The sequence below is a fragment of the Oscillospiraceae bacterium genome (assembly GCA_034925865.1).
GTDB lineage: Bacteria > Bacillota > Clostridia > Oscillospirales > SIG627 > SIG704.
Genome location: JAYFRN010000018.1, coordinates 1 through 48637 on the forward strand (window position 1 = coordinate 1; position 48637 = coordinate 48637).

The window sequence follows — 48637 nt, forward strand, 5'->3', positions numbered from 1 at the left end:
ATCCATTAGTGAACTACGGTCACTTTCATTGAGTTCGATTACATATTTGACTGACGGCATGCAATATCCTCCCATCATGTGATGAGAATATTGTATCATAGATTTTGCCTTTATACAAGTTTTAGATGTTACGAAGTACTAATATACATTATCTAAAATGCTTCGCAAGATTATTCAGAGCCTGTAATGAAATATTTGAAAAATCCTTTTATTTTTTTTGATTGTATGATATAATATAATATCTATGTCAAACGGGTTATGATTCAGCTGATTCCGTGTAAATTTTTAAATTTTCATATTTACCATAAACACGAAGGATCTGCCTGAGTACATTGCTATGTGTTGTTGCATATGAATATATCATTATAAGAGGATATAAGCTTTATGTAACATCAGAAACTCATGACGCTTGCTTTAATGATGAAATCAAAACCTTGAATTATAAGCGCGAGGCAATATAAGCTATGAATACCTCCGAAAATAAAATTTTTATCAATTATATAAATGTTTCGCCGGATTCCTGGGCGGAACGAGCGGTATGCTCGGCCGCGATATCGGCTCACGAAGGCTTGCGGCTTTCGGCGACCGCCGTTTTGCTCTGCGATCGCTCTGAGGTTTGCCGGGAAACCGTAGTATTTGATTGTTCATCCTCGGTTTGTGTTGCCGTATTCAACCTTTCAGACAAGAAAAGGACAATCGTTCCGCAACATGCCGATGATTCCGGAGTCCGCGGCAACATAGGCATATACGAAAAAGCCCCTAAATATTCCATCCGATTGACAGTTTATTCGCCGACCGGTGAAACGGCGGCATATACAGAAAAAAGTATTTATCTTCCGGAAAAGCTGTATTGTGATTTTCCGTTGAAGTCCGATAAAAGCGTAAACATATCCGAAATTTCAGAAGATGACAGGCTCAGCGTTCTGTTATTTTCTCCGTCCAGATTTGCCACAGACGCCGGAAGAATTAAATCGCATTCGCTCCGTCCTCTCGGCATGGATACGGATATTGACTTTATTAGTGTCTCCGGAAAACAGCTTAAAATAGACATTCCTTATGTGCTGGACGGCTTTTTTGCCGTATATGCGGGAATTGTCAACGACGGCAGCTATACCGGAAAAAAACAGAAGATATCGCATATCAAGAGCGGAAAGCCCGTACATGTTATGTTCATTCCGGATAAAAACAGCCGTGAATGCATAACCGAGGTTGCCGTATGTTCTGAGCATTTTGATTCGGAACAGGTTGGCCGGATCATATCGCCGATGCCGATATCGTATATACGAATCAGGCCGCTCAGTTATGAAGAACAGCTTGCGGCTTACGCGGAAAACGACACGGAACACAGGATCATCTGCTGCTCACGCGGAAGCGAGGATAAAAAGCTTGTCTGTATTAACCAGCCTCCAATTTTGCAGAACGGAAATTACGCGGTGCGCAAATCAGACGGCTCGTCCACCGGTGTTCCGAGCCTTTATTATGCCGACACGAGGGACCGTATCATTTACGAGGTTGCGCGACATGCAAAGAGCTTCGGGATTAAAACCGTGCTTGTCGATTTTTCTGCTTTTCCGGTTATGCTGGGATATGAAACGGCTTCGGTGCTTCTTAAAAAATTCGATGTGGATATCGCCGGCAAAGAAGCTCTTACGCCTGAAGAAGCCGACGCTTTAGAAAAGCTGAAATTCCAGATAGTAAATTCATTCATGAGAAAGCTGCGCGATTCTGTCGGGAAAAAGCGGCTTGCCGTACGTTTCGATGCCTCCCGTACCGGAGAGATGGGATTCGATATTCCGTACTGGATCAGAAATTCATTCGCGGATATAATAATTCCGGATGTTCCGCCGGAGCTTGCAGAGGAGGCGCTTTCGGCTTACGGCGCTTATATCAAAGGCACACGCGTCCGGCTGTTCGGATATGCCGATTGCGACAAGCTCGGTAACGATCCTGATCAGCTCACCGGATATTTTGACACGCTTTACCTTTCCGGATGTGAGGGCGTTTTCGTATCCGGCTCCGGCGCATCTTCGCTGCCCGGTTTTCTTTCAAACAAAACCGAGGTAACAAAACGCGCCCGGCTTTGGATTCGACCGCATAGAACCATTTGCGATTTGGTTCCTTTAAAACAAGAAAATAAAGAAAGTAAATAAAGAAAGTAAATAATATAAATGCCAGGCATATATATTGAAACCTACGGCTGTCAGCAAAACGAGGCCGATAGTGAAAAAATTCTCGGCATGGCTGAGAAGATTGGTTATACCGAAGTCGATACAAAGGAAGAGGCCGACCTGATCGTCGTAAACACCTGCGCCGTCCGTGAGCATGCGGAGCTGAAGGCGTTGTCAAATACCGGCCAGCTCAAGCATATAAAAGAGAAAAATCCCGATTTGATTATCGCAGTTTGCGGCTGCATGATCCAGCAGGAGCACCGCAAGGAGGATATAAAGAATAAATATCCCTATGTCGATTTCATTTTCGGAACAAATATGACCGATCGCTTTCCAGATCTACTCGCGGAAGTTAAAAAAAGCCGAAGAAGACGCTTTTTTCTTGAAAACTATTCGGAAAATTCCGGAGCTATAACAGAAGGGATACCGGTAAAGCGGAAAAGCACGTTCAAAGCATGGGTCAGCATAATGTACGGCTGTAATAATTTTTGCAGCTATTGCATTGTACCATATGTACGCGGAAGGGAACGCAGCCGCTCGCCGGAGAGAGTTATTTCTGAAGTGAAAGGGCTTATCGAAAGCGGTTATAGAGATATCACGCTGCTCGGACAGAACGTGAATTCCTACGGAAATGATTTTACCACCGATAAAATCACGTTTGCCGAGCTTTTAAGGCGGATTTCGTCGATTCCCGGCGATTATCAGTTGAGATTTATGACTTCAAATCCCAAAGATGCGACACGTGAGCTTATCGATGTGATGGGATCGTCGGAACACATCGCACCGCATTTTCATCTTCCGCTGCAATCCGGCTCGGATCGTGTGCTTGCCGGGATGAACCGGCGTTATACCAGGGCTCAGTTTTTAACACTGACCGAATATATGCATGAAAAAATACCCGGGCTTTCAATTACCACCGATATAATCGTGGGTTTTCCGGGAGAGACGGAAGAAGATTTTCTCGATACGCTTGATATGCTTGAAAGAATAAGGTTTGACGGTGTGTTTTCGTTTGTATACTCAAGACGAAAAGGAACGCCCGCGTCCGAAATGACAAATCAGATACCGGATGAGATAAAAAAAGAACGCATGGCACGTCTTTTAAAGCTTCAGACGGAGATCCAATCTGATATCAATTCAAAGCTCGTCGGGAAAACGCTCAGATCCCTTGTAGACGGCGTCAGCAAATCATCTCCGGAGCGGCTTTCGGCGCGCAGCTTGTCGGGAAAGCTTATCCATTTCTCCAACACCGCGGAAGCGGAAAAACTCATCGGCAGCTTTGCCGATATAAAAATAACCTCCGCTGAAGCTATAATGCTTTTCGGAGAGCTTGTATGATAAAAAGAAAGGTAAATAAAACAATGGAAATACTTGAACTCGCGTCACAGCTCGGTCTGCTTATTGCCGACAACGAGCTTGTGAAAAATTATGTCGAAGCCAAGAAAGAATACGATACCGATTCGGAGCTTCTGAAGAGCATACGCGAATACAGCGTTCAGAAAACCGCGCTGGATAATGTTCTCAAGGACGAAAATCATGATGAACAGCTTGTAAATGCTATTCAAAAGCGCATTTCGGCGCTTTATAAGGAAGCTTCCGAAAACGAAACGTTAAAAGAATATAACGATGCCGAGCAGAAGTTAAATGATCTGCTTTCACAGGTTAACAATACGATACAGTCCGCGATCTTTTCCCGCTATCCGGAAATGTCCTCCGGCTGCGGCGGTAATTGTTCGTCCTGCGGCGGATGCCATTGAATTATTAACACGAAAAAAGATATTACCATTTAACGAGAAAAGGTTTTGGTAAACGGCTTTTTTCTCTTGTATAACAATGATTTTTAATGCCATTTTCAATACCGGAAAAAAATAAAAGTAAGGGTGAATAATCCATGTCTCCGATGATGCAGCATTATCTCGAAATAAAGAAGCAATATTCGGATTATATCGTTTTTTACCGTCTCGGAGATTTTTACGAGATGTTTTTCGAGGACGCGAAGATTGTTTCAAAGGAGCTGGAGCTTGTTCTGACCGGGCGTGACTGCGGTGAAGATGAACGAGCCCCTATGTGCGGAATTCCGTATCACGCGTGTGATGTGTATATCGGACGGCTTGTCGAAAAAGGATATAAGGTCGTCGTCTGCGAACAGATGGAAACTCCTGCTCAGGCGCAGGGCAATATCGTCCGCCGTGATATCGTGCGGATTGTTACGCCCGGAACGCTTACAGACGGAAAGCTGCTTGATGAAAGCAAAAACAACTATCTGTGCGCGCTAAACATATACGGTCTGACCGCCGCGTGTGCCTTCTGCGATATTTCACGCGCGATGATAGAACTTACGACGGTTAATGGTTCTGATGAAGACGAGCTGTTTCAATCGATAATAAACGAGCTTTCGCTGTTCAAGCCGTCTGAAGTAATAATAAACGCTCCCGGCGAACGCGTTGCAAGGCTTACGGATTTTCTCAGCCAAAATGAAAAATGCTCGATTACCGCATCTGCCGGCGAATATTTTATTCCCGACCAGGCACTTATTAAAAATCAATTTCCGGATGAGTGTTTTCCTGAAGGCTTTTCGATATCCGGGACTGACGGAGGGGCATGTGCTGCGATAATCAGATATATTTCCGAAACCCAGAAAACCTCCGTGCCGGAAATTACCGAAATATGCGCTTACGGCTCTGAGAGCTTCATGTCTATAGACGCTTCGACAAGAAGAAATCTTGAGCTGTGTGAAACGCTTCGGACTAAGGAGCGGCGCGGATCGCTTTTATGGGTGCTTGATAAGACAAAGACGTCGCCCGGCGCAAGGCTTATGAGAAAATTCATTGAGCAGCCGCTTGTCAACTGCCGTGCCGTTCAGCTCAGACAGGGAGCCGTTGCCGAATTCTTTTCGCATACGATTCTTCGCGACGATGTCCGCGCGGCGCTTTCCGGCGCTCAGGATCTTGAGCGTCTCTTTACGAAGGTGCAATACGGAACCTCAAACGCACGTGACCTTATCGCGATAAAGCAGACGCTTTCAATATTTCCGAAGCTTGAGGCTCTTTTGTGCGATACCTCCGCCTCAGAGCTTTCCTCAATGTACAACTCATTGAGGACGGAACTGGGAGAAAAGCTCGGCGCGCTTTACGACTTCATTGACAGAGCGATAACAGACGATCCTCCGTTTTTGGTCAGAGAAGGCGGCTTGATAAAAAAGGGTTTCAATTCCGATGTCGACGAGCTTCGTTCGATGGTTACCGAGAGCCGCGAATATCTCTCACAGATTGAATCTCAGGAGAAAGAACTTACAGGAATCAAAGGCCTGAAAATCGGATATACAAAGGTTTTCGGATATTATATCGAGATCACAAAATCAAATATCCCGCTCGTCCCCGACAGATACATAAGAAAACAGACTCTGACCAATTGCGAGCGCTTCATCACCCGGGAACTCAAAGATATGGAGTCGCGCATTCTCGGCGCAAACGATAAATCGATCGGGCTTGAATACGAGCTTTACCTTTCCGCCGTTGAAAATGTTAAGTCATACGCCGACGCCATTTTTTCAGCCGCGGGAATTCTCGCGAAAACGGATGTATATGCCGCTCTCGCCGAGGTCGCGCTGAAAAATAATTATGTGTGTCCCGAAGTGGATTATTCTGACTTGATTGAATTGAAAAACAGCCGTCATCCCGTCGTCGAAAAATTTACAAATGATTATTTCGTTCCAAACGATGTCAGCCTAGACTGCGGAAGAAACCGCACGATGATAATAACCGGTCCGAATATGGCCGGAAAATCTACATATATGCGCCAGGTGGCGCTTATTGTTCTCATGGCTCAGATCGGCTCGTTCGTGCCTGCGGAAGAAGCCCGCATAGGAATATGCGACAGGCTGTTCACACGCATCGGCGCGAGCGACGACCTTTCATCGGGCAGTTCGACCTTTATGGTCGAAATGAACGAGGTCGCATATATTCTCAAACACGCGACTAAAAAGAGCCTCATTATATATGACGAAATAGGCAGAGGCACATCGACCTATGACGGCATGAGCATCGCCCGCGCCGTTCTCGAATATACGACCGGGAAAAAGCTCGGGGCAAAAACGATGTTTGCGACGCATTATCATGAGCTTTCAGAGCTTGAAAATTCGATAGACGGCGTGAAGAATTATAATATTGCGGCAAAAAAACGCGGCGATTCCGTCACCTTTCTGCGTAAAATAGTCCGAGGAAGCGCCGATGACAGCTATGGCATCGAGGTTGCGCAGCTTGCCGGAGTGCCCGCCGAGGTTATCAGACGGGCCAGACAGATATTAAAAAAGCTTGAGGAAGAAAACGCGAATACTCCGGTTCAAAAAACGGAGGCGGTCATTCCGGAAATATCGCTTTTTGACAGTGCGAAAAACATTCTTGCCGAAGAATTGAAATCAATCGACGTGAATACACTCACTCCGATTGAGGCAATGGGAAAGCTTTATGAGCTGACCAAAAAAGCAAAGGAATTATAACAAAGCCTGATGCTTTTCCTGTTATCCATTAATAAAAAGGATTAAAATCATGAGTCTTGTCCAATCTATTAATGTTCTCGACTCCTATACGGCGAATCTTATCGCGGCCGGCGAAGTTGTAGACCGCCCAGCGGGAGTCATAAAAGAGCTGTTGGAAAATTCAATAGATGCCGGCGCGGCGCGCATTTCCGTCGAGATTAAAAACGGGGGAATCGCCTTCATGCGCGTTACGGATGACGGGTGCGGGATGTCGCGCGCGGACGCGGAGCTTTCCATAAGGCGTCACGCGACGAGCAAGATAAAAAATCCTTCGGATTTATTCGATATAAGAACCTTCGGCTTCAGAGGCGAGGCGCTTGCCGCCATATCGTCCGTATCAAGATTCAGGCTTGTCACAAAGCGGCGTGAAGATGATTTCGGAACGGAACTGATTGCGGAAGGCGAGAGGGTGATCTCTGTGAATGAGGCGGGCTGCGCCGACGGAACATCGATCACCGCGGAGGACCTTTTTTTTAATCAACCGGCGCGCTTAAAATTTTTAAAACGAACCGCGACCGAAAACGCCGCCGTTATGGCATGCGTTCAGAGAATCGCAATATCATATCCTGAAATATCGTTTAAATATGTCTGCGACGGAATCGAGCGAATGCACACCTTCGGAAACGGCAGCCTTTACGACGCCATGTATTCAGCCTTCGGAAAAGAGCTTGCGTCCGGCTTGATTCCCGCCGAAAAGAAGGTCACGTCAATCGGCGTGAGCGGGCTTATAACAATGCCGGAGTATGCCAGAGCAAACCGCTCCATGCAGATGTTTTATATAAACCGCCGCCTTATAAAAAGCAGAACGATGCTCGCCGCCCTTGAGGAAGCTTATAAAAGCTATATAAAAAGCGATCGGTTTCCGTCATGCGCCTTGTTTTTGAATATGGATTTTGACAAAGTTGATGTCAATGTGCATCCGGCAAAAACAGAGGTCAGGTTTTCGGACGAGCGAAGCGTATACGAAGCCGTTTATCTTACGGTAAAGGACGCGCTTTTCGCAATGACTAACGCTTTGTATACGTCAGAATACAGCGGAAATAATATTTCAGGCACCGAAAAAGTAGTTGAAAATATAAATTTCTCCTCGGTATCGGAAGCTCTGCCAGGCGGAAAAGCAGGACAGGAACGTGAATCAGGACAATCTGCTGATAAAGAGACAGACGACGAGCTTTACAGAATAAGCATTCCGAAGGCTTACGGCCGCCCGGAAACGCCGATTAATTTTAAATCCGCAGAGGAAAAATCCGAAACCACACCTTTATGCACACATATAGTCGTACCCTCAGGCGACAGTAAAACGGAAAGCATATATTCCGGACGGCAGATGACCTCATATTTTGAAAATAAACCGGGACCTCTTCCGCTTTCTTCCGGTACTGCGCCGGAAAATAATAAAACAGTTTATAAATATCAGAATTTATCCGGAACAGACGAAGATATTATGGTTTCCTCCTCGCCGTCAGGCGTCGAGCTTTTCGCTTCCGCCTCGAAAAAGGAGCCGGCAGAATCCTCCCGCTTGCCTTTATCGGAAAACTTGGATGATGAAGACGTACCGCGGGAAGGCGGCAGGATCATAGGCGTTGCTTTCAATACATATATATCATACGAATCCGGAGATTCAATATTTCTCATAGACAAGCATGCCGCCCACGAGCGCATATTATATGAAAGGCTTAAAAAGCAAGTATCGATGCACAGCTCTGGCGCGCAGCAGCTTGTCGCTCCGGTTATAATACATCTTGAGCCACGCGAAGCGCAGGCTCTTTCAGAAAGCCTTCCTGAGCTGGCGGAATGCGGTTTTACTCTTGAGCCTTTCGGAGAGGCGGAGTTTGCTCTTCGCGAGCTGCCGGCGGAGCTTACGGGCTTGGGTGAGGAGAAAATAGTCGGTGTTATTCAGAAAGCCGCGTCAGATCTACTTATCGGAGGAAAGGCGGACAGCGCCCGCGCGCGCATAGCCGATCGGATGCTTTATTCTATGGCATGCAAAGCCGCCGTAAAAGGCGGAATTCCCGATTCGAATGCGGACTACGAATGGATTGTTTCAGAAATTATATCTAATCCCGGTATAGTGGTTTGCCCTCACGGACGTCCCGTAGCAATTAAAATAACTAAGAAACAACTGGAAAAGCTGTTTTTCAGAACATAATAGTATTATTAATGCAGCAGCGTCAATACACACAAATGAAAACGGTATATCTTCTGATGTATCAAGATGAAGAAAGGCAAGTATCAGATGGCAAAAGCAGTATGGAGCCCCGCAACTATTCTCGCGCCTGTTCCGGTTGTATTCGTTGGATGCGGCACGCTCGAGCATCCCAATGTACTGACAGTCGCGTGGACCGGAATCGTAAATTCAAATCCGGCTATGACATATGTATCGATTCGTCCGCAGAGGTATTCTCATAATATAATAGAAAGCACAGGGGAATTTACAATAAACCTTGCTACAAGCTCAATGTGTCGCGCGCTCGATTCCTGCGGCGTATATACCGGCGCGAAAGCCGACAAGTTCAGGCTTTTCGGACTTAATCCCGAAAAAGGTGCCAAGGTTGCGGCTCCTTTGATTAAGCAGTCACCCATATCGCTTGAATGCCGGGTGACCAAAATCATACCGCTCGGCACACACGATATGTTTCTCGCGGAAATAGCCGCAGTCGACGTAGATGAAACGCTTATCGATGAAAACGGAAAGCTTTGCATGTCAAAAGCAAAGCTTGTCGCGTATTCCCACGGCGACTACCTTGAACTGGGCAGGAAAATAGGATCGTTCGGCTTTTCCGTAAAGAAAAAGCTAATGAGACCGTAAAAACAATATTATTTTTTCGCCGCAAGGCGGGAAGGTGTGATCAAATGAAAAAAAAGCTTAAAGTCGGGTTTATCGGTGTCGGAAACAGAGGACAGAGCCTTATGTCCAATCTGGGCTTTGTCGAAAACACAGTCGTAACGGCTGTATGTGATCTTTGTGAAAGCAGAGTCGCCGAATGCGTGAAGCAATGCACTGAAAAATACGGTGTTGAATGCTCCGGATTTACCGATTACCGCGAGCTTATCGACAAGGCGGATATCGACGCAGTCATTATCGCGTCGACATGGTTAACTCATATTCCGACGGCTGTATACGCTATGAAAAAAGGTATATATGTCGGAATGGAGGTTGGGCCTGCCGGTTCTGTCGATGAATGCAGGCGACTTGTTCATGCACACGAAGAAACCGGAACTCACCTGTTCCTTCTCGAAAACTGCTGCTGGGGCAGATATGAGATGTTTGTGCTCAATCTGATCAGAAAGGGTATGCTCGGTGAGCTCATTTATCTTGCCGGAGCGTATCAGCATGACTGCCGTGAGCTTCTTTACAAGGAATACAGCGGAGAAAGACCCTTTGCCGAAAGATATCTGCATAAAATAAGAAATATGGAGGGATATCCGACGCATGAGCTTGCTCCTCTGGCAAAATATATAGGCGTCAATGCCGGAAACAGATTCATGACACTGTCGGCTTCTTCCACAAAGGCCAGAGGCTTTCAGAAATACTATAAAGAAACAACCGGCAAGGATTTTGAAGGAATATATAGACAAGGCGATGTAGTAAATACGTTGATAACCTGCGCATGCGGTGAGACGATAACGCTTACATACGACACGTCGCTTCCTCGCCCATATTCAAGAGGACTGAGAGTTCAAGGAACGAACGGACTTTGGATGGAGGACAATCATTCTGTCTATATTGAAGGCAGAAGCCCTAAGGACGCGTGGGAAAAAGATGATGATTATCTCACTGAATTTGATCATCCGCTGTGGAAGAAGAGCCTTGAGGAAGGCGTAAAGGGTGGCCACGGAGGAATGGATTATCTCATGCTTGAGGCGTTCTGTTATTACGCACGTAATAATATGCGCCCGCCTCTCGATGTATATGACGCCGCCTCATATATTTCGATTTCATGCCTTGTCGAGCAATCGCTTTCGTTGGGAGGAACCGCGATATCGATCCCGGATTTCACCGACGGAAAATGGGTTATCAAGCGTGCTGCCGACGAAAATGATTACGATGTAAATGTATAAGTGTTAAACGGCATTTAAATAATGTCTATTGAAGTTTTGGCAGTAGAAAAGCCAGCTAAAACCTGCAGTATTCATTGATTGCCGTCTGTTTTTTAATTGATCGGGAGTCGACCAATTTTGAGGTGCAAGGTTTTTGAGCTTAATAGCTTAAAAACCTTGCACCTGAACAATCATTGTTTACATCTTTTCCGTACTTTACTGTCGTATGTGTTTTATAATTGTTCAGCAGACATTAAATAAGCCTTGCATATGAGGTAATTATTCAATGCCGCGTTAATAATATTTTACCCTGCAATGAAATGAAAGGATATAAATAAAAATGAAACAACCTGTCATATGTGATAAGGATAGGGAGGCTTTCTCCGGGCTCTATCCGGAAATGAGCCCCGGACAGATTGAACAGCTGATACTCGGCGAACAGGAGGGAGTGGCTTTTTCGGAATATGCTTTTCCTTCTCTGTCGCCTGATGAAATGGCATCGCGCCGCGAAGCGCTTTCAGACCGTAAAAAAAAGCTGACGGCAATTTTTGAATGCCGCACCTTTTCCGCGCCTCAAGATCCGATTGACGTCTTTTTTAACCCGTGTGAGCTTTTGCTTGAATACCTGTTAAACGAAAAGCTCAAGGGGGTATCTTACAGAGATATAACAAGATGGGCTTCACAGAACGGTTTTCTTCAGGGACGCATGACTCGCGTCATTGGGGAAGTGACGGCCGGAAGACCGATAAAAAACGGTATAGGCCTTACGGAAAAAATTCTGCCTGAAAAGTATACCGCTCTCTCTTGCTGTATTAAAGCGGTTCAGACTGATATGAATGTAGAACTTTATCCCGGTATAGAAGCAAAGGCCGATATCTATAAAACCTTTGGCAAAATGGGACAGGATAAAATTAAGAATGTTTCTTTGTCCGCCGATACGGCTTTTATTGTCCGCGACAAGCTTTGCGGATATGCGGAGAGCTATTATTCGGTCGCCATATTGACGTCCGGCTTGTGGTTCGCGCTATCCGTCGTTCCGAATACAGGAGCCATCAAAGGGGAGGCGGCGGTAATACTGACCTTTGCCGATAAAGATGCAATATATACCGACGAAGCCAAAAAGTATTTTAATTGTTCATGCCTGTCAGCGGGACTGAAGGGATAAATAATTATTAAGCCCGGCCGAGCTTGCCTGACTTCTTAAACACGCATACAAGAAAGGCTTATTTGATATGAACGGAGGCGCCGAAAAGAAAAGAATCGGCAATACAACGCTGATTACTAATTCCGTCATGAGCTTTGTTCTCTTGATCGGGATTTTGATTATATGGAAGTATATATTGCCGGGCAGGTTTTCTTTTAAGCCGGATATTACCGCAGAGGTCGGAGAAACATGCGCTAAGGTCGATTTTATCGATGTGGGGCAGGGTGACGCGGCTCTTGTTTCCACTGACGACGGAAAATACATATTGATCGACTGCGGTCCGGAGGAAAATCGTTCCTCGCTGCTTGCGTTTCTGCGTATTAACGGAATTAAAAAGCTTGATATGCTGATCCTGACGCATCCTCATTCGGATCACATCGGTTCAGCCGCGAGAATTGTGAAGGAGTTTGTTCCTGACAAAATTCTGATAACAAGCCGTACCGAAAAGACACCCGAATACGAAGAGCTTATCGACGCGTTCAATTCGACCGAGGGAATTTCGGTTGAAACGGCTGTAACAGGCAGAGAATATATCGTCGGAAGCGCAGTTATAAGAATATTATACTCGCGTGCTGCTTATGATCAAAACAGAGAAGACGCGAATAACGACAGTATTGTGACTAAAATCACTCTTTCCGGTAAAAGCTTTTTATTTATGGCAGACGCTGAAACAGAGACTGAAAAAGAGATATGCGGTATGTTTCCGGCTTCTGAACTGAAAGCCGACGTTATAAAAATCGGACATCACGGTTCCGACTCATCCACCTCAGAACAGCTTATTGACATTGTGTCACCGGAATTCGCCGTGATTTCTGTCGGTGAAGACAATGGCTTCGGTCATCCCTCTGAAAGTGTGACAGAACGTCTTAAGGAACGCGGTATAAAAATATACCGCACGGATATAAGCGGGACGGTAAGATTTAAATTTACCAATGATGCTTTGGCCACTTATATTACCAGGGTAGCAGATAAATAATGTTTATTTTAAGCCGCTTGTGAAAGCGGCTTTTTAAATCCACAGGATTATAAATGCTTTGTTCACGGCTTGCATTGTGATTACCGGGAAAGAAAATTAAGAACTATATGCATTGAGATTGAGTTATGAAAATAATCCCACGAAAATTCGTGAAGAGGCGATATTATAAAAGCGAAAAGCCGTATACCAAAAGCTATTCTCTCATAAAGCGTGTTATTTGACTTGCCCTTATAATATGTTTGGGCAAAATCACATAAAAATCATCATCGAATTATGTCGTATTTATACGATACGGGGATTTACAATTTTAGAGTAATATGTTAAAATATTATTAATTATGAATTAACGGAGGTCTTTATGAGCATTATTCAGAAAATCTTCCCAGGCTCCGCTGAATATCCGAAGAACTCAATCGGCAAAAACATAACGCTCGGATTTCAGCATGCGTTTGCTATGTCCTGTGCGACGATCCTAGTTCCTCTTCTTACCGGATTGGACGTTGGGGTCGCACTGCTTGCGGCAGGCATAGGAACATTGATTTTTCATCTTTGCACCGGCGGTAAAATGCCTACCTTTCTCGGCAGTTCATTCGCATTTATCGGCGCTCTCTGCGGTATAATCGGAAACGATGCTTTTGGCGCCACACATGACGAACAAGTTGCTGCCGCAATGGGTGGCATTATTGCAGCCGGTTCTGTTTATCTTGTGATTGCATTGATTGTAAAGCTCTTCGGCAGCGCATTTATCGACAAGCTCTTTCCTCCTGTTGTACGCGGCGTCGGCATCGCAATCATCGGACTCAACCTTGCCGGTGTTGCAATAAACAATATCCAGTCAAATAACGGATTTGAAATGTTCACAGGCGGATATTACTGGAGCTGGGGTATAGCTCTTTTCACATGTATGCTTGCCATTATTCTTTCCAGCTACGGCAAGGGAATGGTAAAAATGAGCTCGATCGTAATCGCGCTCGCCTCCGGATATATTCTTACGTTTATCCTTGTTAAAACAGGGATTGCTCCCGCGGGACTCATGACCTTCGGAGCGGCCGCCACTGATACTTCGGCTGCCACCGGCATATACAGACAGTGGTTCGAGCTTCCGCATATTATATTCCCCTCATTTAATATTAAATCTATAGGCTTGATCGCTCCGATTGCAATAGTCACAATGGTCGAGCATGTCGGCGACGTTTATGCAAACGGCGCTGTCGTTGGCAAAAACTTCGTCAAGGATCCCGGACTTCACAGAACTCTGCTTGGTGATGGACTTGCCACAATGGCGGCCGGCTTCATCGGCGGCCCCGCAAATACGACCTATTCCGAAAACACGGCGGTTCTTGCCGCCACGGGAAATTATAACCCCGCTTCCATAAGAATTGCAGCAATTATCGCAATTCTTGCGGCTTTCTTCGGAAAAGTAATCGGAGCTATCGAAACTGTTCCTAATTGCGTTCTCGGCGGCGCATGCATCGTTCTTTATGGAATGATCGCCTCCGTCGGCCTGCGTACTCTCGTTGAAAATCATGTTGATTTCACAAAGAACCGTAATCTCTGCATCGCTGCTGTTATGCTTGTACTTGCAATCGGAGGAGCGACCATCGGCGGTTCTGACTTCAGCTTTTCCGGCATCGGTCTTGGAATCATCAGCGGAATAATACTCAACATTTGTCTTCCTGAGAAAAAAGCTGATTCCGGTCTTATTGCGCACAGTGTAAATAAAGATGAAATAATCAGCGAAAAGAAATGATCTCCTTATAATAAATCAGAATGTTTATTATCACGCGGCAATTACATATTACAGTCTTATAACTTATGCGCGTTCGTCGTCAGATCTGATTGGATCTGACGACGAACTTTTTGCGTTCAAAAAGCATCATATTATAGTTTACGCAAATTAATCCGGAAAATTTTATATTTTCTATATATAAATCAGATTGCTTCGCATAAAAATGCCCTTTTTTGCTAAAACTATGCACGAACCAATTATTATTAAACGGCATTTAAATAAACCTTGTTTTATAAAGGCGAAAAGCCCATATGCTAGAGCCTTTTCTCTCTTTAAGCTGTAATTATTTAATGCCGAGTTAATAAACATAAATTCAAATTAAGGATGGTCAGCATATGAAAGCAACAGGAATTGTACGAAGAATAGACGATCTCGGAAGAATAGTAATACCAAAGGAAATAAGAAGAACGCTCAGACTTCGGGACGGTGACGCTCTGGAGATCTTTACAGAAAAAAACGGAGAAGTAATTTTTAAAAAATACTCGCCCGTAGCAGAAATGTTCGAATTCGCGACGAGCTATTGTGACGCGTTGTTTAAGGGCGCGGGGTGCGCAGTCTGTGTATTTGACAGGGACGGAGTAATCGCAAGCGCCGGTATTCCAAAAAAAGATATCACGGACGCAAAGCTGCCTCCCAGAGCAGAGGAGCTGTTCGAATTAAGAAAGCAATATGTCAGAAAAAGCGGCGACGAACCGATAACCGTTGGCATGGGCGGAATGTGTATATCCGTTCTTTCTCCGATTTCTTCCGAAGGGGAGATTGTCGGAGCCATAGCGGCACTAAACGACGGGCGCACCGACTCTGAAGAAGCTATGAAGCTGCTTATTGCCACCGCAGCCGTTTTTTTGGGCAAACAGCTCAGTTGAGATTTTATAACTCTTGCGGTCATTGTATACACAACAACATAGGAAGAAAAGCCCATATACCATAACCCTTTCTTTTGTTAAAGTGCAATTATTTAATTGGCCCATTAATAATAAAAGATTTAATCGCGGACAGCTTTGAAAATAAATGCTGTCCGCGATTTTCTGTGCTAAAAACCTCAAATTGATGACGGATAATTTACAAATGCATAATATCAGAAAATTCGCGGAATTGTAACAAATTCGCTTGCCTTATGGTGTAAAATAGAATATAATTATCTATTATCAAGCATTTACGAAAGGGAACTGAAATGATAAAGGAAAACATCGAATTTCTCAAGCAGAAGGATCCGGATGTAGGCAGAGCCATAGAAAAAGAGTATAGGCGCCAGAGCCGCAATATTGAGCTTATTGCGAGCGAGAATATCGTTTCCGAAGCTGTTTTGGCTGCGGCGGGAACAGTTTTGACTAATAAATATGCCGAAGGATATCCCGGAAAAAGATATTATGGCGGATGCGAGGAAGTCGACGTAGTTGAAAATATAGCTATAGAAAGAGCCAAAAGGCTTTTCGGAGCGGAGCATGCCAATGTACAGCCGCACAGCGGGGCACAGGCTAATCTGGCAGTATATTTTGCCCTTCTCAAACCGGGCGATACCGTTTTGGGAATGAGCCTTGCGCACGGCGGTCATCTTACCCACGGCAGCCCTGTCAATCTCTCCGGGACTTATTATAATTTTGTTTCTTACGGTCTTAATGACGTTTCTCAAACGATTGATTACGACGAGCTTGAAAAGCTCGCAGAAATAAACAAACCCAAGCTGATCGTCGCGGGCGCGAGCGCATATCCGCGTAAGATTGATTTTGCGAGAATTTCCGAAATTGCGAAAAAAGTCGGAGCATATTTTATGGTCGACATGGCGCATATCGCGGGGCTTGTCGCCGCTGGGCTGCATGATAATCCCGTAAAATATGCCGATGTCGTCACAACAACCACTCATAAAACCTTGAGAGGTCCACGTGGCGGAATGATACTTTGCCGCGAAGAGCTTGCAAAACAAATTAACAAGGCAATATTCCCGGGCACACAGGGCGGTCCGCTCATGCATATTATCGCCGCAAAGGCGGTTTGCTTCGGCGAAGCGCTTAGGCCTGAATTCAAGATATATCAGCAGAACATAGTCGAAAACGCTGATGTTCTCGCGAAAAGCCTTATTTCAGAGGGCTTTGATCTTGTTTCCGGAGGAACGGACAATCATCTCATGCTCGTCGATCTGAGGAATATGAATATCACGGGTAAAGAGCTTGAACACCGCCTTGATGAGGTTTATATCACCGTAAATAAAAACGCCGTTCCGAACGATCCGCAAAGCCCGTTTATCACAAGCGGCATCCGCATCGGAACTCCGGCCGTTACTTCACGTGGATTCGGTAAAGCGGAAATGAAGCTTATTGCGCGCTTTATAAAAGAAACCGCATCGGATTTTGAGGCAAAGGCTCCGTCTGTACGCGATGAGGTCAGCGCTCTCTGTGAACGGTTCCCGATTTACGAATAATGATAATCGATTTTCATACTCACGCATTTCCCGAAAGAATTGCGATGAAAGCCATGGAAAAGCTTTCGCAAACTTCAAAAATTCCGTATTATGGCGACGGGACACTTTCCGCCACGCTTTCCAATCTTGATAAAAGCGGTGCCGATAAAGCTGTGATCCTGCCTATCGCGACGCGTCCGGATAATCTCCGGACGCTAAATGATTATGCCGCCGCACACGATGGGCGTATAAGCGGAAATCCGGAATATGCGCGTTTTATTCAATTTGGAACAGTCCATCCGGACACACCCGACGTACTTGAGGAGCTTTGCCGGATTAAATCGCTTGGCCTTCCCGGAGTAAAGCTGCATCCCGACTATCAAGGCTTTTTCATAAATGAAGAAAAATTATACCCTATATATGAAAAAATCTCACAGCTCGGACTCATATGTATTTTTCATGCCGGATTTGATCCGGTTTCACCGGATTTGATTCATGCCGATCCCAGGGAAAGCGCAAAAGTGCTTGAACGCTTTCCCGAAATGAAGGTTGTTCTGGCTCATATGGGCGGAATGTATCAGTTTGAGCTTGTTGATCAATACCTTGCAGGAAAATTTAAAAATCTCTGGTTAGATACGGCGATAATCTCGGGAAATATCGAAAAAGAGCTTTTAATGCGGATTATAAAAAAGCAAGGTGCCGGCCGCATATTGTTTGCAAGCGATTTTCCTTGGCATGAGACTGCGAATGAGCTTAGCTTTATCCGTTCGCTGCCTCTTGAAGACGGAGAGAAAGAATTGATTCTTGGTAAAAACGCAATGGAACTATTAGGGCTTTAAATTTGCAGGCAGTCTAATATCCGAAGGCGCTGCGATTAACATAAAAAGGCATGGTCGAAAATGAAAAACATTCCTCTTGCCGAAAGAATACGGCCCGAAACGCTCGACGATGTCGTCGGACAGAGCCATATAATCGGAAAGAACGCCCCGCTCACAAAGCTGCTCGATTCCGGAAGACTTGTCAATATGATTTTCTACGGTCCTTCCGGGACAGGGAAGACGACGGTCGCGAATATTATAGCCAAACAGGCCGGCGTCACATTTTATAAACTGAATGCGACAAGTGCCGGGAGCGGAGACATACGCGATGTGCTTCACGAAACCGAAACGCTGTTCGGCACGGGCGGTATTTTACTGTATCTTGATGAAATACAGTATCTGAACAAAAAACAACAACAGACTCTTCTTGAATATATTGAAGACGGGCGAGTCACGCTGATTGCCTCAACCACGGAAAATCCTTATTTTGCGGTATACAAGGCGATTCTTTCGAGATGCACCGTATTCGAATTTAAACAAGTCCCACCATCCGAGACAAAAAAGGCGCTGCTTCGCGGATTTGAAAAGCTTTGCCGTGAATTTGATCAAAGCGATAAAAATGAAAAAGATAAAATAATCGATCCTTCCGCGCTTGATTATATCGTTTCCGCGTCCGGAGGAGATATCAGAAGTGCGCTGAATGCGCTTGAGTTGTCTTTTTATGCGTCCGGAGATGTGATAACAGAAGAAACGGCCCGTTCACTTACGAACAAAGCTTATTCTTCATACGATCCAACAGGTGACGACAAATACGAGCTTGTCAGCGCTTTGCAAAAATCGATACGCGGAAGCGACGAAAACGCCGCGGTGTTTTATCTTGCGCGTCTGCTCCAATCCGGCGATCTTCTCAGCCCCTGCAGACGGCTTTTGGCCATAGCGTCTGAGGATATCGGTCTCGCGTTTCCTATGGCTGCCGCGATCACAAAGGCATGTGTGGACAGTGCGCTTTATCTCGGCTTGCCGGAGGCATCTCTACCGTTGTCAGAAGCGGCGGTTATGCTTGCCACGGCTCCAAAATCCAACAGCGCGTATATGGCATATGCCGCGGCATCTAAGGATATCGCCGAAGGACGCGGAAAGGATATGCCCGCTTATTTAAAGAACAATCATATGTTCGGAGAAAGCGAATTCAAGGGCGAATACAAATACCCGCACGATTACAAGGACAGGTATGTGGAGCAGCAATATCTGCCCAATGATTTAAAAGACAGAATTTATTATGAGTTTGCCTCCAATAAAACCGAACAAGCCGCCAAGGAATATTGGGACAGGATAAAAGGTAAAAAGTAACGAGGTATTAGATATGAAAACACAGATATGGGGACATCGAGGATCAAGCGGATATGCTCCAGAGAACACTATCGAGGCGTTTGAACTCGCTTTTAAAATGAACAGCGACGGGATCGAGCTGGATACACATATGACAAGAGACGGCTATATCGTCGTGTCTCATGATGAAAATACTCTTCGCTGCTGCGGATCAGACGCGATTATATCTGGTATGACTCTTGCCGAATTACGTGAGCTGAAAGCGTGCGGAGGCTTTGCCAATCAATATCCAAACGTGAAAATCCCGCTTCTCTCCGAGGTGCTGGAGCTTATGAAAAATAATTCTGATAAATATCTTAATATTGAACTGAAGGCAACAAGCTGGGAATTTCTCGAAAAAACCGCGGAAATATGCGCGGAATCCGGGCTTTTACACCGAATTATATTTTCAAGCTTTACGCGAACTGATTTGATTGGTGTAAAAACGATTCTGCCAACCGCAAAAACCGCGCTTTTATTCTGCGACGATTCTGATGCGATAAATTTCTGTGTCAAGAGCGGATGCTTCGCAGTGCATCCCGCGTATTTTTGGTGTACGCCGCAAAACATTTCCGCCGCTCATATGAACGGGCTTTTTGTCCATCCGTGGACAGTCAATACACCGGAAATGCTTAAAAAAATGTATTCGGCCGGAGCCGACGCCGTTATTACCAACTATCCGGACATGGCTGTTCAGCTCAGAAATGAATTTTAACAAGAATAAAATACATAAGGAGAAGCAAATATGGTCAGATCATTTTTCAGCGATTTTAAAAAATTCATATCAAGAGGAAGCGTTATTGATCTCGCCGTTGCCGTCATCATAGGCGCCGCGTTCAACAAAATCATAAGTTCCTTTGTCGCGGATGTCCTTATGCCGCTGCTCGGAATTATAACCGGAAAGGTAAGCCTGTCGGCATTGAAATGGGTGATCATTGAGGGGGCGGGAGAGAATCCCGGAGTTATTGTAAGCTACGGACAGTTTCTTCAGAATATCGTTGATTTTTTGATTATTGCGTTTGTTGTATTCGTCATCGTCAGATCCTTCAATGTTGTTAAAGACAAGCTTGATGAGGAAGAAAAAAAGAAAACAGCTGCCGCGGACAAGAAAAAAGCGGATGAAGAAAAAGCAGCCGCTTTGAAAAAAGCGGAAGAAGAAACCCGTCACATCGTGGAAGATCAACACGCGAGGCAGGAAGAATATCATGCGATTATAGAAATACGTGACCTTCTCAGAGAAATTAAAGGAAATAAATAAAGTCAAATGTATAAAAGTAATTCAGGATGCGGCAATGCCGTTTCAAAAAGTAAAATGAAAAGAGCCTTTGCCGCCGCAGGTATTGTCCCCGGCGACACTCTTTTAATGCATGGCGCTCTTTCGGCAATCGGTTACGCCGAAAACGGCGCCGACGATGTTATAGACGCGCTCATGGAGCTTATCGGAACAGAGGGCACCTTGGCTGTCGTCGCAATGAGCGGAAATCAACCGTTTGACGCTGCCACCTCTCCTTCCTCCGTCGGAATACTCACGGAAACTTTACGCCTGCGTCCGGGTGCGTATCGCAGCCTGCGCCCGGTTCATTCGATTGCCGCGATCGGAAAGCGTGCGAAAGAGCTTACCGAAGATCATGACAAGGCCCAGACAAATTGCGGCGAAGGCACTCCGTACACAAAACTGCGTGATATGCACGGCAAAATAATTCTACTCGGCGTAGATATGAACAGGAATACGACACTGCATTCAGTCGAGGATATATGTGACTGTTCATACCTTGAGGAGAGAACAATGCTGATGCCGACCTATTATCCGGATTATGAAGGTAAAACGATCACCGTTAGAAAATTCCCGCCCGGTCATCGCGATTTTCTGAAGCTCGTTCCTGTTTTACGGCGTGCCGGCGCTGTTAAAGAGACTGTGGTCGGAAAAGCGTGTGTAAAGGTGATTGATGCCGCGATGATGTTTGACATAGCCGTTAAGGCGGTTTCCGAAGACGAAATGTTTTTTATGTGTGATAATCCCGCTTGCCAATACTGCTCCGCGGCAAGAAAGGCGGCAAAAAATGTATAAATATTCGCTCCGTTCTCCCGTTGCCGGCAATTATCCGGAAAAAAGCTCGTTCGAAGGAAGCTTTGATATAAAAAACCTCGAAATAGACGATCCGTTTTTCGGAACACCGCTTTCAGAAGCTTCAAACGATGTTATAGAGGATGCCCGAAAAGCCCTTGTCTCGTCGAAATCACGTATTGTTTTATATACCGTGAGAATGCCGCATGCTGATATCAAGGCATACGAACGGTTTTTCCGTGCCGCTCACCTTTTAAATATCGAGAATATAAAGCTTTGCCTCTGCACCTTCGGAAAAAAGCCGGAAATGAGAGATTTAAAGGAAATTATTAATCTTGCAGACATTTTCGGCATGGGACTCTTATTTGAGCCTCGTGCGAAGTATCCTGTCTTTACCGACGCGCTTTACATGGAGCTGCGGACATATGCTCCCGGTACGGTCGGTCTGATATTCAATCCCGCCGAATATGTCGCCATGGGAAAAATGCCGTTTTTACAGGTATTGTATAAATCAAAATTCAAGCATGATATTCGGTTTTTGAGAATAAATGACGCTTTGTCAGGAGGCGAACCCACACAAATTGAATGCGGGAACGCGGAAATCAAAGAATGTGCTTCAGCTCTGATCGCGAGGGGATACAGAGGATATTTTTCTTTCCGTGAATATGCTCCGGATATTTCTCTTTCTTCCGTGATCGGCGCATTTGATAAAATGATGTCGGAAATGTAATGAATAAATATTCTCAATGCTTGTCCTTGCCGAAAGAGGCCGGAAATCCGTCAAAAAAAGCGGAGCTTGCCTGTTCGGTTAAAGACGCTCTTTTTGAAATGTATCCCGGGGCCTCCTGCGCGCTGGATTATGCGCCGGGCGACGATAACGATGCGTTCAGGCTGCTTATCATGGCGCGTCTTTCCGCGCAGTGTACCGATAAACGTGTAAACGAGGTTTCAAAGCAGCTTTTTAAATCCTACCCCACGCCATACGCGATGGCGGATGCCGATATAAATGAACTTGAGCGTATTGTATATCCATGCGGCGTATACAAGGTGAAATCCAGAAATATTCTTGATATGTCACGCATTATATGCGAAAAATACGGCGGTAAAGTTCCGGATGACGAAAAAGAACTTCTCGCTCTCCCCGGTGTCGGACAAAAGATAACCAATCTTATGATGGGCGATGTATTCGGAAAGCCTGCGATTGTCGCCGACACTCATTGCATACGAATATCGAACAAGCTCGGTCTTTGCTCGTCAGCTGATCCGGACAAGATTACCGCCGAGCTTACAAAGCTCATTGACTACAAGGATCGTGCCGCGTTTTGCCACGCGGCAGTGCTCTTCGGGAGAGAATTTTGTACGGCGCGTTCTCCGCGCTGCGAGCTTTGCCCGCTGGCAAAGAAGCTCAACGAAAGGTTTACGGTAAATTAAAATGAAAAAGCTGCTCATTATTGACGGAAACAGCATAATGAACCGCGCCTTTTACGGAATAAAACCGCTCACGACGAGCGATGGGCTTTATACTAACGCGGTATACGGATTTGTAAACATAATAAAAAAACACCTTGATTCAATAAATCCTAATTATGCGGCGTGCGCTTTTGATCTCAGAGAAAAGACCTTTCGTCATGAAATGTATACCGAATACAAGGCTACCCGAAAGGGTATGCCCGAAGAACTTGCGATGCAGGTTGAATATGTCCGCGCCGCCGCTGCCGCTTTGGGGCTTAATATTCTCACAAAGGCCGGATATGAGGCCGACGATATTCTCGGAACGGCTGCCGATGTATGCGAGCGCGAACAAAGCGATATAATGGCATATATCGTGACCGGAGACAGAGACTCGCTTCAGCTTGTTTCAGATAAAGTTACCATAATTCTCGCCACAACATCGTCGGACGAAAAATATACGCCCGAGGACATAAAAGCCCGTTATGGAATTGAATCGAAACAGCTTATTGACGTCAAGGCGTTAATGGGCGACACATCGGACAATATACCCGGTGTAAAAGGAATAGGCGAAAAGACCGCGTTGAAGCTGATCGGTGAATGCGGCAGCCTTGATTCGGTTTACGGCAATTTAGAAACAGTTCAGGTATCCCAATCGGTAAAAGCGAAGCTGTCCGACGGCAAAGAAAGCGCGTATATGAGCCGAAAGCTCGCCGAGATATGCAGGTGTGTGCCTGGCTTTCCGCCGCTTGACGAGTTAAAACGAAAGGATATCGACCGTCCAGAGCTCAAAAAGCTGTTCACAAAGCTCGAATTTTTCAAGCTTATAAAAACCTTTTCGCTTGAGGATATTTCTGAAAATACATTTACATCCGGTCCGGATTCCGTATTGCCGGCGGAACGCCAGATATCGCTTGATGATAATAATTTATGCCAACCCGCTCCCGCGGAAATCACTATAGCGGAAGCCATAAGTGCAGAAAGCTTAAGGGCCTTACGCGAAAAATCAGATATAATATACCTTTTTTATGATTCTGCAGAAACAGAATCAATGCCTTATTTGTCCGTCGGAGGCAGGATTTACAGAATAGAAAGCAAAGACATTTTAAAAGAACTCATAAATCTTGAGCCTGTCGTATTATCATATAAGGATTACTGCCATTATTACGCCGGGAAAATCGATTCCGATATTTCAAAGCTAAGTGTTAAATTCGATCTATCGCTTGCGCAGTATATAATTAATCCGGCCGATAACGCCGCAACTCCGCAAAAGCTCGCTTTCATTTATCTGGGACGCACAATCCCGAAGGCCGCCGAACACGACGCTTTTCTGATGCTCTCAATTATGGAGCCGCTGTATACGGCGCTTTCAAAGAAGCTTTCCGAATCCGGTGCGCAGAAACTGTATTTTGATATAGAGCTTCCGCTGTCGCGTGTGCTCGCGAAGGCGGAGCTTGTCGGATTCAAGGTAAATTCGGACGGATTAAAGGAATATGGACGGATATTGACCGAACAGACAGCCGTCATCGAAAAAAAGATATATGAAGAAGCCGGTCAGACCTTTAATATTAATTCTCCTAAACAGCTCGGATATATTCTGTTCGAGGTGCTAAATCTGCCGCATGGTAAAAAGACAAAAACGGGATTTTCCACCGGAGCCGATATACTTGACGAGCTCAGGGGTTTATCGCCTGTGGTTTCCGACATACTTGAATTCAGAAAGCTGTCAAAGCTTTTAAACACTTATGCTCTTGGTCTCTTAAAGGTGATATCGCCTTCAGACGGCAGAATACATACCTCGTTCAACCAGACGCTGACAATGACCGGCAGGCTGTCCTCAACAGAGCCGAATCTGCAGAACATCCCGGTTAAAACGGAGGAGGGCAGAGAGCTAAGACGGTTCTTTATTCCACAGGATGAAAGCCACCTGCTGATTGACGCAGACTACTCCCAGATAGAGCTCAGGATTCTGGCCTGTATATCAGATGACGAGAACATGAAAAAAGCGTTCCGCGATGGAAATGATATCCACACCCAGACCGCTTCGGAAATTTTCCATGTCCCTCAATGCGCCGTTACACCGGCAATGCGTAAAAACGCCAAAGCCGTTAACTTCGGAATAGTGTACGGAATAGGAGAATTCTCGCTTTCTAAAGATATTGGCGTTTCCATGAAAACGGCAAAGGACTATATCGACAGGTATTTCGACACCTACCCGAAGGTGAGGTCATATCTCGACAATACCGTGGCCGACGCGAAACGGAATGGCTTTGTAAAGACGCTTTTCGGGCGCGTAAGGTATATCCAGGAGCTTTCAGCTAAAAACAAAAACACGGCGTCATTCGGAGCGCGCGTCGCAATGAACACGCCGATACAGGGCACTGCGGCTGATATAATAAAACTCGCGATGGTAAACGTCGATCGAAGGCTTGAACGGGAAGGCTTGCGTTCACGGCTGATCCTTCAGGTACATGACGAGCTTATTATTGAAGCGCCTAAATCCGAAGCGGAATATGTAAAAAAGCTTCTTAAGGAAGAAATGGAAAACGCCGTCAGCTTTGACGTTGCGCTGACCGCGGATGTCGGCATCGGTGAGAACTGGCTTGATGCAAAATAGCTCTATGCAGAATTAATTACATTAAGAACCGGTTTTGATTTTATAAGCGGAGGAATATTATTATGGAAAAAGATTTTATAGAATTCATGCTCGATTCCGGCGTGCTGAAATTCGGAGAATTTACGACAAAATCAGGAAGACTGTCGCCGTATTTTATAAATACCGGACTTTATAATACAGGTAAAAAGCTTTTTAAGCTCGGCGGATATTACGCGGACACTCTGTATCAAGCGGTTAAGGACAATGATGGTTATGACGCTTTGTTCGGACCCGCTTATAAAGGAATTCCGCTTGCTGCTATGACCGCCGCCGTATTAAGCTCAAAATACGGTATTGACAAGGGCTACTTTTTCAACCGCAAGGAAGCGAAGGATCACGGAGAGGGAGGCAGCTTTGTCGGATATGTTCCGGCTCCTGGGAAAAAGGCCGTTATAATCGAGGATGTAATAACAGCGGGCACCGCCGTCAGAGAAGTCATGCCGCTGCTCGACGCGCTCGGAATTAAAGTCAGCGATATGATCATATCCGTAAACAGAGCAGAAAAAGGAGCAAACGGAACCAAAAGCGCCGTTTCTGAAATATTTGAAGAATTCGGAATCAGGGTACATTCCATAGTCAATGTATATGATATATATGAATACATGAAAAACAGCGAAGCATACGCAAAATACGCTTCGCTGATGGAATCCTATATGGACAGATACTGCGAAAAGCTTTAAACGGGTTTATGTTCTTCTCGCTTCTCTCAACACGGGCTGCATCTGTATTTTATCGAAAGCAAGCTCGCACGCCTCTGGAATCAACGTGAAATCCGCCATTGCGCTGGTGGGCTTTTTAACCGGATCGTCCTGGTAAAACGGTACGAAAAACACGTTTTTTGTGTTGATAAGCGAGGCTATGCTTTTAGCGCTGGCTGAAAGCGCGTCGTTTGTGGATATTGCAATCAGCACGGGTCTGTCGTTGCGAAGATGAGCCTTGAAAGCCATTGTCACCGGCGTATCTGTTATTCCGGCTGCCAGCTTTCCTAAAGTATTTCCTGTGCATGGAGCAATGATAAGCAGATCCAATAGCCTTTTCGGACCGATAGGCTCTGCTTCACTGATGGTTTTTATTATGTTTTTTCCGGTGGCGGAGCGTAAGAATTCAAGAGTTTCGGATGATTTAATGAATCTTGTGTCCGTTGCGGATACCGATTCCGAAACTATCGGCGTCAATTCGTAAATTTTCGCGAGTGTTTCAACAACCGGAAACACTTTTGAAAACGTACAGAATGAACCTGTTACCGCAAAGCCTACCGCCCGCCTTTCACTTCTTTGTTCGTTCATTTATATGACCATGCCTTTCCGCCGAACCGCATACTTTTTGGCGGTTATGGCTTGCCGAGATTGCGGATGTATAAACCGCAAAGGCAAAAATTGCTGATTGAAAGATTTATCTTTCAAGCTTATACCTTTCTATCGCATGCGCTATATATCCTGCTGCTGTTCTTGGCGCGAATTTACCCGGCAGCGAATGAGCGAATACGACTCTGACGCTGTTTTTTTCCGCAGAAACGGCGTCAATATTATCTTTTCCGCTTGCAAGTTCAAAATAGATCGCGCTTTTTTTAAATGAAGACACAATCTGCTCTGATATTATATGAAACGACGGTATCGTGTTAATAATAATATCAAAATCCGAAATCGCATTCGAAGACGGATCAGGCGGGAATTTCATCGTGCCAAATCCTGCTTCGGCTGCGGATATCAGTGCCGCATCGTTTCTGGCACACATCCATAAGCGCTTTGGTATTCGGTAAAACAGCTTAAGAACGGCTTGCGCGACTCTGCCGGAGCCGAATACGAGCACAGATGCGTCGGACAACAGAAAATCTGTTTCTTTGATAACAAGAGAGAGAATGCCTTCCGCCGTCGGAATAGCGTTCAGCTTCGAAAATTCATCATCTTCCAAAAGCGGAAAAAAGTCGCATTCAGATCTGGATAGAATATTCTCCGCTTCGCTGCATAACTTTCCGCCTACGACAAGCGAGTGCGGACAGATATCCGAAAGCACCGCGCATTGAATTGCCGGCTCTGAGGCGAAAGGCAGAATGACGGTACACGGAACCGTGATCTCCGCGGCGGAATGAATCGGGCGAGCGTATTCCGAAACAAAGTTACAGCTCCAGAGATACACGGTTTTTCCGGCTTTTGAGAGCAGTTCCGCGAGAAAAGAATATCTCAGATCATTGCCGCAAATTATGTACGGCGAAGAAAAGCCTGTTTTATTCAAATACATATCACCTCTTGGGCATTTGAGCGTATATTATAAAACGACAATAGAATAATTGTTTTATGCTTATTCAAAAAGTTATATATCAAAGGTTTTTATTATTAAAATTGCATTTAAATAAGCCTTGTTTTATAAAAGAGAAAAGCTCATATACCAGAGACTTTTCTCTCTTTGAGCGGTAATTATTTAAATGCCGAGTTAATAACAATAATGTACAGCGAGATATATTTGCCGCCTCAATAAAACAATTACATGTTGCATTATATGACGGTTGGCTTGGTGTGTTGAAAAAAGTGAGAATACAGAAAACATAATATAAAATAAAAAAGCCGGCTTTTCATTTTGAAAAGCCGGCTTTTTAATATAAAAGCGGTTTTATACAAATATGTAATTATTTAATAAGGACAAGGCTTCCGATGAGCGGAAGGGGCTTTGTGGAGCCTTTGACAGGTGAGATTATGCCAAGAATTTGATAAACAAACGCAGCGGTCCATAATACAGCTGGGATGATAAATGTCCAAACAAGAATTGACGCAATCACATACATAAATAATATTAACAGTGCGTTGTTGGCGTGGAACTTTCCGTATGCGGTTTTAGGATCTGAAACTAGCGGAAGGAAGAAAAGGAATGGGAAAATATACATTAATATAGCAATTACTTTTCCGGCCTCTACATCTGCCTTAGGGAAGAAAACTTCCGGTGCGGCCTGCTGTGCGCCAGCCTGCTGATATTGGTTCTGATATTGATTTTTGTTTTGGTTTGCGTTGGCGGGATCACAGGCGGCGCAATATTCTTTGCCGTCTTCTATCTGGGTTCCGCATTTTGAGCAAAATGCCATAGTGAAAATTCCTCCTAAATAATATTTACTTAAAAATGGAACAGTGAATGCAGTCAGATTTTAATAATATGAGTATCCGCCGTTCATTATATTATCCAAATAAGGAGTTATAAATGCGACGATGCTGGCGCTTGCTACCAGGGAGATAATTACCCCAATAGCTGTAATGATCAGAGAATAAAACAACAATCCCCTCGAAAAGCGCTTCCTGTTTTCATTGGTGCCCGAGAAGCAAAAGACGATCAGGAAGATAAATCCGATGCAGGGAAGGCTGTACAGGAAAAAGAGCCCTATATATTGTCCGACGGACATGAGTGAAAACGGGCTGCCTTCCGGAGGAACAGCATTGTTATACGGAGCTTGCTGATATGGCGGAGGTGCGAATGTGTTGTTTTGCTGAGTATTTGCTTGTTGATTTTGCTTTTCCTGTGCCGGTTTTTTAACTTCAGCACCGCAGGATGTGCAAAATTTTACATCATCAGGTATCTGTGCGCCACAGGCTGTACAAAAGGCCATGTAAGAACTCCTTTCAAACATGAATTAATGATAATATTATATCAGTAATTGGACAGATTGTAAACGGAAAAAGGCAAAAAAATTATAATAATCCAAAAATTGTTCAAGATATATATACAATTAATTCGTGATTTGTAAATTAAAGTTAATATTTACCGAAAATTGCCGTAAGATGTCAATATGGCTGACGATGATAACAAGCGATGATTTTGAAAAAGACTGCAGCTCGTTCATTACGACCTTTGCCGAATCCAAATCCAGCCCGGCAAAAGGCTCGTCAGCAAGCAGAATATCTCCTCCGAATAATATTGCCCGGGCGCAAGAGACGCGCCTTGCCATTCCTCCGGAAAGCTCGTCCGGATATAGCTTTTTTGATTCATAAATACCTAATCGTGTCAGCAGACCGTCGGCGGCTTTGACTGAAAAGCTTTTTTGCTCCGGCTGTATGCCAAGCATAATATTATCATATACGTTAAGCCAGGGAAAAAGACGTGCGTCTTGAAAAATATATGTGATTCTTTTGCCGTCAAAGCCGATAAGCGAGCCGGAATCAGGCTTCATCAAGCCTGATATTATATTCATAAGCGTGGTTTTGCCGCTTCCGGAAGGCCCTGATACAGTGACTATTCCCTTATCGGGCAGTTCTGCAGTAATATTCGCAAGCACTCTTTTACCATCGAAGGATTTTGATATATTGATCAGCTTGTACATATTATTCAATGCCGCCTTTCATCCCGCGAAGATTTTTACGCGATGATCTGAGAACATACTTCAGAAGCTTTTCCAAAGCAAGGCTTATTAGAATGATAGTGAGCGTCCACGCGAACATATCGTCTGTTTCAAGATAAAGCTTTGATTCGTATAAATAACGTCCGATCGAAGAGCGCGGAGTACACAGCACCTCCGCCGCTATTCCCGCCTTCCATGCGAGCCCGATTGCTGTCATCGAACCGGAAATGAAGTAAGGCTTAACCGCGGGCAACACAAGGAGCTTCAATTTCCGTGAGCCTTTAAGTTTGAAAATATTCGCGGTTTCAATTAATGAGACCGGTATTGCTTCAATACCGACTCGAACCTGTGAATATACTATCGGGACAACCATCAGCATGCTTGTAATGACAGGGATAAATCCGGTTTTAAATAATACGAGCGTGATAATGATAAAAGACGCGACAGGCGTCGCTCTGATAATCGTAAGAACAGGAGAAAAGAGGACATCGGCTGCGGCGCTTTTGACGCAGAACGCGGCGAGCGCCGCGCCGGCGACGGTGCCGGCGATATATCCGCATAGAATTCTGAATACGGATAACGCAACCGATGAATAAAAAGCTTCTTTGCTTAAAAGAGCAAAAAAGCTTTTTATAATTAAGTGAGGCATGGGAAGAATAAGCTCGTTATTTAATATAAGAGCGCACAAATACCAAAGCCCGGTCCAAAAAACGAGCGAAATCACAGCTTTTGCAAATATGTTCAGGCTTTTTATTTTATTTTTTATAGAAGAAGTCGTCATTAGGTAGGCTCCCTCCGACGGAGCTGACGTTAGCGGCGTATAAAATCTCTAAAAATTTATTAACGGTTGTTTTCATTTCATCACCGTCTATATAGCAGATGTTGCAGTTGGGTATGGCTTTTTTCGCGAGAGCGGCCTTCGGCACGATACCGTATTCCTCAATCGCAAGAGCTGCTCCGTCCGTGTCTGAATTGGTATATTCGACGGAAGCCTTATATGCCGCGAGAAACGCGTCCACAGCGTCCTTGTGCTTATCAAGAAATTCGCTGCGGACCACTATACAGCCCTGAGCCTGAGTAATGCCGTTTGTTGTTTTGCCCCATTCGTCATTGAGGTCGAGCGCTATTCTCAGGGCGCTGTTTCCGCTCAAAGCGGTCGTGACATTCGGCTCTGGAAGCATTGCGATATCAACTTCGCCGGCGGTAATGAGAGTGGTGAGCTCAGTATGATCGGCTTTCCAGACAATAGTGACGTCTTTATCGGGATCAATTCCGTTTTCGTACAAAATATATCTGAGGACATATTCCGGAGTCGAGGCTTGTCCGCTTGCGTAAATTGTCTTTCCCTTAAGATCGGCAACGGAATTTATAGTATTTCCGTTTTCAAGAAGATACATGACGCCGAGTGTGTTTAAAGCCGCAATTTTAATTTTTCCTTTCATTTTTGAATAAAGCACGGACGCGAGATTTACAGGCAGAGCGGCTATGTCGCATGCGCCTTTGATCAGATTGGCGTTAACTTGATCCGGCGTGGCGGCGATGGTGAAGTTATATTTATCGGTATATTTCCCTGCATCATTATCCTTCATCATTTTTGCCATACCCATTCCGGTAGGACCCTTGAGTGTCATGATGTTTATTTCTGTGACGGCCGGAGCTTCCGTTCCGGTTTGTGTCTGCGTTCCGGTTTGCGTTTGCGGCTTTTCCGCGGGAGAGCATGAAGCGAGAACCATCGATACCGATAGTATCACGGCAAAAAGGACGGCAAGCAGCTTTTTCGGTTTAAATTGTTTCATTTTAATTAATCAGACCTTTCAGTGATTTGAAATCAAAAATTCAAAATATAAAATGAAATGGAATAACAGCCTACATTCTGTCATGGCTCTCCTGTTCAAGCAGTCTGATGCTTCCGCCGGACACAGAGATCATTCCGGCCGATTTGAGCCTGTCCAGCTCACGGTAAAGCGAGCTTCTTCCCATTCCGAGAGCTTTTGCCAGCGCGGAAAAGCTTTTGACTTCGACAATACCGTTTACGGACGATGAAGCAAGCTGTTTGTAAAGCCTTACTGACAGCTCGCCCGTGAAACAGGCGATCCTCTTGTTTAAAAACCGTATCTTTTCGGAGAGAAACATGATATAATTTTTTGCTTTTATCTCATCGGAAACAATCATGTTTTCTGCATACCCGGGCTTGATGCAGACGACCGAAACCTGCCCGCGGGCGCGGATTACCGTAATAAAATCCTCCGCGTTTCCGAAAAGAGATACCGCGCCGAACATCGCTCCCTGAGAAAGCGTATTGAGCAGCACTTTTTCGCGTCCGTCGTATATGTCAGCCTGTCCTGATAGAATTATTCCCAACATTGCATTTTCACATCCGCATTTGTATATCTGCTCGCCCGATAAAAACGAAGCGAAGCCGCATTCCGCGGACGAGACCGATGCAATTATAGAATCGTCTTCGATTCCTCTGAAAAGCCGGCACACACGCAGACCGGGAAGATATGTTGAAGCTAATTCTTTATCCATTCATTTTTACCTTTTGATAAGTGTCCCAAATGGGACACATTAATAATAGCACAGCTCCGAGCAAATGTCAACAGTCGTTATCCCTTTTTGGCATTTTGTTGAAAATCAAGTAAAATATAATCAAAATTAATAAGCTGTTCATAGACAATATATTATAAAAATGTATAATAACAAAATACTGTTTCGGAGGTTAAAAACTTGCTCGAATTAAAGAATATTAAAAAGACCTACCGTGTCGGAGATATAGAAACACGGGCGCTCGACGATGTCAGCGTGTCCTTCAGATCGAAGGAATTTGTGGCGATCCTGGGTCCGAGCGGTTCCGGCAAGACGACCGCATTGAATATTATCGGCGGTCTTGACCGTTATGATTCCGGTGACCTGAAAATCAAAGGGAAGAGCACAAAAAAATTCACCGAAGCCGAATGGGATGCATATCGCAACAATTCGGTCGGCTTTGTATTTCAGAATTATAATCTGATTTCACATATAGGCATTATCGCGAATGTAGAGCTGGGCATGACGCTCAGCGGCGTTTCCTCTGCCGAAAAGCGAGAACGCGCGATAAGTGTTCTCAAAGAAGTCGGGCTGGGGGATCATCTTCATAAAAAGCCGAATCAATTATCCGGCGGCCAGATGCAGCGCGTGGCGATTGCGCGGGCGCTTGCCAATAATCCGGAAATTTTACTTTGCGACGAGCCGACAGGGGCGCTCGATACCGCGACGAGCATGCAGATACTCGATATTATTAAAAAAATATCAGTTGACAGGCTTGTTATTATGGTCACCCACAATCCCGAACTTGCGGAAAAGTATGCCGACCGTATCGTGAAATTTGCGGACGGAAAAATAATATCGGATTCTCATCCGCATGAAGAAGGTCCGAAGGATGGAGCCTTCACGTTGAAAAAGACGAGCATGAGCTTTTTCACGGCGCTGAATCTTTCCTTTAACAATATAAAGACAAAACCCGGCCGCACTTTTCTCACTTCGTTTGCGTCCAGCATAGGAATTATCGGAATTGCCCTGATAATGAGCCTTTCGAGCGGCTTTCAATCAAAGGTCGACGAGTATCAGGCGGATGCACTTTCCGAATTTCCCATAATAATAAGCCGCTCTGCAATGAACCTGGATAAAGACGTTCTTGCCGAAAGAGGTGCCAAAAAGCGCCAGGAAATAATAAACAAGGTTGAAAACAATGAAACTTCCGATGATACCTCGGACGGGAAATATCCGAACACCGATTATGTGGTCGTCCACAATCCCGAGGAATCGAAAATCATCCATAAAAACAATCTGACCGACGATTATATCGAATATTTAAACGCGATATCGCCCGATATCTGTAAAAGCATCGGATTCACGCGTATAGTTTCGATGAATCTGCTCCGCAGCTCGGACGGAGAGATCAAACAGGTTTCTATACCGATAGGCGTCACACAGGGACAGCCGTCTTCGGGATCGATGATGTCGAGCATGAACAATGCCGGGCTTTCTTCTTTCCCGAAAACTCTTTCCGATACAGACGAGCCTTATCTCCAGTCGAATTACGATCTGCTCGCCGGTGGATATCCGAAGGATGAATATGACCTTGTGCTTATTGTGGACGATGAAAACCGCGTTGACTCGGCCGCGCTGTCCGCTCTTGGCTATACCGTTGAAAATGTCGATAAAATCAGCTTTTCCGATATAGTCGGAACGGAAATGAAGATAATTCCGAATGACATTTGGTATAAGAAAACCGAATACGGAAATTATCTGCCGGAAAAGGATTATGACACGATGTACGCGTCAGAGGATGCCGTGACGATACGCATATGCGGTATTCTGCGCCAGAAGAAAAGCGTGCAGATTTCGCTTCTCGGAAACGGCATAGCATACAGCGACGAGCTTGCTGAAAAAATAGGCAGAATTTCTCATGATTCGGAGATCGTTAAGGCACAGCTTGATTCAGACACGAATGTATTCACGATGCAACCGGTCAACGAAGATGAAAAGAAAAATGTCATTATGATGCTCGGCGGCGATTACACTCCGTATATGATTTTTGTATATCCGCGTGATTTTGAAACAAAGGAAGCCGTAACCGAATATCTTGACTGGTATAACGACGGGAAAGACGAGGCGAATATGGTCATATATACCGACCTTGCCAAGAGCCTTTCCGATCTCACAAAGGGCATAATCGACGGCATTGCGATAGTGCTTATTGCTTTTGCGGCGATATCTCTTGTCGTGAGCCTTATAATGATTTGTATTATCACTTACACTTCTGTTTTGGAGCGCACAAAGGAAATCGGTATTTTGAAAGCGCTGGGAGCGCGAAGAAAGGATATTACACGGGTGTTCGACGCGGAAACCTGCATAATAGGCACGTTTTCCGGCACGCTTGGAATCGCGTTTGCGTATCTGCTGACGCTTCCCGCGAACGCGATAATATTTAACCTGACATCGCTTAAAAACGTGGCAACTTTGAGAATCACCGACGCGGTGTTTCTGATTCTGATAAGCACCGTTCTCACGATGCTCGGAGGTCATGTTCCGGCGAAGCTTGGAAGCAAAAAGGACGCGGTAGAGGCGTTGAGAAGCGAATAATAGAAAATTTGGAATTTAATAAAAGCAGACAGCCGAAAGTTGTCTGTTTTTTTTATTCCAAAGCGTCGAGTTTACACATTATGAGAATGTACACCACTCAGATGATAGAATTCCATACTCATATGTATCCTGCCAAATTGGTTGGTTATTGCCATCAGTCTTAAAATATATATTTTGTTTCAGATGTCCTTCTCTCCTCATATTTAATCGTTCAAGTAGTTTCCATGATCTTTCATTATCCGGATTACACATTGCTATAATACGTCGCGCATTATACTTCTGTATCGCATAGTTTATAATGGCTCTGCCGCTTTCTGTGGCATATCCGTTTCCTTGATATTTGAGATTGAATACATATCCTAATTCCCAAGTATTAAAGTCCTGCTTCGACAGATATATATTTCCTATCAGCTTTTTACTATCCTTCAGACAAACTGCCCAGAATGCATCATCCTTTGAACGCTTTATTGCTTCATTTCTACATTCATCTTCTGTAAAAACATCGTAAGGTTCATAAAAGACCACTTTCGGATCGGATAAATAATCATTTAAATCTTTCCAATCCTCAGGAGTAAAGCGTCTTATGAATAATCTTTGTGTCTCTATCATATTAAACCTCATTTGAAATAAATATTATCGATTAAATGAGTTTACTATTAAAGTATGAAATTGATTTGATTTGATTTCATATTATAAGCATAATGGGAAGCTGGATTCTTGCCATGTTGACTTTGCCTTTAATTAAACTGTTCTCTATTTTTTATAATAAATTGAAAATTAAGATCTTCTAGATTATCGGGATACTTATAAAATTCAGTATCACATTCATTTAGAATTTCATCAACTGCTTCTGTCAGTATACTGTCAAGTAATTCTTGGCGATCGCTTTGATCTTTTGGAAGGTTACCCCCTAGCGTTAAAAGTGCTTTATTGTAAATTTTCTCCGTTTGTTCTGCGCCTATTATATGTAATGAATTTGATGTTTCATTGGCAAAATCCCCACTGCTATTAAAGAAAAACTGAGAAAAGCCACCGTTATTAACTTCTGATTCGAACTGGATATTTAAATAGAATATCTTCTCTGCTTCTGTTAGCTTTCCGATATCTTCTCCATAATTACATTTTCGGCACAGATAACTATTCATAGCAATGAGAAATTGATTTTTATCAGAAATTTTCCAGATTGAAGCTAAATCGGTGTTCCAAAATGCGTTAGAATCTTGAAATGATTTATCAATTTGCTTTGCGTCTAAATGCTTCTTGATTTTTTTCGTTTCAAAATAATTTATTATTACAAAGCCCGTACCTATGTTGAAAAATATTCTGTATGCCGTTAGAAATATCGTCTTCGTATCGTTAATTATTTTGATCATCGTGCCTAATCCATTAAGTTTAAATAATTCTGACTTATAGATCATATTCAGGGCAATTCGATCATTTTTTGTTACGATGTATAAATTATCGTTCTCCTCATGCAAGACACCCTTAGTAACTATCGTTTCTGAACCTATCGATTCGCCAACATAATATATAATTTTATATTCTTTCATATTCAGACTCCAGAATTATAAATTTATTGTACGCATTTACGGTAAAACCTATAGTACCAAAAATCGTATTGGGAATGTTGGAAAAGTTGCCATCTAAAGACAGTAATTAACATTGATAATTGTGCCAATTTTTGTTCTTGAGTATTTCGATAGCTCTATTCCAATCAAGAGAATTATTGTCTGCAGAAAGAGCTTCGATTTCAATATAGTATTCGGTTTCTCGCAAGTCATTATGATGTATATATGTGCCAAAGTCCAGAGAATATTCTTCGCCTTTCTGCACAATTAACACATCGATTAAGCGATCTTTGCTAAGAGTAAATCTGATTTCATCGAACTTTTTGACATGCATCCTTTTCAGAACTAGTTTAATAATCTCATAATAATTTGAAGCGACTATTTCAGCATCGTCAACATAGCATTTGGCAACATTCTCGTTCTCTATGGATGGAAGCGTAGAAGATAGCTTTTCTTCGATAGGTTTTATATATGCACATAGAGCATTCACAGCATCCTTAGCATTAGTTTCGTTACCATTTTTATGTGAGGAGATAAGCTGATCCATAAGTTTATTAAATTTCTTATCCATATAAAGTTCTCCTTAATTCATTTTATTATCTTCTTTAATTACAGATATTTCACCCACGTAAAGTTATGGAACTTATGAACATAATGAGAAGCACATTACTTTACATTTCAAGATGAATGTCGTAGTATTCATCAATATTTTTACTAATTAAAATTAAATCTGAAACTGAAGATAGAGGCAATTCGTCTTCAGTCCTTCCTTCAAGCCATTGATATAATTTTAATTCACTTTTGTCATCCCAACTATCTAATTCGCGACATTTTTCAAGTTTCATAGAAATATCAGCTATTATAGCTTTTCTAATAACCTGCACATTACCCGGTTGTTTTAATGCGTCAGATTCAACAATATCTACCATTTTACAAATATGCTCGTTTTCGCATTTTGCATTTTTCTCAATATATTCATCTGTAACGTCATCGAAATTATCATAAGCTCCAGCTTCTTCTGTATCTATTGACATTTCCTTCTTACTATTGAGATGTTTATCAATCAGTCTTAGGTTCAGTTTTTCTTCAAATTGCTCTATTCCATATATAATTAGAATCTCAAGGTTTTCACATTTGTACTTTTCTTTGAGTTTGCCTTTTTCAAAGAATCCGTTGTCATATGTTATTAAATAAACTTTATCTTCACCTGTAATATGTTGTTTCATAAAGCAGTACATGCTATCAATAATAAAAGAATCATTAACTTGCTTTTCGGTTATTAATCCTTTTATTTTGCGTTTTTCAGTTTCACATATTATTTCTGGTGTCAAAGCTAATTTGACTATTCTTTTCTCGTCAAAGAATCCAACGAGTTCTTGATAGTATTTATTCCAAACAAGTAGTTTATTACCTTGATAATCATCAACTGTACTAAGTAATTTTGATACTAAGTCATGACTTTCATTCCACATCTTACTCTTCGTACCCTCAATAGACATCTTTAATAATCTGCAATTGTTTAGGATGTCATTGCTAATATAGGAATTTTGCTTTTCAAGCTCTAACTGAATCACCTCTGGCAACAATACCGTATAATAGTTACTTTCTGCTAGAGTTTTCAATTCAAGGATTATTGAACTTGTTTCATTGCTTATGGGTTCAAAGTATGATTTCATTTTATAATTATGAAGCAATAGTTTAATGTAAACATTTGTATCAAAACACAAATATATCATTTATTTGTTTCCTTTCGAGCTTCTCATTATTGCTACAATGCGCACGCCCTACGCACATCACTCATTAAAATAAACCCACAACCCCGCTTTTTATGCCCTATATTAACAACTTTAATATATATTACTACATTTCCCGACAAACATCAACCATAATTTTACCATTTTGACAAAAATATTAAAAAAAATCAGGAGTCACGGCTTTAAATCCGCGGCTCCTGTTTTATATTCAGTCTGTCTATCCCCTGCCGGAGCGATTAAATCCGCTTGCGGATTATTGCTCTTTTACATACACCAGCGAATATCCGTCCTCTTTTTCCGCATAAAGAACATATACATCTCCATCCGGATTATAGAAATCGAGTATACCGTATTCTATGGGGACGATATCTTTATCGTTCATAAAAGCGTTTATATCAGTCACTTCAATTTCTTCGGTCGGTGACGGAGCGGACATATCGTTATTCAGCTTATAAACATGCTTGACGGAATTGACAAGGCTTGTATATTCCGCCGAATCGTTGCCGCCGACGCCTTCGGATTTAAGAAACGCAACGGTGTTGCCGAATTCCGCGGGAATCGCGTAGGGAATTGAAATCTGTGTCCCGGCGGGATAATTCGCGAATATGCCTGTGCCGTCGGAATTGAATATGACGGATACATAATATCCTGATGAACCGGAAAGCTCCTCCAGCGATGCATCGGCATAGTCCTTTTTAAGGGCTTCGACAAGCTTATTGAGCTTATCTCCGTCGATTTTGACCTTGTCCGAATAGTCCTGCGCTGTTCCGTTGAAAATGCTTTGCTTTTCGATATAATTCAGGATATCCGCGTCGCCTATCTTTTCCGTTATATCCGGAACTGATGTGAGAGAATAGTCGTTGGCGGCCTCATAGACGGAAAACGCGGCGGCATATGCGTTCTTTTTCGATTCAAGAAGCTTGATAATGCCCGGAGCATAACAACCCTTTTTTATCAGCCCGTAAAGCGCATCTCCGGCTGTTTTATCCTCTGCCGTGACAAGAGAAATGAATGAATAATAAGTGTTGCTTTCCAATTTCCATTTGAACGCAAGCTCGGTATACGCGTTCGAAATAAACGGCATATAGTTGTAGGAGGGAAGCTGTTTTCCGCTTTGATTGGCTTTATTAATGGCGGTGATCAGCTTTATCGCATCTGATTTTTCCGCAAGCTCTGAGGAAGAATCAAGCTCAATTGAGCTGAAGGCGTCATTGCCCGTAATGCCGTTATAGCTGTACATTCCGTCGGTGCCGAAAACGATCTTAAGACTGTCGGCGTTCTCGGCGGATATATCAGGCAGTCTGAAAAATCCGAAAAAATCGATGAATACAAAGCATGCGATCAAACCTGTAATGACGGCGAGGAGGACAAGATGCTTGATATTCTTGAAAGCTGCCTTGATCGAGCCTTCGAAAATCGAATTCAGCGCTATATAACTGAGAACACAGCCTATGCCGATTCCCACGAAAAGCCATACAAGCTTGCCGTTGCCTATCGCGTAGAAAAACGCGGCACAGGCAATGGTGGCTATGACCATCAGTATATGCTGCAGAGGATATCTGAGCTTCATGAACGGGCTGGGGAGAGATACGTTGTCCGCGCGTTTATGCTTGAAAATAAGCATGGCGAGGAATATTATCGCCGCGGCCGCGGCAAGGTAAATTATTATCTCCAAAGCTCCCAAATGCGTGCCTTTTTGCGCGAATTCAATAAACTTGAAAAACGGAGACGAATGGAATATAAAATCGTGAAGACCTTTGGAGTTGTTTACAAAGTCGGCGAACTGACCGTTGTCCATACCCGAAATGGCGCCTCCGAGTATGAAAAAGGCTCCGAAATAAAAGTTTAACGAAAGGTATATAAACAGCGAGACTGCTTTTGAATTTGCCGATACGGAGGAAAGAAGCGAAAGCGCGTAGAACAGTATAAAGAAAAACAATGAATACAGGTAAAATACTCCAAAGCCTGCCCACAGCTCGCCGTAGGAGACATATTTGGTGATCCCGGCCGTAATCAAAATAGACGGAGTCAGGATCATTGAGATTGTATATGGAATAAGCGTAAAGAGCATTCCGCTTAAGGCTGAACCGGCAAAATATTCGTTTCTCCTGACCGGCATTGCTCCGAAAAAGTCAGAGCTTTTCTTTGATTTGTCAAAGGCAAATACTATCTGAGTGCAGAAAAAAGCCAGAATAGCGAGTATGATGATGCTGATGGGAAATTCATAGCCTTTAATTGAATATGTCCTTTCGGCCGCTTTCGTGATGCGGGTTTTATACAATGACACATTCGATTCAAGCATTTCCTCAGGGTATTGAGAATCAAAATACTGCTGAACCAGGTATATGCGGGCCGCCGCATATTCCGGTTTCTGCATCATCGAATCGGCGTAAGCGTAATCATATTTTTTGGTTTCGGTTTCAACGCCGGTCAGTGATCTGCCGTCCGCTTTTGCCTGAGCCGCGAGCTTGCAGGATGCTTCCTCGGCTATCATATCTGATTCCGCGGAGGAGGTTTCCGTATTATATATAAGAAGCCCGATGATCGGCCCGAGTATGATCAGGATTATCAGTATGACGAGAATCACCGACCAGTTGTTGAAAAGCGAATGTCTGATGTATGACGGAATATTTCCGCTGCGGCGTTTTACAGCGTTAAGCATTGCTGTCACCTCCGTGAATCAGTTTGTTGAGCCCGCGTGAATTCAGCTCATATGCGAAGATTTCTTCGAGAGTGAGAGGGAGAGCCTCATAATAGTTTACGCTTGTCCCGGCTTCTGACGCGCGGTTTCTTATTCTGTGTTCAAATTCCGCGGGACTTCCGTTTGCGATGAAGCTGATCAGCTTTCCCGCGTGCGAGAGATTTTTCGGCTCGAATTCATCAAGCGGTATCTCGGCACCCGAAAAAACGAGCTGAACCTTAAAAACATTGTCCTTGAGATCATCTATGCAGCGGTTTATAAGAAGTCTTCCGTCGTGAATCAGCGCGATATGATCGCAAAGCTGTTCCATTTCCCGGAGGTTGTGCGAGGATAAAATCACGGTTGTACCGTTGTCGGCGACGTCGGCCATAAGTCTGCCGGCGGCAAATGCCCGCATAAGCGGATCGAGTCCGTCAAAGGTCTCGTCGCAGAAAAGGTATTTCGGCATGACCGAAAGAGATAGGATAACCTCACCCTGGCGGCGCATACCCTTAGAAAAAGTATTGACCTTTCTTTTTTTGTCAAGTCCGAATGATGAGCAGAATTCGTTGAATCTCTTATATGAAAAACCCTTATAAAACAATGCGTATACGGCGGCTGTGTCCTCAAGTGTCGCCCCGGCGGGATAATACTGGTCATCTGATATATATGCGATGTTATTTTTCAGGCTGTTGTTGTCAAAAACGGTTTGTCCGTCGATTAAAAGCGTTCCTGAATCCTGTTTATAAATTCCCGCGAGTATGCGGAGAAGCGTTGATTTTCCGGCGCCGTTCGTACCGACAAGTCCCATAACGGATCCGCTCTTCAGATTGAAGGTAATATCCGAAAGAGATTTTATGCCGGTCGACTGATAGGTTTTGGATAAATTATTTATCGTTATCATTTTTATTTTTTTCGCTCCCTTCCGGTGAAACTGAAAGCCATTGATTCAAGGTCTGCTTCGAAATACCTGATCCCTCCGCTTCGCATACGAGCTGATCAAGCTTTGATTTGATTTCCTCGCGCTGCTTTTCCTTGATTGATGAAACGTCCTCCGATATGAATACGCCTTTCCCTTGAACCGTCTGCGCGATGCCTTCGCGTTCAAGCTCGGTGTAAGCTCTCATGATCGTATTTGGGTTGATTCCGAGTGAAAGGCTTAAAGACCTGACGCTCGGAAGCTTATCACCGCCGTTGAGCACTCCTGTCGAAATCAACAGCTTGATGTTTGATGCAATCTGTTCGTAAATAGGACGGCGGTCCTTGAAATCCACGGTGATCATTTCGCTCTCTCCCTTCTAAAAAGTGTAACTGTATTAATTGTATTAACACAGTTACACTATATCACGAATGGTTCTGCTTGTCAATAACTGTTTATGGCAATTACAGGATATTGATGGAAATAATTTTAATCTCCTCAACAGGCTTATCCTGTCTGTTGCGTTTCGCTGCGGCAATTTTATCGACAATATCCATACCGTCGGTAACCTGTCCGAATACAGTGTGATGATTGTCGAGCCACGGAGTGCCTCCCAGCTCGGCATATTTATCTACAATTTCCGTATCCCATCCGGCGCGTTTAATTTGTTCGATCATGGATTCATCGCATCCGGAGGCTTGAACAATGAAAAACTGGCTGCCGTTTGTGTTAGGACCTGCGTTTGCCATCGAAAGCGCGCCGCGGTAATTATGAAGATGAGGAGAAAACTCGTCCTTAAACGGCTTGCCCCATATGCTTTCTCCTCCCATACCGGTGCCGGTTGGATCGCCGCACTGTATCATGAAATCGGGGATCACTCTGTGAAATATGATTCCGTTGTAATAGCCGTTTTTAATATGCGTCAGAAAATTCTCGACTGTTTTCGGAGCCTTTTCCGGAAAAAGCTTTATTTTAATATCGCCCATTGTGGTTTTTATATTGATTTCCTCGCCCGCGGTCGCTTTATCAAATTGATACATCATATCGTACTACCTTTCGATTTATAATATTATATACCGATTTTATCATCTTATGATATTTTTGTCAATGTCATATATATTATTGACGAGTCAGTTAAGGTAACCTCTAAGAATTCGTTTTTGCTGTTGTTCCACTCTCAAAAAAACGAAAAAAGCAGAGATAATAAAAGAAAACAAGAGATGTAATTTTGAGTTATTGAATATTTAGAGCCAATAATCGCCATGACGGTAAATATCGGTTGTCATATATGGCCGCTTATAATTTCATCCGTTTATTGGAATTGCTGCCAAGGCATTAATAAAAACGGCGGCGCGGCGAATATCGCCGTGCCGCCGTATACCTATAAATATCTCAATAAAATAAGATTAAAGTCTGTCCGGTTCAGGCGTTCGCCATACCCAGTTTATCCTTTGCGCGCTGCTTTGCGCGAAGATCATTTGAAAGGATCTTCTTACGGAGCCGCAGAGATTGAGGAGTGACCTCAAGAAGCTCGTCATCGGCGATGAACTCAAGGCATTTTTCAAGCGTCATGACGCGCGGCGGGACGAGACGAAGCGCTTCGTCGGCACCGGTTGAACGGACGGCGGTGAGGTGCTTTTTCTTGCAGGGGTTGACGACAAGGTCGCTTGAATCGTTGGATTCACCGATGACCATGCCTTCATATACATTTAACTGATTGGGAATAAACATAGTTCCGCGATCTTGCGCGTTGTACATGCCGTATGAAGTGGTTGTTCCGTTTTCAAAAGCGATAAGCGAACCGCGCGCACGCGCTGAAAGAGCGCCTTTCAGCGGAGAATAGCCTTCAAATTCGGTATTTACAATGGCGTTGCCTTTTGTGGCTGTCATCAAATCGCTGCGAGCGCCGAAGAGTCCGCGCGAGGTGATAATGAATTCTATACGTGTATATCCTGACGAAATCGGGGCCATGGATACCATTTCGCCCTTGCGTTGAGAGATCAAATCGATGACGGTGCCGTTATATTCGTCAGGAGTGTCAACAAAAAGGCGTTCGTAAGGCTCGCACTTAACTCCTTCTATTTCTTTTATGATTACGGTCGGTTTGGACACCTGAAATTCAAAGCCCTGGCGTCTCATGTTTTCTATCAGCACGGAAAGATGGAGCTCTCCTCGACCGGAAACCTTCAAGGTGTCGGTGGTATCGGTATCTTCCACTTTGAGACTTATGTTTGATTCGAGCTCTCTGTAAAGGCGCTCGCGGAGATGGCGCGAGGTCACGTACTGTCCTTCTGATCCGGCGAAGGGAGACGTATTGACGGAGAAGAACATTGACAGCACGGGCTGATCTATTTCGACAAAAGGCAGCGGCTCCGGATTGTCGAAATCGCAGACAGTCTCTCCGATATTTATATCTGGTATGCCTGAAAGGCAAACAATGTCGCCGGAATAGGCGCATTCCACCTGCTTTTTCTTTAAGCCTTCGAATACATATATTGAGGAAAGGCGGTATTTATCAACGGCACCGCTTTTGCGGCAGACGCTGATCATTGTTTTTTCGCAGATATGACCGCGCGTAATTTTGCCGACTGCAATACGTCCGGTATATTCGTTGAAATCAATGTTAGATACCATCATCTGGAACGGAAGCAGGTCTTCCGATTCCGGGGCCGGTATTTTTTCAATTATAAGGTCAAACAAAACACGCAGATTTTCATCCTGCTTGTCCGGAACGAGAGAGGCCGTTCCATCGCGTCCCGATGCATATACGACCGGAACATTCAGCTGTTCTTCCGTGGCTCCGAGGTCAATCAAAAGGTCATACACCTCTTCGAGAACCTGCGCAGGACGGGCGGCGGGCCGGTCGATCTTGTTGACGACAATAATCGGCACGAGATGGAGAGCAAGGGCTTTTTTCAACACGGTGCGTGTTTGCGGCATGCAGCCTTCGAAGGCGTCGACAAGCAGAAGAACACCGTCTACCATTGAAAGGCTTCGTTCAACCTCGCCTCCGAAATCCGCATGTCCGGGAGTGTCGACGATATTGATTTTATAGTCCTTGTATAAGAGTGAAGTGTTCTTTGCGAGTATCGTAATTCCGCGCTCGCGTTCGAGGTCGTTTGAGTCCATTACGCGCTCCGCAACCTGTTCGTTGACGCGGAATGTGCCGGTCTGTTTGAGCATTGCGTCGACAAGCGTTGTCTTGCCGTGGTCGACATGTGCTATTATTGCGATGTTTCTGATCTTTTCGTTTTTCATATGCAAATCCGTTTCAAAGAGTTCGATTTGAGTCGATTTTTATAAGCCTAATAACAAACATTCATTATATCATATATGGTATAGAATTGCAATACATTTTTTAAAATATGCGTACTTTTAATATTTTTTGTCGAAAAAAAACTTTAACAGTAATTTCGTTTGCTATAGAGATTGTAAAAGCTTCTTAATTCAGTATGTGAAAAAGCAGAATTCTCGGACTAAATTCCATTGCAAAATCCATTATGGTATTTACGAAATTCTCAGGACTTGAAATTTCTAAAAAATAATGATTGACAAATTATAATGGTTATGATATAATTAGATAATTCTTAATTGGGACATGTCGATTTATGTATTCCGATCCAGAGAGACGGCATTTTTGGTGAAAGCCGTTTCGGAAATATAATCGGTACCGCCCGTTTTCCGGCATTTACCGGAAGAAATCCCGCAGGAAATGGCGGGCGCAGGATCCGCGTTAAGGATCGCAATGAGGGCAATTCGTTTTGGGCTTGACAAAGCCATGTGTTGCCGTTGTTGGGTGGAATCGTGAGTTCATTATGCTCACCCCGACCTTTTCGGGGCGAGCTTTTTATTTTTATAATATTTTGGAGAAAATCATGAAAATCAAACTTATCGACGGCTCTGAAAAAGAGCTGGAAGCGCCGATCAAGGCTATCGACGCCGTAAAACACATCAGTCAGGGCCTTGCTAAATCTGCCATTGCCGTTTACATTGACGGAAAACTCACTGAGCTTAATAAGGTTCTTATAAGCGATTGTGAATTGAGAGTCGTTACTTTTGATGACGAAGAAGGCAGAAAAATCTACCGTCATACCGCTTCTCATATTCTCGCTCAGGCTGTTAAACGTCTTTATCCGCAAGTCAAGCTGACAATCGGGCCTGCGATAGATAACGGATTTTACTATGATTTTGACAGTGAAATCAGCTTCACTCCGGACATTCTTGCCAAGCTTGAAAAAGAGATGAATAAAATAATCGCCGAAAATCTTCCCCTCGAACGCTTTACTCTTTCGCGCGAGGACGCGCTTAAGTTCATGGAAGAAAAGGGCGAACCGTATAAGGTTGAATTGATAAACGACCTTCCGGAAAATGAGGAAATCTCGTTCTATAAGCAGGGCGACTTCGTCGACCTTTGCGCCGGGCTGCATCTCATTTCCACGGGTAAGGTGAAAGCTGTGAAGCTGACAGCCTGCACAGGTGCATATTGGCGCGGGGACAGCAACAAAAAAATGCTTCAGAGAATATACGGAACCGCTTTTCCGTCCAAAGAAGAGCTTGAATCCTATATCACCCAGGTTGAAGAAGCAAAAAAGCGCGATCACAACAAGCTTGGCAGAGAGCTTGAGTATTTTACAACTGTCGACATGATCGGACAGGGACTCCCGATATTAATGCCAAAGGGCGCGCGTGTTATTCAGCTGTTGCAAAGATTTGTGGAGGACGAGGAACAGCGCCGCGGATATCTTCTCACAAAAACTCCGTTTATGGCAAAACGTGATCTTTACAAGATATCGGGTCACTGGGATCATTACCGCGATAATATGTTTATTATGGGCGATCCCGAAGCGGAGGGAGAAGTGTTCGCGCTCCGCCCGATGACATGTCCGTTCCAGTTCATGGTTTATCTTAACAAAAAGCGTAGCTATCGTGATCTTCCTATGAGACTCAACGAGACTTCGACACTTTTCAGAAACGAAGCATCCGGCGAAATGCACGGTCTCATCCGTGTGCGTCAGTTTACAATTTCCGAAGGACACATCGCGTGTATGCCCGAGCAGCTTGAAAGCGAATTTGCCGGGGCGCTTGATCTTGCGAGATATATGCTCAGTACTCTCGGACTTGATGATGAAGTGTCATACCGCTTCTCGAAATGGGATGAAAACGATAAGGCGAAATATATCGGCTCTCCCGAGGAATGGGAAAGCGTGCAGAACCGTATGAGAGTCATACTCAATGATCTTAAAATCAATTACAAGGAATCCGCGGGAGAGGCCGCTTTCTACGGACCCAAGCTTGATATCCAGATCAAGAATGTACACGGCAAGGAAGATACTCTTATCACGATTCAAATCGATTTTCAGTTGGCCAGCCGATTTGGCATGGTATATACAGATGCGGACGGTCAGCAGAAATATCCATATGTAATACACAGGACATCAATCGGCTGCTACGAGCGTACACTTGCTCTGCTTATCGAAAAATACGCCGGGGCATTTCCGACATGGCTCGCGCCTGTACAGGTTCAGGTTCTCCCGATTTCCGAAAGACAAGCGGAGTATGCCGATTCCATTACAAAACGTCTTTCCGACGCCGGTATAAGAACCGAATGTGACAAGCGCAGCGAAAAAATAGGATATAAAATCAGAGAAGCTCAGCTACAGAAGGTGCCGTATATGCTCGTTGTGGGAGATAAAGAGCAGGAAAGCGGAATCGTCGCTGTACGTTCCCGCAAGAACGGCGATATGGGCACAAAGTCCCTCGATGAATTCCTTTCAGCGATACTCCTGGAAGTTGCTGAGCGAGTTAAATAAATAAAATGATATAGCGAAACGGGGGAAACCTTCCAAAAACCAATGCTGAGGTACTTTTCACGAAAGAGTCCCTCATACTACCCCAAAAGCGCTTATATTGGATTAATAAACAAAAAATACCGTTCCTGATATGCTTTGAAAATCAGGAACGGGTTTTTAGTTTACACAATACCGAAGCATAAATTCGGAGCGTCTATTAGAGTAATAATTATTGAAGCTTATAGGGATTCTTAAGGGCCCTTTTTCAAAAGAGTACTTAAGTGGGGTTAATGGATAAGCCCACTCTATAAATATAAAAGAGAAGTGAATTATGATTTATAGAATTATAGATCGTAGTAGAGGCAATGTTCACAATACAAAATAACTATTGGATAACATTCAGCTTTTTAAAATCTACGCGTTCCCGTATAGGATCGAATTGTTGGTTGTTCAACCACTCGTAAAAATCTTCAGTTTGTGTACTGGTTCCTGTACGAATGAATTTGTTCGAATCGACTTCTAACATATCAAAAAAGGGAGCGGTATATTTATAGATGCTTGTATTAATAGTAATGTTATCATATTTTTTTGCGTGATACAGCATTTCTTGCATAGAAATAATTGCATCGTCATAACGTTTATCTTGCAATAAATATGAGACTTTTTCCATAAGACATTCAAACAAAACTGCATGAAAATGAAGATAATTTTCGTCGGGTATAAACAGTTTTATTATCTGTTCCTCAATGTTACGAGCTTGAATGGTCTTAATATTACGCAAACTAAAAATTATACTGTACAAACCGTCTTTCACTAATTTCTGACGGTGGCGGGTAAGAGCATCTCCGGACAAACAATATTCTAATATGTCATCTTTACTTAATGCCCGCTGAACAAAAGAAAATATACAGCAAGGCAAGACAAATCGCAAGAATTATGGTATAATAAGTGCAAGGAAAATGGCCGAAACATGTTAAAAAGCTTGCACTTGGGGGCGACGAGATGTATAAATACAGC

42 protein-coding genes are annotated in these 48637 nt (G+C 43.9%); 23 read left to right on the forward strand and 19 right to left on the reverse strand.

The genetic code is table 11. The features are described 5' to 3' along the window. Positions 1 to 464: 464 nt before the first annotated feature. The 21 genes from VB118_07505 (at position 465) to pyrE (ending at position 26148) form a co-directional block, all read left to right on the forward strand. The gene (locus VB118_07505) at positions 465 to 2150 is read left to right on the forward strand and encodes a hypothetical protein (protein ID MEA4832447.1); all 1686 of its coding nucleotides are present in this window, start codon (positions 465 to 467) and stop codon (positions 2148 to 2150) included. Positions 2151 to 2168: 18 nt separating this feature from the next. Next, entirely contained in the window at positions 2169 to 3506 is a 1338-nt protein-coding gene (gene miaB / locus VB118_07510; protein MEA4832448.1) for a tRNA (N6-isopentenyl adenosine(37)-C2)-methylthiotransferase MiaB, read from the forward strand. Further along, the gene (locus tag VB118_07515) at positions 3503 to 3925 is read left to right on the forward strand and encodes a YlbF family regulator (GenBank protein MEA4832449.1); all 423 of its coding nucleotides are present in this window, start codon (positions 3503 to 3505) and stop codon (positions 3923 to 3925) included. The genes miaB and VB118_07515 overlap by 4 nt, the downstream gene beginning before the upstream one ends. Positions 3926 to 4059: 134 nt before the next feature. After that, positions 4060 to 6666 (forward strand): DNA mismatch repair protein MutS, encoded by a 2607-nt coding sequence (gene mutS / locus VB118_07520; GenBank protein MEA4832450.1) that lies wholly within the window; start codon positions 4060 to 4062, stop codon positions 6664 to 6666. A 49-nt stretch (positions 6667 to 6715) separates the two neighbouring features. Beyond that, entirely contained in the window at positions 6716 to 8854 is a 2139-nt protein-coding gene (gene mutL / locus VB118_07525) for a DNA mismatch repair endonuclease MutL (GenBank protein MEA4832451.1), read from the forward strand. An 87-nt stretch (positions 8855 to 8941) separates the two neighbouring features. Then, positions 8942 to 9514, forward strand: coding sequence for a flavin reductase family protein (locus tag VB118_07530; protein MEA4832452.1), 573 nt, complete (start codon positions 8942 to 8944; stop codon positions 9512 to 9514). A 44-nt stretch (positions 9515 to 9558) separates the two neighbouring features. Further along, entirely contained in the window at positions 9559 to 10767 is a 1209-nt protein-coding gene (locus VB118_07535) for a Gfo/Idh/MocA family oxidoreductase (GenBank protein MEA4832453.1), read from the forward strand. Between the two features lie 319 nt (positions 10768 to 11086). After that, on the forward strand, positions 11087 to 11911 hold the full coding sequence (locus VB118_07540) for a hypothetical protein (GenBank protein MEA4832454.1): 825 nt from the start codon (positions 11087 to 11089) through the stop codon (positions 11909 to 11911). Positions 11912 to 11978: 67 nt separating this feature from the next. Beyond that, positions 11979 to 12926, forward strand: coding sequence for a ComEC/Rec2 family competence protein (locus tag VB118_07545; GenBank protein MEA4832455.1), 948 nt, complete (start codon positions 11979 to 11981; stop codon positions 12924 to 12926). A 357-nt stretch (positions 12927 to 13283) separates the two neighbouring features. Next, positions 13284 to 14675 (forward strand): solute carrier family 23 protein, encoded by a 1392-nt coding sequence (locus tag VB118_07550; GenBank protein ID MEA4832456.1) that lies wholly within the window; start codon positions 13284 to 13286, stop codon positions 14673 to 14675. Positions 14676 to 15049: 374 nt separating this feature from the next. After that, positions 15050 to 15580, forward strand: a complete 531-nt coding sequence (locus tag VB118_07555; protein MEA4832457.1) for a stage V sporulation T C-terminal domain-containing protein — start codon at positions 15050 to 15052, stop codon at positions 15578 to 15580. A gap of 308 nt (positions 15581 to 15888) precedes the next feature. Then, on the forward strand, positions 15889 to 17133 hold the full coding sequence (gene glyA, locus VB118_07560; GenBank protein MEA4832458.1) for a serine hydroxymethyltransferase: 1245 nt from the start codon (positions 15889 to 15891) through the stop codon (positions 17131 to 17133). Next, the gene (locus VB118_07565) at positions 17133 to 17951 is read left to right on the forward strand and encodes an amidohydrolase family protein (protein MEA4832459.1); all 819 of its coding nucleotides are present in this window, start codon (positions 17133 to 17135) and stop codon (positions 17949 to 17951) included. The genes glyA and VB118_07565 overlap by 1 nt, the downstream gene beginning before the upstream one ends. Positions 17952 to 18011: 60 nt before the next feature. Then, positions 18012 to 19280, forward strand: coding sequence for a replication-associated recombination protein A (locus VB118_07570; GenBank protein MEA4832460.1), 1269 nt, complete (start codon positions 18012 to 18014; stop codon positions 19278 to 19280). 13 nt (positions 19281 to 19293) lie between these two features. Next, entirely contained in the window at positions 19294 to 20013 is a 720-nt protein-coding gene (locus tag VB118_07575) for a glycerophosphodiester phosphodiesterase family protein (protein MEA4832461.1), read from the forward strand. Positions 20014 to 20043: 30 nt separating this feature from the next. Then, a complete protein-coding gene (gene mscL / locus VB118_07580) occupies positions 20044 to 20556 on the forward strand; it encodes a large conductance mechanosensitive channel protein MscL (protein MEA4832462.1) in 513 nt (170 codons plus the stop codon). 6 nt (positions 20557 to 20562) lie between these two features. Beyond that, positions 20563 to 21366 (forward strand): AAC(3) family N-acetyltransferase, encoded by an 804-nt coding sequence (locus tag VB118_07585; protein MEA4832463.1) that lies wholly within the window; start codon positions 20563 to 20565, stop codon positions 21364 to 21366. Continuing rightward, positions 21359 to 22093, forward strand: a complete 735-nt coding sequence (locus tag VB118_07590) for a hypothetical protein (GenBank protein ID MEA4832464.1) — start codon at positions 21359 to 21361, stop codon at positions 22091 to 22093. Before VB118_07585 ends, VB118_07590 begins: the two co-directional genes overlap by 8 nt. Then, the gene (gene nth / locus VB118_07595; protein MEA4832465.1) at positions 22093 to 22794 is read left to right on the forward strand and encodes an endonuclease III; all 702 of its coding nucleotides are present in this window, start codon (positions 22093 to 22095) and stop codon (positions 22792 to 22794) included. The genes VB118_07590 and nth overlap by 1 nt, the downstream gene beginning before the upstream one ends. A 1-nt stretch (position 22795) precedes the next feature. Then, a complete protein-coding gene (gene polA / locus VB118_07600; GenBank protein ID MEA4832466.1) occupies positions 22796 to 25429 on the forward strand; it encodes a DNA polymerase I in 2634 nt (877 codons plus the stop codon). A gap of 62 nt (positions 25430 to 25491) precedes the next feature. After that, positions 25492 to 26148, forward strand: a complete 657-nt coding sequence (pyrE, locus tag VB118_07605) for an orotate phosphoribosyltransferase (GenBank protein ID MEA4832467.1) — start codon at positions 25492 to 25494, stop codon at positions 26146 to 26148. Positions 26149 to 26154: 6 nt separating this feature from the next. Here pyrE and VB118_07610 read toward each other — a convergent pair whose 3' ends face one another. The 8 genes from VB118_07610 to VB118_07645 form a co-directional block, all read right to left on the reverse strand. Beyond that, a complete protein-coding gene (locus VB118_07610; protein MEA4832468.1) occupies positions 26155 to 26754 on the reverse strand; it encodes a dipicolinate synthase subunit B in 600 nt (199 codons plus the stop codon). Between the two features lie 106 nt (positions 26755 to 26860). Continuing rightward, complete coding sequence (locus VB118_07615; GenBank protein MEA4832469.1) at positions 26861 to 27706, reverse strand: hypothetical protein; 846 nt, start codon at positions 27704 to 27706, stop codon at positions 26861 to 26863. A gap of 385 nt (positions 27707 to 28091) precedes the next feature. Continuing rightward, entirely contained in the window at positions 28092 to 28541 is a 450-nt protein-coding gene (locus tag VB118_07620) for a zinc ribbon domain-containing protein (protein ID MEA4832470.1), read from the reverse strand. Positions 28542 to 28601: 60 nt separating this feature from the next. After that, positions 28602 to 29057 carry a zinc ribbon domain-containing protein gene (locus tag VB118_07625; protein ID MEA4832471.1) on the reverse strand — a complete coding sequence of 152 codons (456 nt, stop codon included), beginning with the start codon at positions 29055 to 29057 and terminating at the stop codon, positions 28602 to 28604. Between the two features lie 120 nt (positions 29058 to 29177). After that, a complete protein-coding gene (locus tag VB118_07630) occupies positions 29178 to 29768 on the reverse strand; it encodes an ATP-binding cassette domain-containing protein (protein MEA4832472.1) in 591 nt (196 codons plus the stop codon). Position 29769: 1 nt separating this feature from the next. Further along, a complete protein-coding gene (locus tag VB118_07635) occupies positions 29770 to 30567 on the reverse strand; it encodes an ABC transporter permease subunit (GenBank protein MEA4832473.1) in 798 nt (265 codons plus the stop codon). Further along, complete coding sequence (locus VB118_07640) at positions 30542 to 31582, reverse strand: ABC transporter substrate-binding protein (protein MEA4832474.1); 1041 nt, start codon at positions 31580 to 31582, stop codon at positions 30542 to 30544. Before VB118_07640 ends, VB118_07635 begins: the two co-directional genes overlap by 26 nt. A 70-nt stretch (positions 31583 to 31652) precedes the next feature. After that, positions 31653 to 32315 carry a Crp/Fnr family transcriptional regulator gene (locus tag VB118_07645; protein MEA4832475.1) on the reverse strand — a complete coding sequence of 221 codons (663 nt, stop codon included), beginning with the start codon at positions 32313 to 32315 and terminating at the stop codon, positions 31653 to 31655. A 198-nt stretch (positions 32316 to 32513) separates the two neighbouring features. Between VB118_07645 and VB118_07650 the strand changes: the two genes are divergently transcribed. Then, on the forward strand, positions 32514 to 34910 hold the full coding sequence (locus tag VB118_07650) for an ABC transporter ATP-binding protein/permease (protein MEA4832476.1): 2397 nt from the start codon (positions 32514 to 32516) through the stop codon (positions 34908 to 34910). 78 nt (positions 34911 to 34988) lie between these two features. Here VB118_07650 and VB118_07655 read toward each other — a convergent pair whose 3' ends face one another. The 10 genes from VB118_07655 to VB118_07700 all read right to left on the reverse strand — a co-directional run bounded on the left by VB118_07655 (position 34989) and on the right by VB118_07700 (position 45611). Next, the gene (locus tag VB118_07655) at positions 34989 to 35519 is read right to left on the reverse strand and encodes a GNAT family protein (GenBank protein MEA4832477.1); all 531 of its coding nucleotides are present in this window, start codon (positions 35517 to 35519) and stop codon (positions 34989 to 34991) included. Between the two features lie 128 nt (positions 35520 to 35647). Next, entirely contained in the window at positions 35648 to 36460 is an 813-nt protein-coding gene (locus tag VB118_07660; protein MEA4832478.1) for a DUF4375 domain-containing protein, read from the reverse strand. Between the two features lie 106 nt (positions 36461 to 36566). Beyond that, positions 36567 to 37049, reverse strand: coding sequence for a hypothetical protein (locus VB118_07665; protein MEA4832479.1), 483 nt, complete (start codon positions 37047 to 37049; stop codon positions 36567 to 36569). A 100-nt stretch (positions 37050 to 37149) separates the two neighbouring features. After that, the gene (locus tag VB118_07670; GenBank protein MEA4832480.1) at positions 37150 to 38214 is read right to left on the reverse strand and encodes a hypothetical protein; all 1065 of its coding nucleotides are present in this window, start codon (positions 38212 to 38214) and stop codon (positions 37150 to 37152) included. A gap of 271 nt (positions 38215 to 38485) precedes the next feature. Continuing rightward, positions 38486 to 40894: an ABC transporter permease subunit gene (locus VB118_07675; GenBank protein ID MEA4832481.1), complete on the reverse strand. Its 2409-nt coding sequence runs from the start codon at positions 40892 to 40894 to the stop codon at positions 38486 to 38488. Further along, complete coding sequence (locus VB118_07680) at positions 40887 to 41816, reverse strand: ABC transporter ATP-binding protein (GenBank protein ID MEA4832482.1); 930 nt, start codon at positions 41814 to 41816, stop codon at positions 40887 to 40889. Before VB118_07680 ends, VB118_07675 begins: the two co-directional genes overlap by 8 nt. Beyond that, positions 41800 to 42195, reverse strand: coding sequence for a GntR family transcriptional regulator (locus VB118_07685; GenBank protein MEA4832483.1), 396 nt, complete (start codon positions 42193 to 42195; stop codon positions 41800 to 41802). Before VB118_07685 ends, VB118_07680 begins: the two co-directional genes overlap by 17 nt. A 100-nt stretch (positions 42196 to 42295) precedes the next feature. Next, a complete protein-coding gene (locus tag VB118_07690; protein ID MEA4832484.1) occupies positions 42296 to 42874 on the reverse strand; it encodes a peptidylprolyl isomerase in 579 nt (192 codons plus the stop codon). A 379-nt stretch (positions 42875 to 43253) separates the two neighbouring features. Continuing rightward, the gene (gene typA / locus VB118_07695; GenBank protein ID MEA4832485.1) at positions 43254 to 45089 is read right to left on the reverse strand and encodes a translational GTPase TypA; all 1836 of its coding nucleotides are present in this window, start codon (positions 45087 to 45089) and stop codon (positions 43254 to 43256) included. A 348-nt stretch (positions 45090 to 45437) separates the two neighbouring features. Continuing rightward, positions 45438 to 45611 carry a hypothetical protein gene (locus VB118_07700; GenBank protein MEA4832486.1) on the reverse strand — a complete coding sequence of 58 codons (174 nt, stop codon included), beginning with the start codon at positions 45609 to 45611 and terminating at the stop codon, positions 45438 to 45440. A gap of 92 nt (positions 45612 to 45703) precedes the next feature. Here VB118_07700 and thrS point away from each other — a divergent pair, with 92 nt between their 5' ends. After that, positions 45704 to 47641 (forward strand): threonine--tRNA ligase, encoded by a 1938-nt coding sequence (gene thrS, locus VB118_07705; GenBank protein MEA4832487.1) that lies wholly within the window; start codon positions 45704 to 45706, stop codon positions 47639 to 47641. Between the two features lie 364 nt (positions 47642 to 48005). Here thrS and VB118_07710 read toward each other — a convergent pair whose 3' ends face one another. Next, positions 48006 to 48473: a hypothetical protein gene (locus VB118_07710; protein MEA4832488.1), complete on the reverse strand. Its 468-nt coding sequence runs from the start codon at positions 48471 to 48473 to the stop codon at positions 48006 to 48008. Positions 48474 to 48637: the final 164 nt, after the last annotated feature.

Coding starts and splice junctions, on each gene's coding strand:
- VB118_07505 (MEA4832447.1), top strand. CDS start 465: ATGAATACCTCCGAAAATAAAATTTTTATCAATTATATAAATGTTTCG.
- miaB (MEA4832448.1), top strand. CDS start 2,169: ATGCCAGGCATATATATTGAAACCTACGGCTGTCAGCAAAACGAGGCC.
- VB118_07515 (MEA4832449.1), top strand. CDS start 3,503: ATGATAAAAAGAAAGGTAAATAAAACAATGGAAATACTTGAACTCGCG.
- mutS (MEA4832450.1), top strand. CDS start 4,060: ATGTCTCCGATGATGCAGCATTATCTCGAAATAAAGAAGCAATATTCG.
- mutL (MEA4832451.1), top strand. CDS start 6,716: ATGAGTCTTGTCCAATCTATTAATGTTCTCGACTCCTATACGGCGAAT.
- VB118_07530 (MEA4832452.1), top strand. CDS start 8,942: ATGGCAAAAGCAGTATGGAGCCCCGCAACTATTCTCGCGCCTGTTCCG.
- VB118_07535 (MEA4832453.1), top strand. CDS start 9,559: ATGAAAAAAAAGCTTAAAGTCGGGTTTATCGGTGTCGGAAACAGAGGA.
- VB118_07540 (MEA4832454.1), top strand. CDS start 11,087: ATGAAACAACCTGTCATATGTGATAAGGATAGGGAGGCTTTCTCCGGG.
- VB118_07545 (MEA4832455.1), top strand. CDS start 11,979: ATGAACGGAGGCGCCGAAAAGAAAAGAATCGGCAATACAACGCTGATT.
- VB118_07550 (MEA4832456.1), top strand. CDS start 13,284: ATGAGCATTATTCAGAAAATCTTCCCAGGCTCCGCTGAATATCCGAAG.
- VB118_07555 (MEA4832457.1), top strand. CDS start 15,050: ATGAAAGCAACAGGAATTGTACGAAGAATAGACGATCTCGGAAGAATA.
- glyA (MEA4832458.1), top strand. CDS start 15,889: ATGATAAAGGAAAACATCGAATTTCTCAAGCAGAAGGATCCGGATGTA.
- VB118_07565 (MEA4832459.1), top strand. CDS start 17,133: ATGATAATCGATTTTCATACTCACGCATTTCCCGAAAGAATTGCGATG.
- VB118_07570 (MEA4832460.1), top strand. CDS start 18,012: ATGAAAAACATTCCTCTTGCCGAAAGAATACGGCCCGAAACGCTCGAC.
- VB118_07575 (MEA4832461.1), top strand. CDS start 19,294: ATGAAAACACAGATATGGGGACATCGAGGATCAAGCGGATATGCTCCA.
- mscL (MEA4832462.1), top strand. CDS start 20,044: ATGGTCAGATCATTTTTCAGCGATTTTAAAAAATTCATATCAAGAGGA.
- VB118_07585 (MEA4832463.1), top strand. CDS start 20,563: ATGTATAAAAGTAATTCAGGATGCGGCAATGCCGTTTCAAAAAGTAAA.
- VB118_07590 (MEA4832464.1), top strand. CDS start 21,359: ATGTATAAATATTCGCTCCGTTCTCCCGTTGCCGGCAATTATCCGGAA.
- nth (MEA4832465.1), top strand. CDS start 22,093: ATGAATAAATATTCTCAATGCTTGTCCTTGCCGAAAGAGGCCGGAAAT.
- polA (MEA4832466.1), top strand. CDS start 22,796: ATGAAAAAGCTGCTCATTATTGACGGAAACAGCATAATGAACCGCGCC.
- pyrE (MEA4832467.1), top strand. CDS start 25,492: ATGGAAAAAGATTTTATAGAATTCATGCTCGATTCCGGCGTGCTGAAA.
- VB118_07610 (MEA4832468.1), bottom strand. CDS start 26,754: ATGAACGAACAAAGAAGTGAAAGGCGGGCGGTAGGCTTTGCGGTAACA.
- VB118_07615 (MEA4832469.1), bottom strand. CDS start 27,706: ATGTATTTGAATAAAACAGGCTTTTCTTCGCCGTACATAATTTGCGGC.
- VB118_07620 (MEA4832470.1), bottom strand. CDS start 28,541: ATGGCATTTTGCTCAAAATGCGGAACCCAGATAGAAGACGGCAAAGAA.
- VB118_07625 (MEA4832471.1), bottom strand. CDS start 29,057: ATGGCCTTTTGTACAGCCTGTGGCGCACAGATACCTGATGATGTAAAA.
- VB118_07630 (MEA4832472.1), bottom strand. CDS start 29,768: ATGTACAAGCTGATCAATATATCAAAATCCTTCGATGGTAAAAGAGTG.
- VB118_07635 (MEA4832473.1), bottom strand. CDS start 30,567: ATGACGACTTCTTCTATAAAAAATAAAATAAAAAGCCTGAACATATTT.
- VB118_07640 (MEA4832474.1), bottom strand. CDS start 31,582: ATGAAACAATTTAAACCGAAAAAGCTGCTTGCCGTCCTTTTTGCCGTG.
- VB118_07645 (MEA4832475.1), bottom strand. CDS start 32,315: ATGGATAAAGAATTAGCTTCAACATATCTTCCCGGTCTGCGTGTGTGC.
- VB118_07655 (MEA4832477.1), bottom strand. CDS start 35,519: ATGATAGAGACACAAAGATTATTCATAAGACGCTTTACTCCTGAGGAT.
- VB118_07660 (MEA4832478.1), bottom strand. CDS start 36,460: ATGAAAGAATATAAAATTATATATTATGTTGGCGAATCGATAGGTTCA.
- VB118_07665 (MEA4832479.1), bottom strand. CDS start 37,049: ATGGATAAGAAATTTAATAAACTTATGGATCAGCTTATCTCCTCACAT.
- VB118_07670 (MEA4832480.1), bottom strand. CDS start 38,214: ATGATATATTTGTGTTTTGATACAAATGTTTACATTAAACTATTGCTT.
- VB118_07675 (MEA4832481.1), bottom strand. CDS start 40,894: ATGCTTAACGCTGTAAAACGCCGCAGCGGAAATATTCCGTCATACATC.
- VB118_07680 (MEA4832482.1), bottom strand. CDS start 41,816: ATGATAACGATAAATAATTTATCCAAAACCTATCAGTCGACCGGCATA.
- VB118_07685 (MEA4832483.1), bottom strand. CDS start 42,195: ATGATCACCGTGGATTTCAAGGACCGCCGTCCTATTTACGAACAGATT.
- VB118_07690 (MEA4832484.1), bottom strand. CDS start 42,874: ATGATGTATCAATTTGATAAAGCGACCGCGGGCGAGGAAATCAATATA.
- typA (MEA4832485.1), bottom strand. CDS start 45,089: ATGAAAAACGAAAAGATCAGAAACATCGCAATAATAGCACATGTCGAC.
- VB118_07700 (MEA4832486.1), bottom strand. CDS start 45,611: ATGGCTTTGTCAAGCCCAAAACGAATTGCCCTCATTGCGATCCTTAAC.